The following is a 57,671-nucleotide window of genomic DNA, read 5'->3' on the forward strand; positions in this document are numbered from 1 at the left end:
CCTCGAACGAGTTCGAGGCGGGCTGAATGATTACTTCCATTATGTCGTCAAGTCTTCAAATTTTTGTCGACCGATCGAACAATGCAAGCTGTGATTCTTTGCATGTCACTGACATGATTCCCGAGGGCGTTGCTAGGCCTCCAGTACCGATTTTGGCAAGCGGTGAACGGTGACTGCGCCGATTGCGTTGAAGGGGTGTAGTGGGTCCGGGTTCTCAGAGCCGGTGGGCCCACCGAGCTCCGAGTGTGCCAGGGCGCTCATCGCTACGTAAGCATCCCCCTCATCCCAACCGTTATCGACGGTGAGGAAGTCAAACATATCCTCGTATCCATTAGTGATCGACTGCTGCACCGGGTTGCCAATACCGATGAAACACCACTCATCGGCCGTCTCAATGCGGGGTGCGCGAATCTTCTTACCCTTAACCAAGTCAACCTCAACCACAGCTACGCCCTCGGCCTCGATAGCCACAAAAGAGGACTCACCGCGCGCCATAATCGCGTGAATATCGCCAATGGAAAGGTAGGCGCCCTCCACCTCAACAGGCAGGTACACGGTCGATCCTGGCTTCGCGTCGGTCAGGTCCATGTTGCCACCGGAAGGGAAGCTCGGCATGATCGTCGAACCCGGCTCTCCCGCAGGAGCCGTACCAATACAACCAATCATCGGGCGAACCCCAGCTGAAAGGTTTTCCGTTAGCTTAACCACGCCATCCTCGATTGGAATCTGACGCGAAAACACATCCTCACCCATGCGGCTCGCAAGAGCGCCAGACCCGGGAAGCGACACGGACCAGCCGTACTCCTTCAACTGAATGTCACGAATCGTCACCTTCAGCGTGTCGCCAGGCTGCGCGCCCTCAACATAAACCGGGCCCGTAACCGGGTTAATCGTGGATTCACACTGGCTTAGATCCTTCTTATCGTGCAGCTCCGCGTAAAGAGCGTCATCAGTTTCAAAACCAATCGTCTGGGCCGTGCCCGGCTGGATGCGCAGAGCCGGAGCAATACTGGCATCAAAACTTGTGCGGCCATACTCCTTGCCAAGAAAATGATCGATGTGCGTCATTTGGACTCCTACCATTCAGGTGGCGTTCACGGTTTCCCGCCACGGGGTTTTGGCCATGCTATCCAAATGGCATGCGAGGGGGCGAAGCCACCTCTAAACGATCCACAAGGTGGACAGCGCGCTCATCAAAAGCCTTGCTCATTGACGCGCCGCCGAGCCTTCTACCGCTCGCTACTGCGCGCAACGCGGCTCCTCTGAAATCGGATGGATGAGGTATCAAGCGATCCGGATTGAACGGTAGCGGTTAAGCGCCGCCGCTAAATCAACCATGCGGGGCCGCACCATGAACGCCGACTTTTCTGGACCGCCAAGACCATCCAGGCCGTGTTGCTCGATAATGGCATCGAGTGCCCCCAGAGCCTGCGTCAGCGTGGTTTCGCCATCGAACGCGGTTGCGCGCTCCCCATCAGTAAGCGCACGAATCGCCCATGCGATGGCCTCCGTCTGGCCTCCGTCCACAATCTGCTCCACGTTGGACACGTCAATATCTTGACGATCCAGCGAAATGCTATCCAGCCCCTTAGACTTCGTTTTCGCCTTACCGCCATGCGCTTTAAGCGGGAGCATCACGCGCTGTTTCACAGCCGGGAAATCCTCCACGTCCATGCGTTCACGCGGCTGAGCCGCCACAACCTCGCGCGCCTTCTGCGTCACGTCATGCGCCACATAGCTATCCAGCATGAGCACCAAGTCCGCCACATCCAGATAGTCACCGGAGCCGCCCATCACTAAAATCGTTGAAACGCCAGCCCTCGCCAGCCCTCCAATGCGATCCACAAACGGGGTGATCGGCTCCTTCTCATCCGCCACCAGAGCGCGCATACGCTCATCGCGGATCATGAGGTTAGTAGCCGAGGTGTCCTCATCCACTAACAGCACGGGGCAGCCCACCTCCACGGCCTCCACAATCGAGGCCGCCTGCGAAGTTGAACCCGACGCATTCTCCGTAGAAAAAGCCGCGGTATCCGCCCCGCCCGGCAGGTCATTAATAAACGCGGACACGTCAACCGAAGTGACTGCCCGGCCATCCTCGGCACGCACCTTCACAGCACTGGGCACAACCGCAACAAGTTCGCGGCCATCATCTGGCACGTGAGCGTAAACGCCGCGCTGCAAAGCATTCAGCAACGTGGACTTACCGTGATAACCACCGCCCACAATCACCGTAATTCCCGGCTTCAACGCCATTCCCTTAACCTCGCCCGCATGGGGCAGGGTCACCGTTTGCTCCAGTGATTCTGGCGAAGTGAAACGCACGGCCTCATCCATTGGATAATCCGAAATGCCAGAGCGGCGCGCCAGCACCGACTCATTCGCCACAAAACCAATCCAATCGTTATCTGCCAGAGCGGCCTGCAACGCCTGGTAATCCACGTACGTTTCCACGTGGCGGCGCAGATTAGCTAGGTGCTGCGCGGCGTCCTCGGAAACAAAATCGAACGTGTCCATCACCGTGTACGGAATATCAACATCTGCAAGGCGCGCCATGGAACGCCCCATGATTGTGCGTCCGCGAGCGGGGAACTGGCACTGGAATCGCACCTCAACCGCGGTTTTGTCAACGGATGCGTAAGAGCGCTCCAAAATCTCTTGGCCGCAACGCGCAATGCGGATCTCTGGGGTTTTTGAACTGTTCTTCGCGAACTCGCGCGCCAAGAAATCAGCTACAGCTACGCGCTTTTCGCGAGTATCAAGCAGATCTTCAGGGATGCCCATCTTTACCGGCGAGGCCGTAGCGCGCAACTGCGATGGTGGCGCGTACGGGTCAGACTGCACGCGGTCGATATGCAAAGTGAAATCGCCATAGTCGTAATCGCCAACCACGGACTTGTACTGGCCGTAGTTGCGGCCGTCAATTTCGTGGAACCGATCAATCAGATCCTGATCCGAACCCGACTTGCGTTCAAACTCGCGCTTACCGCGGTATACGCCCCGATCACCGCGGAAACCGCCGTGGACGCGATTGTCACGAAAATCGCCGTCGCGCCCGCCTCGATACTGATTGCCGCGATCATAAAAGTCTGCCATGTTACTTCCTAAAACCTGTAAACCCGCTCTAATTTAACAAATCGAGATATTGTGCCCGAGCCTTCATCGCATGGATAACGAGCTCATTCCCGCTGTCAAAGATCAGCACTACAAGCTCTAATAGTCTTCCTGCGTTGTCGAAACCGAGCCTCAGTTCTCTTTGGGGATTCTCATCATCCAAAGCAGCGACCCGCAGAGGGAACGTTGCTGCCTTGAGAATGTCGTCATCGTTAATATGATCGCGTTCTTGATGTTTTCGTGCTGAGTTGTGCAGTGAAATCTTCACGTCAGAACCGCTTCGCGAATCAGTGCGGATCGGGTGATGTTTTCTTGCGCCGCGCGTTGGTCAATGCGTTTCAACTCGTCGGCAGTGAAACGGATGGCAACAACCTGACTTGGTTCGGCCCCGCGGCCTGGCCGGCCACGTTTTTTCAGTTGCGTGGCGTTGTATCCCGCTTCAGCTTCTTGAACCCACTTCTCAATCTGTTCTTCGGTGACTTCTTTACCTGCAATAGTTTCACGCATATGAATATCGTAATACGAAATAGGTGAGGAAGGGAAGAGAGATTGCCTGGCAGTCATTGCTTTAAGAAGATGTCTGGCTTCGTCGTTAGAATGAGCGTATGACTTTGATTGCTGCCACCGACGGATCCTCCTTGGGAAATCCCGGCCCTGCCGGCTGGGCTTGGTACATGGACGAGCAAAACTGGAGTGCAGGAGCGCTAGAAGAGAGCACGAATAATGTGGGCGAGCTGCTCGCCGTACTCGACCTCCTCCGCCAAACCAGGGGCACGCAAGAAGACCTGCATATTTTTGCCGATTCGCAGTACGTCATTAACGCCCTCACCAAATGGCGTTTCGCTTGGAAGCGTAAGGGTTGGAAGAAGGGCGATGGCAAGCCGGTAGCTAATCGTGAAATCATGGAAGCCCTTGATGAAGAGCTTGAATACGCCCGTAAGAAGGGCCGCAAAGTCGAGTTCGAGTGGGTGCGCGGACACAACGATCACAACATGAACGAGCGCGCTGACGACCTTGCCCGCGGCGCAGCAACCGCAATTCAAAGCGGGAAAACGGTTAAAGAGGGGCCGGGGTTTTCTCACATCGGCCGAGGTGAAGCTGACGCGGGTCCGTCCGAAGAGGTGAACTCGGCCGGTGAAGAATCCGAGCCGTCCTCGAAAAGTGGCAACGTAATGCACGCAACCGGCGGTCAAGGAAGTAGACCCGAAGAGCCTGTGAATGAGATGGACATGCTGTTCTCATTCGACGAGCCCGCACAAGATAGTTCGAACGAGCGTTCACAGACTGCTGTGCCAAACGCAGAACCCGCGAGGAAAAGCGCGCCCGTCAGGGAAATCGCATTGAAAGAGGCCGGCAACACGGGCGAGAAGCACATAGAGGACAGGCAACGGATAGGAAAGAGGGTGGATCCGGTCAGCAGCGTGGTTTCAAAATCAGCTAGTGAGGGACCGGGCCGCCGCGCTTACATTCAGCATGGCGTACACGTAACTGAACACCGTTTGCAGGTGCCGCTGGATTACTCCGATCCAAATGGCCGCCAGATCGAACTGTTTGCCCGCGAAGTGACGCTGGATAAGAACGGTCCAAACACTGACCAGCCCGCAATCATTTTCATGCAGGGAGGCCCGGGCGGACGCGCGCCGCGCCCCGGCGACTTCAACAGTGGCTGGATCGGTGAAGCGCTGAAGACCCACCGAATGATCCTGATGGACGAGCGTGGCACGGGCCTTTCAACCCGCCTGGACGCCCTGACGCTTTCTGAGTTCGCTACGGTCAAAGACCAGGTCAACTACGTTAAGCACTTCCGCGCGGACAACATGGTGCGCGACGCAGAACTGCTGCGCGGTGAAATCAACGCCGGCAAGAAGTGGGCCAGCCTGGGCCAATCCTACGGCGGCTTCATCAACACGTCGTACCTTTCCCTTGCCCCCGAGGGCCTCTCGGCGGTCTACTACACGGGCGGCCTGCCCGGCCTGGTAAGCATTGACGAAATATACCGTCGCACCTACCGCGCAACAGCGGCTCGCAACGAGGTTTACTTCAAGCGATACGAGGCAGACCAGCAAACACTGAAAGACGTGCTCACCCACCTCGATACACATGAAGAGATTTTGCCAACGGGGGAGCGCCTGACCTCCCGGCGCCTGCGCATGCTTGGCCTCATGCTTGGAACCACCACCGGATTTGACCAGTTGCACTACTTCTTTGAGGGTCCGTTTGTGAGCGTGCGCGGGCAGAAGCGTCTGAACACGCAGTTCCTCGACATGGTGGGGCGCCAGCTCTCGCAGGGGGATTCGCCAATGTACGGGGTATTGCACGAGACGATTTACGCCGGCGCTACGCCAGCCCTTCGCGGTGAGGCTACAAATTGGGCCGCTGAGCGCTTGCTAGCCGAGGTGGGATCAGGCATCCCCGAAGGGTTCGCGCCCGCGCCGGACTACCGGGCCGAAAGCCCGGTTTACCTGACCGGCGAGCACATGTACCCCCTCATCTACGAGGAGGATCCTGCGCTTGCTCCCATGCGAGAATTGGCGCACGAACTCGCGGCATTCACGGACTGGGAGCCGGTTTACAACCCCGAGCAGCTGGCAAACAACGAAGTGCCTGGAGCCGCAGCCGTCTACTTCGAAGACATGTTTGTGCCCACCGACCTGTCGCTTAAAACCGCGGAGCTTGCCGGCATTCGCACCTGGGTGACCAACGAATACCAGCACGACGGACTTCGAGCTGACGGAGCTGCGGTGTTCCAACACCTGCAAAATCTGCTCGAAGACTAGTTGCATAGATTTCTCGCCGAAGTCTGCCGCAAACTGTGATGGTTCCAGCCGCGTAAGCCGCATCATTTCGGAATGAAATGAATAGTCACGATTTGATCACCTATTGGCGTGTCTAGTTGAAACGGCTACAATTAGTACATTCGAGTGCGAATGTGGGGTTTTATGAGGCGAAAGAGGCTCACAAATAGCCGCCTCCTAGCGATGGGGGCGGCAATCGTTTTGCCGTTTTCCCTTGCTACGCCAGCCCTTGCCGCGCCTGATCTCTCGATGGACGCGCGCACAACCCTCATCTCCACCACTTTTGCCGGCGACATTCAGATGGTGCGTTACGAAGAAGCCCCAAGCGAAACCGCTATTGCAACTTCCATACGCCAATTCAATCAGTCCGCAAAAACCGTTTACCTTATCAACCCGTTTGTGGATGCCAGCGCCGCCACCATCGCGGGAGCTCCCAAATCGCAGCGTCCCGGCCCCGTCCTCTTCACTGAAAAGAATGGGGAACTTAGCGAGCGCACACTACTTGAAATCGCGCGACTTTGCCCCGAAACCGTAGTTGTTGTTGGCGAGGGAGTGACTGAACAAGCCGGCGCGTCCACACGCGAATTCGCGCAAACCGCTCGTGATAACAACGGTGCCCTTACCGGACAGGTTGAACTATTGACCTGGCAGGGTGAATCCGCCGAGGCTACTTCAAACCTGATTGCGGAGGCCACCTACTCAAAGGGCGCCAAACGCGTTTACCTGGTGGGGGCTGACGACGAGAACAAGGATGCGCTCGTGGCGATTGCTGGCACCATGGGGGATGGCCCCGTGCTCCTGGTCAGCAAAGAGCACGTACAGCAGGCCAAGCAAATCGCTGCAAGCCTAGAACCGGATTACGTTGTAGGAATCGGTGCGCTAGACCCGAAGCTGGTGGACGAAGTAGCAGGATCGTTCCGCAAGAGCTCCATCAGCGGGTCCGTTAAGTCAGTAGCCTTAAACGCTGCAACCGCGCGGAAAGTTGAAAAGAACTCCGTGACAGCGGTTGCCGCGCAAGACGACCCAGCCAGCCTCATTTTGGCGGCTGAGTCCGCAAGCGGTCCCCTTATTCCACTACCTGCCGATACAAGCGAAACCGAAGCGGTAGCTACTGTGCTGCTGACGAATAAGCTGACTGAGGCCTCGTCAAAACGATTTGTAGTCTTTGGCGCAAAGGATCCTGACGGCAAGCTTTTCAAAGCGGCGCAGAAGTAGCCTGTTGCTTGTCTCGCCCTAGTCTGCCAGCCGAACTACACTAGACCGTAACTGTTGTTAAGAATGCTAGGAGCAGCCATGAGCACGCAAGCCGCACTCGAACAAGACTTTAAAAGCGAGGTTGTGAAGACTTTGACCGAGCTGCACGACTGGAGCGTTGACAACCCCGTTGAGACCGAATCTATTGTGCTTGGGCTAACTACATTCGCATGGTACGCAATGCCTGACATTCTGCGCGGATCCGGCACTCGCTTTGTGGCAAAGAGCGCCCTGCTCGGAGGGGTTGGCGCCTACTACAAGCACGTGGGTTATACCGCTGAGGACGTGAAAGAGGCGGGAGCGCAACTGCAGTACTCCTGGAAGAAGAACTTCGGTGATCTGCCCGTGGCTACGCAGGTGGGTATTGGCGTTGGGGCGGTAGCGGCCGCACTTAAAGTGAACTCGCTTGTGGAGCGCTACATCCTCCACCGCGGCGAGCGTCGCAAGCGTGCGGGCAAGAAGATGCCACACATTCGTCAGGGGCTAGCTCTTGGCGCAGTGGCCTGCGGGGTAACCTACTTCGCCCTCAAAAATCAGTAATAGTAAGGAAGTCACGCGGCACGCGTGCATGATCGGTTGCAAGTGAAAGGCGCAGTTGAAGTTGGCTGAAGGAAACGTTTTCGAAGCGATTAACTGGAACAAGCTTGAGGACGAAAAAGACCTCGAAGTTTGGGACAGGCTTACGGGTAACTTCTGGTTGCCAGAAAAGATTCCGTTGTCGAATGACATCCCGTCTTGGCGCACGCTAAACGACGCTGAGAAGGATATGACCAATAAGGTTTTCACAAACCTCACGCTTCTTGACACCCTGCAGGGCACGGTCGGCGCGATTTCGCTGATTCCCGACGCGCGCACGCAGCACGAAGAGGCCGTGCTCACGAACATCGCCTTCATGGAGTCCGTGCACGCCAGGTCTTACTCCTCGATCTTCTCCACGCTGCTTTCTACCAGCGAGATTAACGAGGTGTTCCGCTGGTCTGAAGAGAACGCGGAGTTGCAGAACAAGGCGCGGATCATTAACAGCTTCTACGTGGGTGATGACCCGGAGAAGAAGAAGGTTGCCTCAACGATGCTTGAGTCGTTCCTCTTCTACTCCGGCTTCTACGCACCCATGTACTGGTCGGCGCACGCCAAGCTTACGAACACGGCGGATCTGATCCGTCTTATTATTCGTGACGAGGCCGTGCACGGTTACTACATTGGTTACAAGTACCAGCTGGCGGTTGCAGAGGCCTCGCCGCAGCGCCAGGCCGAGCTGAAGGATTACACGTTCGAGCTTTTGGACGAACTGTACGAGAACGAAGAGAAGTTCACGGAAGACCTGTACGATCCGCTAGGTCTAACGGAAGACGTGAAGAAGTTCCTGCGCTATAACGCGAACAAGGCCCTCATGAACCTGGGATACGAGTCGCTATTTCCGCCGGAGAGCACGGACGTCAACCCCGCAATCTTGGCTGCGCTTTCGCCAAACGCGGACGAGAACCATGACTTCTTCTCCGGTTCAGGTTCCTCTTACGTTATCGGCGACATCGAAGACACTGAGGACGACGACTGGGATTTCTAGTTTGAAAACTGAGGTTTACCACCGATTTTGAGGTGGTTTGCCAAGGTAAAGCAGAAGAGCCCGGACTTGCACATACGAGTCCGGGCTCTTTCATAAACATGGCGTGCGTCACAAAAGTAATCAGATTGTTACAAGATTTGTTTGCTACGTGGCAAATATCTTTGCTACGTAGCATATAGTCGGTATATGAGAGTCAACGATGACAATTTCTTCAAATGGTTAGAAGCCGGCTATCCACGGCCGCAGCTGTGCAGAGAAGATTGGCACAGCCTTAATGGCGAATGGGGATTTCAAGAAGATCCCGATGACGTTGGGCTAGATCAGAAGTGGTATAAAACCGATAGGTCGGATTCCTTTGGTCATGCCATTATCGTGCCGTTCCCGCCCGACTCAAAGAGGTCTGGCTATGTATGGCAAGACCCTCAGAACGACTCGGAAGTTGTTTGGTACAAACGAACGATTACAGCTGAGAATCTGACAAGCTCGTTGGAGCATCCGCAGTGGTTCATAAACTTCGAGGCGGTGGATTACGAGTGCGATGTTTGGGTTAACGGCCAGCATGCCGCTCGTCATCGCGGAGGTTACACGCCTTTCTCGGTACGGCTTGAGGGCGATGCTCCTTTCGAAGTAGTGGTTCGGGCCAAGGATTGCCCTATTGCTAGCCAGCCGAGGGGTAAGCAGTCTTGGCGTAAAGAAATTAATGGAATTTGGTACGAACGCAGTACAGGAATTTGGCGCGATGTTTGGCTAGAAGCTCGCCCGGGGCTGGCTATCGAAGATCTGTATTGGCGCTCTGATGTTGAAGGTGCGCAGCTGATCGGCCAGATCACTTTGTCGAAGGAGCCTGAAGCGAACACCAAGTTCACGGTTAGGGCCAGGAGCAAGAACAACGATATTGCCGACATTTCGGTTTGCCCTAACACGCGAGTTTTTGATGTGGTGATTCCTCTTCCGCAAATCAAGAACAACATGGATTCACAAGAATGGTTGTGGGCGCCAGCGCATCCGAACTTGATTGACCTCTTCCTAACCTTGGAATCTGGCCGCGGTGTGGATCGCGTAGTGTCTTATGCGGGTATCCGAAGCGTTAGTGTGTCAGAGGACTACCTTCACATCAATGGCCAGCCTGTATACATCAGGGGAATTCTAGACCAGGGATACTGGCCAGAGAGTTACTTTACTGCCCCCTCGCCTGAAGCCATTCGAGATGAGATTCGACTTATCTTGGACCTTGGGTTCAACCTTTCAAGAATTCATGAGAGAACCCCGGATCGCCGCTACCTGGCGTGGGCAGATTCCCTTGGGCTCCTGCTTTGGGCAGAGTTCCCCTCCTCATACGTTTTTGACGACAGCGCTTTGACTGATCTTTCTGCAGAATGGCTCAGTGCGGTTCGTAGAGATAGGTCGTCTCCGTCAATCATCACCTGGGTTCCAATAAACGAATCCTGGGGTGTTCCGCAGATAGCCGCCGATGTAAGGCAGCGAGCCTTTGTGGAGGGGCTGGCGAATCTAACCCGCGCGGTAGATGACACGCGCCCAATAAGTTCAAACGACGGTTGGGAACAGCCCGCTACGGATATAGTTACCACCCACGATTACGCGGATAAGCCGGAGCAGCTCCAGTGCGCGTACGCGAGTGAAAGCGCCATGAGGCAATCCGTAAACGGCATCGGTCCCCAAGGGCGTCGGACCCTCCTCGATTCGGATTGGGATTTCGATAAACCCGTCATTGTCTCCGAATTCGGAGGAATCGCCTTGGATGAGGGGAATTCGAAGCACTGGGGTTACAGGACGGTTGGTTCTAAGGAAGAGTACGAGAAGGTCTTTAAAGGACTTGTTTTTGCTCTACTTGAATCACCTTTCTTGGCCGGTTTCTGCTACACGCAGCTAACGGATACCGCGCAGGAGGTAAACGGGATTTGCACTCCTGATAGGAAACCGAAACTGCCGAAGCAAACCGTTCGAGAGATTATTACCTGCTCAAAGCCACACGATTCTCAAGTGCGTCCCCGAGTGGTAACCGAACACGCAGTGGGGGTAGCTGAAAAATGACCTCAACACGTAGTGCTCGTGATATCAGGCGCCGGTTCACCAATTTTGGTTTCACAGTTCCATTTCTGCTGTTCTACATAGCGTTCATCCTTTACCCCGTTATCCAGGCGGTACTGATGAGCTTCTTCGATTGGGATTTACTTGGTAGAACACCGCAGTGGGTGGGATTCGATAACTACAAGCAGATGCTTGGAGGGGCCGGAATTGAGTGGAGCGTTGGATCCTCTTGGTGGGTGCAACTAACGCTTCTGGTTCTTGCTGCGGTAACTGCAGTTTGGGCAGTACGCAATAATCGCCTTCGTTCAGGTGAAATCTTGCTAGTTGCTTCCCTGATCGTGGCTGCCTTTCTGCTCGGCTTTAATGCGGGAGACACCGGGGCTTGGAACGACCCGCGCTTTTGGAACGCGTTCAAGAACACGGTGGTTTTCACGATCGTGTCAACACCGATCATTGCTGGGTTGGGCCTAGCTTTTGCACTATTGCTTGATCTGGGCAAAAAAGGAAATGGATTTTATCGAGCAGCCCTTTTTGTCCCGTACATCCTTCCAGTATCGGTAGCCACTCTTATCTGGGGATACATGCTCAACCCCTCGCGAGGAATAGTTGCCAAACTGACTGACACATTAGGCGTTGGCGTAGTGGCTTGGCTGTCGGATCCACGCACTGCAATGGCCGCAATCGTTGTGACTACCGTGTGGTGGACGGTGGGCTTCAACATGATCCTATTCGGAGCTGGCCTGCAAGACATTGATCCCACTCTGTATGAAGCTGCAGCAATAGATGGTGCGGGGCCATGGCGAAAGTTTGTATCGATCACCTTGCCCGGACTGAAGCATGCGACGCTACTTGTTGTAGTTACCCAGGTGATCGCATCGTTCCAGATTTTTGGTCAGGTAAACATCATGACAAATGGTGGGCCTGGAGGCGTTACAGATGTTTTGGTTCGATACATCTACCAAACCGGCTTCAGGGATTCGAACCTGGGGTATGCCTCCGCGATGTCACTGTTCCTATTCGTAGTCATGGTCTTTGTTTCACTTATCCAGTTCCTCATGTCGCGCGAAAGGAGCAACTGAAATGACTGCTCAGACACTCTCTCTCGCTCCAGAGGTAACCGAGCCGAAACCAAACCCTAAGCGAAACACGGCGAACGTGCTGTACCACGCTTTGATGATCCTAATCGTTCTGATTTGGCTCATCCCTCTAATCTGGATGTTGTCGTTGGCGCTGACGCCAAATGACGTTCTAAAGATCAATTCGCAAAGCTTGCTTCCACAGGGATTCACGCTCTCTAACTTTGCTGATGCTTTCCTCACAGGAGCAACTCTGCGATGGTTCCTAAACTCCACCATTGTCACGGTTATAACCACTATCGTCACGGTAGTGGTATGCGCGATGGCCGGGTACGCCTTTGCTAAGCTGCCTTTTGCGGGCAGATTAGCGGTTTACTCGCTCACTCTGGCCGGAATGATGGTTCCTAAAGAGGCAATGTTCATTCCTCTGTTCATGATGTTTAGCGACATTAACCTGCATAACACCTACTTGGCGCTGATTCTGCCACGAATCGCTTTTCCTTTAGGCGTGTTCATAATGACGCAATTCTTTGCGCAAGTGCCGGATGAGATTCAAGAGGCAGCCAGCATTGATGGGGCTTCTTCCTGGAGAATTTTCTACTCGGTAATGCTGCCCCTTGCCCGCCCATCACTGATCGCTCTAGCAACATTCACATTTGTGCAGACGTGGAATGACTATCTGTGGCCACTCGTATCTGCCACGAAACCTGCAATGTTTACGATCACGACAGGTCTTGCATCGTTGCAGGGGACCTTCTCGCAATCAACGGAGCTAGGTTCATTGATGGCTCGAGGAATCGTGGGCACGTTGCCTTTGCTACTTGTATTCGTTTTCTTCCAGAAGTACCTCATTCGAGGCGTGTCCATGTCTTCTGGAGAAAAGTAACAAACCCAAGAAAGATTGGAGAGAAAAATGAGGTTAAGGAAATTAGGTGTTCCAGCAATGGTGCTGGGCGCTGTTTCACTAGCTCTTACGGGTTGCGGTGTTAGTGGCTCGGGAGGATCCGGAGGCGAATCTGGATCTAACGAGGACATGCTCCAGAAAATCGCAGAGGTTTCAGATGATGACCTTCAGGGCGCCACGATAACCTTGGCGCGGTTTTTTGGCGATTGTAACGAAACCACCAATGGTGTTACTGACATGGATAAGGCGACCACAGAATGTGAAGCTATCCAGATCCTGACAAACAAGTTCGAAGCTGAAAATGCTTGGGGGATCAAGGTCGAGCGGTTGGGTGGATCCGCCTGGCACTCGTACTACGATGGCCTGAATACAGCTCTGGCTAGTTCGGAAAAGCCTGATATCGCCGTAATGCACGGATCGAACCTGCCTGAATATGCAGATAGGGGCCTACTCATGGAGGTTCCTGAATCTATTGGTGTTGACACCTCTGATTACACTGACCCGGCATCTGCAGCGGTTGAGTATGACGGTAAGCAATACGCGCTTCCCTTCGATTCGCACGCAACGGTTTCCCACCTGAACATGGATATTCTTCGCGAGGCAGGTTTGGCCGCAGAGGGCGAAGTGTACAAAGTTCCAACAGACCCGAAGGTATTCCTCGAGCACGCTCAGATTGTGAAAGACAAGACCGGGAAGAACTTCCTGGACGTTGCAATGACTGCTGATCCGATGGCTTCGCGCCTGTGGGAGACTTTCATCTACCAGCAGGGTGGAACGCTTTTGGATCCGCAGAGCGGTGAAGTAAACATGAACAGTGAGGAAGCTGTAACCTCTCTCGAGCTCGTCAACAAGCTAGTTGATGGAGGATTTACCGCAAAGACTCACGACTATGATGCTTCCATGCAGGCCTTCCTGCGCGGGGAGTCGGCCATCATGTACAACGGCTCATGGGCAGTCAACCAGTTTGAAGCTGAGACGCCTTTTGATTACGAGGTAGCTGACGCGCCGATGCTATTTGACAAGCCTGCAACTTGGGCGAACTCGCACGTCTGGACGGTTCCCGTTCAGGAACAAGGCGATCCTGTACAGTACCGTGCAGCATTTGAGCTTGCTAAGTTCTACTACGAAAACACTGGAGTCTGGGGCGTTAAGACGGGACACATGCCGGCAAGTAACACGGCTTTGAACTCCGAAGAGTACCTCGCAGCTCCGCACCGCGAGCAGTACCTGGAAACTGCAAAGGCATACGGTACGTTGCCTCCACGTGTTGTTGAGTGGTCTGCCATTGATTCATCTATCCAAGAGACCATCGAAGCTACCTGGCTGAATGATGCTGACATTAAATCGACGCTAGATAAGCTTCAGACAGCTGTTGAGGGAATCCTCAAGTAAATCGACAGCTATCTGTCCACCAACGTAGGGTGCCCATCGGTTTGAATCGGTGGGCACCCAACGTTTAAGTCGCAATATGGGGATCGTGGGCACTGTCTGTAAACTTGTGTTTGATTCTTGTTTTGTAGTTTCACTATTTCCAAAATGGCGATGGAGTTAGGGCTTGCGACCACCAAACATGCAAGACGTTGCGGCGCTTGCCGGCGTTTCGCAAAGAACTGTTTCAAACGTTGTTAATAACTACGTGCATGTTTCTGACCAGACCCGCAAGAAAGTGCAGGACGCCATTCAGGAACTCGGTTACAGGCCAAATATCGCTGCTCAAAGACTTCGGTCAGGGCGTACCGGCATGATCGCGCTGGCCGTACCAAACATTTCTTGGCCATATTTTGGCGAACTAGCGCACCTCATTCAAAAAGAAGCGCAAAAGTACGACCAAACCCTACTCATCACCGAGACCGAAGGAATGCGGGAGCGGGAACTGAAATCCCTTGAAGGTTTCCGACCAGACGTAGTTGATGGAGTGATCTATTCCCCGATCGTTCTCACAGGGCAAGAGCTACCCAAGATTGACGTGCCCCTCGTTCTGTTGGGAGAGAAGATCTCTGATATTGGCGTCCCTCACTTTGCAGTTGATGGGGAAGCAGCCGGAAAGGCGATCACAGAGCATCTATTGGAGCGCGGGGCGAGAAGATTCGTTGTTGTAGGTTCCTCTGAAACAGTGATGACAATTGGGCCAGGGCCTCAACGCCGGCGTGGTATTGAACAAGCGCTTGAAGAAAAGGGGCTGAGCCTGACCCCTGATTGTGTGGTGGAATCTCCGTGGACATACGAGGGCGCGCATGGCGCCTTAACGTCCTGGCTCACTACTCATGATTTGCCAGATGCGATCATTGCCCTCAATGACATTGCTGCGGCGGGCTCAGTGCGCGCATTGGCCGATATCGGCGCGCATGTGCCTGACGATGTGATGGTAACGGGCTGGGATGACACGGACGTGGCATCCTATACTCTTCCATCGCTAACCGCAATCAGTCCGGACAAGGTTGCTATTGCCAGACAGTCCGTAAAGGCGCTTATGGAACTGATTGAAATCGGGAACACCGATTGCGGTGAGGAACGAGTTGATTTTGAACTTGTAGTCAGGGAATCTTCGACGCGGCGCTAATGCCTACAGATCGTGCAAAAGTGCGCGTCCAGTGCACGCTACTCCTGCTCGTGCCGGCACCCATTCACGACCTAACGTGTTCAACTGCGGTTTTCGCTTTCTCGCTACGTTGATAGGCTGAGCCCCATGACGTTTCGAGTACTTTTTGTTTGCACCGGAAACATTTGCCGATCCGCCATGGCCGAGGTGGTGCTAAATCAGCACTTTGAAGCCGCTGGCCTTGACGCCGTAGCTACCTCTGTTGGTATTTCTGACGAGGAACACGGCAACCCCATTGACTACCGCGCTCAGCGCACTCTAAAAGCCGGCGGCTATGACATCCCCAATCACTTCGCCAGGCAGATCACCGCGCAAGATCTCAAAGATTGTGACCTCGTGCTCGCAATGACGTCAAACCACTATGCGGCAGTCGAACGGTTGTCCGCACACACCCACATTGACGTGATCGAAAACCCGCAGGTGGGGGACGAGCGTTCCACTGATCTGCGCATGTTCCGCGCAATGGATCCGGCGCTTGCGGGTGCGCGCAGGCGAGAACTCGACGTGCCTGACCCCTGGTACGGCACCCAACAAGACTTTGAGGACACCCTCGACGTCATCGAATCAGTTGCCGACTACATAGTGGAGTATGCAACCGAAGCCCTTGAAACGTGACGCGAGCTGGGTGGAGAGCTTTCAACAGGAGGCTAGCGACGGCGAGGAGGGCGGTCTCTACGACCTGGTGACAGGAGACCTAGGTGAACAGACTCTCCGAACAAAACATTTCGGTGTGCATCGCAGGGAAAAGTGCTTTTGTAAGACCTAAAACACACTTACAAAAACGTTACATTTCAGATATTGCGAATATTTCGAATAATTGCGACACTGGGTGTTATGAACGCTTCAATAAAAACACGGTCAGTAACCCTTCCTTCTGAGAAAATAGAAGAGCTCTTGAACGTTTCCCGTTTCTTGGAGCAATCTCCTGCTCCAGCCTTGTTGTTGGGACCTGACGGAGAACAACTGGAACTGCCGGAACAGGTATACAAATCCCTTATTGATGTTGTTAATGCCATGAAAAACCGGCAGGCGATTGCCATAGTTCCCATAGATAAGAAACTTACGACTCAAGCCGCCGCTGACTTTCTTGGTATCAGTAGGCCAACTTTGATCAAGCAACTTGAGTCGGGAGAGATACCCTACGAAAAACTCCCAGGAAGTCGCCATCGTCGGATTCTTCTAACTGACCTGCTCAAGTATGAAAACGATCAACGCAAGATGCGTGAAGAGATATTTCGACAGATGGTTAGCGACGCCGAGGAGGACGGCCTCTACGACCTGGAGTTTCAGGAAATGCGAGACTGAAGCTCATGGTTGGATTTCGTGTGGTGCTTGATGCGAATGTGCTATTCCCAATCGTGCAGGTAGACCTTCTAATGCATCTTGCCCATCAGAGAACATATGTTCCATTATGGAGCTCGCAAATTCTGGATGAAGTTGTGAAAGCATTAGTAGAAACCGGAAGGACCACGGAAGAACGTGCGCTTCGTAGAACATCACGCATGAACGAGTCATTCCCAGATGCTCAAGTACACAATTGGGAAGAACTGGTAAAAGGAATCCGGGGCATTCCAGATGCAAATGATAAACATGTTGTGGCTGCGGCTATTGAAGGTAACGCATCTGTAATAATTACTAACAACTTGAAGGACTTCCCTGACGAAGCATTGTCGCTACATGGTTTACATGCTAAGTCTTGTGATGAATTCCTTCTGGATTTGTACGACCTATATCCGGTAGCTTTCGAAATTGCATTTGAACAAATGAGAAATACAAGAAAAAAGCCACCGGTTTCGGTTGATGACCTGGTTTCGGCTCTAGCGGGTAGCTGCCCGGGTTTTGTTGCTGCGTATCGCGAGAAACAGTGAGGTGCAGGACAATCAAATGTGATCTATTTAGGGGCGGACGTAAACACATCGCGGATAACTAAGCCCAACAGGCTAGCCATTCAAGATGGCGTACAGGCGCTTCAGTGACACCTTTCTTGAGGTGCCAAGTTCCTGGGCGAACAGGGACACGCGAAGCTCCTCCACCAGCCACAGGGACTCATCCAGCTGCGCGGCTCGGGCCACCTCGTGAGCTGGAAGCGCCGCCCGGGCAGATGCCAATGCAGCCTCCACATCCTTAACGGAGCGCCACAGCCCCTCATCGCGTGCAAGTACGCTCGCGGACTGCGAGGTCTTCTCTACCCGCAACCGATCAGCCTTCACAAACCGCGCCACGTGCTGCAACCACTCAAATGGAACGCGCGTTAAGAACCCTTCAAACACCAAGCTATTCGAATGCTCGCGCACATCCGCCAGCACCCTGACCATCGCCGGCGAGGACACCGAACGAACCAACCGGTCAAGCTCGCCAAACTCGGCGAACGCCTCCACGGCCCAACTCAAAATCAGATAGGTGCGATCCTCAATCCGATCCTGCACCCACCCGGCCAATGCCGCAAACTGGGCCTTGGAACGTACCTGCACCGCAGGAGTCTCATACTCATCAATCAGCGACGCCACAGCTGCCAACTGTGCATCCGCCACCAAGCTTTCCGTATTCGGGTATGGTCCGCTAGCTAGAATCAGTGCCTCCCGGCCCGTCCAACGAGTAGACACCCGGGCCGTTGCCAAACGCGTGCGCGCCAGAACCAGATGAGCCAGACCCTCCCTATGGCTCGCATCGGCCTGAGTGCGCTCCGCAATAACTCGCACGCCAGCGGACGGCTCAGACGCTGACCCCTGCGGCACCAACGCCGGGAATGCCCGAACAGAAAGTCCTGCCTGCGTGCTCGCATCCACGCTGAGGGGCAAAGCACCTCCCTCAACAACGGGCCAATCCGACAAACCATCCAATTCCGGGACCGACGCAAAAACACCTGGGGTCGGTTGATCCCCCGAAGTAGCCGTACCTTCCGACGCGCGCCCTTTCGGGGAGGCCTGCACTCCTGCAAACGCCTTTTTAGTGCGCTTAGACGGCTCTGACTTTGCACCCGACTCCTTCATCGCCTGATCCAAAGCCTCGCGCATTGCCGAACGAACCGCCTTTTGCGACTGCCCGCTCAACTGCTTTTGCAACCACGTCAGATCTTCACCGGAGCGCAACTCGCGCCCCTGCGCATTAACCACTACGAACATGGGCGTGACATGCGAAGGCAGCGTTAAGTCGTCCCATGTTTCACGTGGAACATCGACGCCCTTAACTGCGTCGGTAGCGCGTACAAACGCATCAAAATAGTGGGGGAGGAACTCGCCAGCTTGAGTACCCGGAATCCGCTTCACTCGCGGTTTATCTTGATTTTCGAGGCCGGCCTGCGGCTGTTTGGGCAAATCCGACTGCTGGTTCTGCGTTTGCTGATCCGTGGGGGATACCGGTTTGGGCTTAGATTCTGGAGCCGTTTGTGACTGCGAGGAGGAGCGCGCGGACGCCTGCTTCATCTTCGTAATCGACTTCTGATTCGCTGTGCCCGACTTTGAAGCCCAGGCGGCAAGCCTTCCAAGCGAAGCTTCAAGCGAACGAGGGTCCACCTCGTCCTCGCCCGCAGACTCTGGCGAGCTCGCCGCAGCCGAAGTTGAACCTGACGAGTTCCCACTCGAAGCGATAACCCGCTCGTCCGGGTTTACCTGCCCAGATGAGGGGCTCGACGCATCGTCGGACATCCAAATGTTGTGCTTGATCCAGGTGGCAAGCTCGCGCGCAACATCGGGCGCGGGCACAAGCTGGGCGCGCAACTGCTTAGGCAAAGCGCGGATAGTGGCCGTGAGCAACTCTTCCAACATGCCCGGAACCAACCACTCAAAGCCCGCATCGTGCAGACGCGGCAACACCGCCACAGGCACGCGAACCGTCAGCCCATCGCGGGGCGAACCCGGATCGAACTCATAATGCAGCGGCAAAGTGATGTCCCCTTGATGCCACTTAGCCGGATAGCCGCGCTGATCCACCTCGCGCGCACCCGGAAGCACATCCGCGCGCTCCATCTCCAGCAACCGCTTATCGCGCTGACGGCGCCACCACGCATCAAAATGTGCAGCTGACACGATCTCACGCGGCACTCGCTCGTCATAAAACGCGAAAATCGCATCATCCGAAACCGTGCCGCCCTGGCGCAACTTCTTTTCTGCCTCGTGAATCTTTGCCAGCAGCTCACTGTTCTTGCGCACAAACTTATGGTGCGCATTCCACTCACCATCCACGAGGGCGTGCTGGATAAACATTTCGCGAGCCACCTGCTGGGGGGACCCACCCAACTCGCCGCCGGTAACTCCGGCCCGGGCCGCAATCGAGGTGGCGTTCGTTGGCGCCTCCACCTTCGCTCCATGCGGCACGTTTGCGAGTAGCAGGGGCCGATCAGCTACCAGAGTGAGGCCGTACAGCATCACCTTCTCGCGCACCATCGCCGCCCCCATCTTGGAGGACCAGTACGGTTGCGAATACGAATGCTTCAGCAAACGCTTGGCTGACTTCTCCACCCACTCGGGTTGGATCCTCGCGACCGTGCGAGCGAACAGACGTGACGTCTCTACCAGCTCCGCAGCCATCACCCAGTTATAGTGCTTGCGCGCCAAACCAGATCCCGGCCAGACCACAAATCGCGTTCCACGCGCCCCCTGATAATCCTGACTGGTCTGATCCCACGAACCCAAGTTAGATAGCAAACCAACCAGTAGCGCCCTGTGGATCTGCTCGCTGTTACGGCCGGATGTGCGCGCGGTCAACGCCGTGGTTGCGCGCGCCGCAGCATCAACCGTTCCGCCCTCGCGCTCTTGATCGCGAACCTCTTTGCGTGACGGAATCTGGAGCGCGTCCACCTTCAAACCGAGGGGACGCGCCAGATCGCGCAACTGGCCAGCGACGTCCTGCCACTCACGCCACCGCAAGAAGTGCAGGAACTCGCGCTTGCACATCTTTCTAAACTGCGTGCCCGAAAGTTCACGCGACTGCAAACGCAAATACCGCCAGAGCGACAGGTAGGTGATGAAATCAGACGCCGGATCTAAGAAGCGCTCATGCGCCCTATCCGCATCCTCCTTGAACTGCTCGGGTCGCTCGCGGACATCCTGCATGGATAGCGCGGCCACAATAATCAAAACTTCCGAGGCCACGCCCTCTCGATCCGCTTCGATCAGCATGCGCCCCAGGCGCGGGTCGATAGGCAGGCGAGCCAACTGGCGTCCAACACGAGTGAGTCGCAGGGGATCACGAGGGGAACGCCTGGTTACCGCTCCAATTTCTTCTAGCAGACCGACACCATCACGCACGGCCTTAGAGGCGGGTGCATCCAGGAACGGGAAGTCCTCTACCGCGCCGAGCCCCAGCGAAATCATCTGCAAAATAACGGAGGCCAGCGACGTGCGCAGAATCTCCGGTTCCGTGTAGCGCGACCGCGCCTCAAAATCTGCCTGCGAGTAAAGGCGAATCGCCACACCATCGCTGACGCGCCCGCATCGGCCCGAACGTTGGTTTGCAGAAGCTTGCGACACCGGTTCGATGGGCAATCGCTGCACTTTAGTGCGGTTCGAATACCGCGAAATACGGGCCAAACCTGGGTCCACCACGTAGCGGATTCCCGGCACGGTCAGCGATGTTTCCGCAACGTTGGTGGCCAGCACAACTCGCCTGCGCGGGTGCGGCTTGAAAATACGCTGCTGCTCCGGGGCTGAAAGGCGCGAATACAAGGGGAGAACTTCCACCCCGTTAGCCGGGCTTTTGTCCGTCGCGTCACCTGCGTGAATATAGCGCGGGCCCAGCGAATCAGAGAGCGCGTGCGTGGCGTCGCGAATATCGCGCTCGCCGGCCAAGAAGACGAGGATGTCACCCGGCCCCTCATCGATAAGCTCCTCAACGGCTTCACATATGCCAGTTAGGTAATCGATGTCCTCACCCATGCCGTATCCGAGGAGGGCGAGCGGCGCATCCGCGTCCTCTAAAACTAAGCCCTTAACTGACACCGGGGCGTCGTCCGTAGCCTCAGTATTCGAGGGAGGATCGGACTGCTCCAAGGGGCGATACCGGATTTCCACAGGGTAGGTACGGCCCGAAACTTCCACAACCGGAACCGGCTTCCCCAGCGCTTTTGCAAAATGATCTGCAAACCTGTCCGAATCGATCGTTGCGGACGTGATGATTACCTTCAGGTCTGGGCGCTTTGACAACAGTCGCGTCAGGTAGCCAATCAGGAAGTCGATGTTTAGAGAACGCTCGTGCGCCTCGTCAATGATTATGGTGTCGTACTTATCCAGGTTCGGGTCATCTTGCACCTCGGCTAGCAAAATGCCGTCCGTCATTAGCTTTACGAGGGTGGTGGGGCCAACTTCGTCCGTGAAACGCACCTGGTAACCAACCACGTCGCCGGGCCGCTTGCCCACTTTGGTGCCCAGCTCATCAGCGATCCGGTCCGCAACTGTTCGAGCTGCCAACCTGCGCGGCTGGGTGTGTCCAATCATTCCTCTAATGCCACGGCCGAGTTGCAGGCAAATTTTTGGAAGCTGAGTGGTCTTGCCCGAGCCGGTCTCACCCGAAACAATCACTACCTGGTGATTCTCAATGGCCTGTGCAATATCTTCGCGCCGGGCGGACACGGGAAGTTCTTCTGGGAACGCTATTACCGGCAGCGCCGCTACGCGACCTGCCAGTTCTTCGCTGGAGAACCCAGATTTTCTTCCCTTCATGCTTCTATCCTAAAGAAAATAGCCAGAACACAAGCATTTCGAGTGTCTCGCTATCTGGAACGAGAGTTTCGAAATAGTAAGCGTACGTCACAAAAATCTACGGCCGGCAAAAATTGCAATCCCCTACATACAGCGCAAAAGTGTCCTTTTGGTTTCGAAATGCTAACAATAAAGCGTCTCAGACTTAGAACGCTCAGATTTCAAAAATCTGCATCCTGCTAAAGTTCAACGCAAATGAAGCGCGACATTTCGCCCTTCATCGTTATCCGACTTTACGGAGGAAAAATGAAACGTTCATACCTGCGCCTAGTCGCCCCCTTTGCGGTGGCGGCACTTGCGCTGACCGCCTGCTCCGGCGGTTCCGGTGACGGCGACGCGAACGCGCCCGAGGGTGAGTCCGGTGGCGGTGTTGTTGTAGCAAACGGCTCCGAACCGCAGAACCCGCTCATCCCGACCAACACCAACGAAACCGGTGGCGGCAAGATTGTTGACCTGATCTACGCAGGCCTCGTCTACTACGATGCAGACGGCGCTGCGCAGAACGACCTCGCCTAATCGATCGAGACTGAAGATTCTCAGAACTACACGATCAAGATTAAGGAAGGCGAGACCTTCTCTGATGGTTCTCCCGTTACCGCTAAGTCGTTCGTTGACGCTTGGAATCAGGGTGTAGCGCAGTCGCACCTTTCCTCCTACTTCTTCGAGCCCATCAAGGGCTACCCGGAGGGCGGCGAGGCTCCTGCTGACTTTGCCGGCCTCGAGGGTCTAAAGGTTGTTGACGACCAGACGTTCACCGTTGAGCTTTCCCAGCCTGAAGCTGACTTCCCGCTCCGCCTGGGCTACTCCGCGTTCTACCCGCTTCCTGAAGCAGGTATTGGCGACGCCGACGCGGTTGCAGCATTCGGCGCGGCTCCGGTTGGTAACGGCCCCTATCTGCTAGAGTCCGGTGACGACTGGAAGCACAACGAGTCGATCATGCTGAAGCCGAACCCGAAGTACGACGGTCCGCGCAAGGCCCAGAACGGTGGCGTTGAGATCAAGTTCTACGCCCAGCAGGACGCGGCTTACAACGACCTCCTTGGTGGAAACCTGGACGTCCTTGACGCAGTGCCCGACTCGGCATTCTCCAGCTTCGAAAGCGAACTTGGTGACCGCGCTGTAAACCAGCCGTCCGCTATCTTCCAGTCCTTCACCATCCCGGAACGCCTCCCGCACTTCGGCGGTGAAGAAGGCGTCCTGCGTCGTCAGGCAATCTCCATGGCAATCAACCGCGAGGAGATCACCGACACCATCTTCCAGGGCACCCGTAGCCCGGCACACGACTACACCTCGCCAGTAATCGACGGTTACAACGAGAACGTTGAAGGCAACGAGGTTCTGAACTTCGATCCGGAGAAGGCTAAGGAACTGTGGGCCAAGGCTGACGAAATCTCCCCGTGGGAAGGCTCCTTCGAACTCGCTTACAACGCTGACGGTGGCCACCAAGCATGGGTAGACGCAACCATGAACTCCATCAAGAACGTGCTCGGCATCGACGCGAAGGGCGCCCCGTACCCCGACTTCAAGTCGCTACGTGACGAGGTAACCAACCGCAAGATCGAGACCGCGTTCCGTACCGGCTGGCAGGCCGACTACCCGGGTCTTGGTAACTTCCTCGCCCCGCTGTACGCCACGGGCGCTGGTTCGAATGACGGCGACTACTCCTCGGCAGAATTCGACGGCTTCCTCAAGCAGGCAGCTGGCGCCAAGTCGGTTGAAGAGTCCAACGAGCTTTACCTAAAGGCTCAGACGGTCCTCTTCAAGGATCTACCGGCAATCTCGCTCTGGTACTCCAACGTGACCGGCGGTTCGACCGAAGCTGTAAGCAACGTACAGTTTGGATGGAACTCCGTCCCGCTTTACTACCAGATCACCAAGTGATTACCCGAATATAAGGTAGCGTAGGCTCGGAGGGGTTTCCCTCCGAGCCTCGCTCCTGTGAGTGCGGGGCTCGCAACTGTGAGACCATAAACTCACAACTAATAAATAAAAACTGCGTAAGCAGTTACCCAAGGAGACCACAATGATCCGATATATCGGACGTAGACTCCTGCAGCTAATACCCGTCTTCATAGGCGCAACGCTGCTTATCTACGCATTAGTGTTCCTCATGCCCGGTGACCCAATCCAGGCTCTCGGTGGCGACCGCGGCCTACCACCGGCAGTGGCGGAACAAATGAGGGCGCGCTACAACCTCGACAAGCCATTCCTCGTCCAATACCTGCTTTATCTAAAAGGTATTTTCACACTCGACTTCGGCACCACATTCTCTGGTCGTGAAGTCACCGACGTGATGGCAGGCGCATTCCCCGTAACCATCAAGCTCGCCCTAATGGCACTCGCATTTGAAGCAATTTTTGGCATTGGCTTTGGCCTCATCGCTGGCATGCGTCGCGGCGGCATCTTCGATGGCACCGTTCTCGTGGTCTCCCTATTTGTCATCGCAGTGCCCACGTTCGTTATCGGCTTCGTCCTCCAGTTCCTCATAGGTGTGAAACTCGGGTGGGCGCCAACGACGGTTGGTGGAAACACCACGTTTGAAGCCCTCCTAATGCCAGCAATCGTGCTCGGTGCTGTGTCCTTCGCTTACGTACTTCGCCTAACCAGGCAGTCCGTATCCGAAACCATGTCATCCGACCACGTGCGCACCGCATACGCCAAGGGCCTCTCCCGCGGCAAGGTGATTCAAAACCACGTGCTGCGCAACTCGCTTATCCCAGTTGCAACATTCCTAGGCGCCGACCTCGGAGCCCTCATGGGCGGCGCAATCGTCACCGAAGGTATCTTCGCCATCAACGGCGTAGGCGGCAACATGTACCAGGCCATCATCAAGGGCGAGCCCGCAACCGTCGTGTCATTCACGACCGTCCTTGTGATCGTCTACATAATCGCCAACCTGCTAGTAGACCTGCTATACGCAGCTCTGGATCCGAGGATTCGCTATGAGTAATCAAACTACCTACCGAAAAGGCCAAGAACACTTCGTCTCTCCCGTAGACGAATCCGGCCTGGGGGCCGTTGACGCCGTAGCAGATGACTCCGCGCCCTCGTCCATGTGGGGTGAAGCCTGGAAGAACCTGCGCAAACGCCCTCTATTCTGGATTTCAGCCGCAATCATTGCTGTGGCTCTGCTGCTGGCCGCATTCCCCAGCCTGTTCACCTCAATGGACCCGAACTTCTGCGAACTCTCGCGCTCCATGGAGGCCCCATCCGGCGGCCACCCGTTCGGTTTCGACAGGCAAGGCTGTGACATCTACGCGCGCACTATTTACGGCGCTCGCGCATCTGTAACCGTAGGTGTATTCACCACGATTGCCGTGACTATCATGGGCGCAGCATTCGGCTCGCTGGCCGGCTACTTTGGCGGCTGGCTCGACTCGCTACTTTCGCGCATCACCGACGTCGTGTTCGCCATTCCGTTCCTACTTGCTGCAATCGTGGTAATGCAGATGTTCCGCTCCTACCGTGCAACTTGGACCGTGGTGCTCGTACTCGCAATCTTTGGATGGCCACAAATTGCGCGCATCACGCGCGGCGCGGTTATGAGCGTTAAGAACGAAGAATACGTGTCTGCAGCCAAGGCTCTTGGCGAGTCCAAGTGGACCATCCTCATGCGCCACATCCTGCCAAACTCTGCGGCACCCATCATCGTTTACGCAACCGTAGCGCTCGGCACGTTCATCGTGGCCGAAGCAACCCTCTCATTCCTGGGCGTGGGCCTACCACCAGACATCGTCTCGTGGGGCGGCGACATCAACAAGGCGCAGGTTGCGCTCCGTACCCAGCCATCCGTGCTGTTCTACCCCGCAGGTGCTCTGGCACTAACCGTGCTCAGCTTCATCATGATGGGTGACGTGGTACGCGACGCTCTCGACCCGAAGTCACGAGAGAGGTAAACGAAGTGGCAAACGAGATGAACACTGACGTCGAGCCCCTGCTCGAAATCAAAGACCTCGAGGTCGCCTTCCAATCTTCCACGGGCATGGTCCCCGCAGTGCGGAAAGCCAACCTCACCATCTACCCCGGCCAGTCCGTTGCCATCGTAGGAGAATCAGGCTCCGGTAAATCCACTACCGCGCATGCCATCATCAACCTCCTGCCCGGCAGCGGCAAGATCGTGGGCGGCTCCATCAAATTCCGCGGTGAAGAACTCACCACTAAGAGCCGTAAAGAGATGGAACGCATTCGCGGACGCCACATCGGCCTTGTTCCGCAAGACCCCATGTCGAACCTCAACCCCGTTTGGAAAATCGGCTTCCAAGTTCGCGAAGCCCTCAAAGCCAACAACGTGGTTAAAGGCTCGCAAATGCACCAGCGAGTCAATGACCTCCTCGCTGAAGCCGGGTTGCCCGACACCGAACGCGTTGCGAAACAGTATCCGCACGAGTTCTCTGGCGGCATGCGCCAACGCGCCCTCATCGCTATCGGCCTGGCCGCTCGTCCCGAGCTACTCATCGCGGATGAGCCGACCTCGGCCCTTGACGTGACCGTGCAGCGGCTCATCCTGGACCACATGGAGTCGCTCACCCACGAACTTGGTACCGCAATGCTGTTCATTACGCACGACCTCGGCCTGGCCGTTGAACGCGCTGAACACCTCGTTGTTATGCACCGCGGCCGTATTGTGGAGTCCGGGCCCGCCATGCAGATCTTGCAACGTCCGCAGCACCCCTACACCAAGAGGCTGGTTGCCGCTGCTCCCTCGCTAACCACCGCGCGTATCATGACCGCGCACCAGGCTGGCATTCAGGTGACCGAAGAGGAACTGCTGGGCGCAGGTAAAGGCGCAACCTCAACTGAAGCTGCGGTTGAAGTTAAGAACCTGGTGAAGACCTTCCCGATTCGCGGCAAGCGCGGACAGACCTTCAAGGCGCTTGACGACGTGTCATTCACGCTGCGCAAGGGCACAACGCTAGGTGTTGTAGGCGAATCCGGTTCTGGTAAGTCCACTGCGGCAAACATCATCCTGGGCTTGCTAGAGCAAGACTCAGGCGACGTCATTTTTGAGGGCGTAAACGTTTCTGAACTTTCCAAGAAGGAACGCTTCGCCATGCGCCGCAACCTTCAGGTGGTGTTCCAAAACCCGTACGGCTCCCTGGACCCCATGTACTCCATTTACCGCGCGGTTGAAGAACCCATGCGCGTACACAACTGGGGGACCAAGAAGGAGCGCGAGGAGCGCGTTGCCCAACTACTCGACATGGTTGCCCTCCCTCGCTCCGCGATGAGGCGCTACCCCAACGAGCTGTCCGGCGGTCAACGCCAGCGTGTAGCCATTGCTCGTGCACTTGCGCTACGCCCGCACGTCCTTGTGCTTGACGAGGCCGTGTCTGCGCTGGACGTGCTAGTGCAAGACCAAATCCTGCACCTGCTAAACGACATCCAAGCCGAAATGGAGCTGTCTTACCTGTTCATCACCCACGACCTCGCGGTTGTCCGTCAGATTGCTGACGACGTGGTGGTAATGCAACACGGCAAGGTAGTTGAAACCGGTGACACGGACTCGATCTTCGACAACCCGCGCACCGACTACACGCGCAACCTAATCGACTCGATTCCCGGCAAGAGCATCGAACTGGGAATCACCGACGCCTAACGCGTTCCAACTCGACAATGATCGCCGCTGGTAGCCTAAGCTACTAGCGGCGATCCTAATTCGCTTTCAAGAACGAGAACCCGCAACCAGCCTGAGGCGTTAGTTGAAGCCAAGGTTAAGTGCCTAATGGAAGCTCGTTAAGTGATTGATTATCCCGCTTAGTAGATGACTTAAGTGTCGAGTAGTGACTCTATTTGGTGACGCCGGCTTGAAAGCTCTCTTTGAGCCCCATGCAACGGGGATCCATCAAAAGGTAATTCGCTCAAATCGATACCCTTCGCCACTCTTAGTACCAAACGTTGAGCGCTGCGCGCCGCTCTAATTGGCAGACCGATGTTATCCGCAAAAGCATCCCAATGACGGCCCCGGAGATTCTTCGTTTGCCCATCAATCGGGAGTGCCATCGTGAAATCGCGATAAAGAGCCGTGCAGGGTAGGTCGTACATCGGAGCAACCTCCCACACGCCCTCCGGATTTCGTAAAATTGACAGGTTCTTTGCGTGAACATCACCGTTTCCGGTAAGCCAAGCGAACAGGAACTGTACATATAGAGCTCGGATAGCAACCATGGGGGCACTGGTGTGTTGCGCGAGCGCCGCAACCACGGCTTCGGATTCGACGTTGTACTTTTCAGATGGTGGAATCTGCAGAACTTGCGAAGCGTCCTCTTGAGCGAGACGCACAATCCGTCCGCTCGCATCAACACGGCGGTCAAAACGCTCAACGAGTAAGCCTTCTACGCCTTCTTTATCTACAACCAACTGAGACTTAGCTACAGGGATTTTAAGGCCGCGAGCATGACGTAGATGCAAAGCTTCATCTCGTACGAGGTGGGGATAATCAACCGGGTCGATCTTGAGGATCGCATGGGTGCGTCTCGTTCGAATCGGCATATTAATCATCGATGCTGATGCTTTTGGCTGAACACCGGGAACTGCGTAGGGGTCAACCATCTCGGTTAGATCTTGAAAACTCCATCTAGATGGGTCCTCGTATAGTGGTGGAACTTCGTTAGGCGCAACCTCGGATGCAAAAATCCTTACATCGCCGGGAGTGTCAGCGCCCACCGCCAGAAGCATTGTGAACTCATCATTCATAGATGTTTTGGTTGCTCTGTTCAATACATTGAGGCGGTGTCCTTCTGGCAATAGTCCCGCGAAGAATGCGGGGAGCGCGCCACTTTGTTGTGTGGAAGTTTCACCCAATGGCAACGAAAATGCTACGGGATCCCCCACATAGTCATCCCTGTATTTGAACTCGACCACTCCCTCCGAGTCGCGTGACAACGTTCCAGCCAAGTGGTTGCCTTTGTAGACATTTGCGCGTTTTATAAATCGGAGCTGATCAAGGCTTATGGTTGCAATACTCACCTGTTGGATACCTCTACCTTCAAGCCCAAGGTTCCTGTGACCGCCAGTAACGACCTCAATGTTGGGCCGAGTCCGCCCTGCTCCAAAGTGCGCACCGTACGATCTGAAACTCCAGCAAGTTCAGCCAACTGTTGTTGCGTCAATCCGTATTCTTTGCGAGTAGCTTTAATGACGCTGCCAATCTGAGTCACAGGTAGGGGGAATTGCCCATATGTAGAATCATTGGCGCGGTCAGAGGCTAAATTATTCGGAGGCATATTTCCGTTTAAAGCGTTCATGTACATGAATCTACACTCTAAACGCTGGTTTCGGAAGCATGTTTCCTGTTGAGCTGGGGTGAAGAACCAGAAGAATTGTTGTCCGTGCCCCCTACGTACACTATTGGAGAGAGTAATAATCGCGTCCTCCTATTCCAATGAGATACTTAAACCATGTACGGACTTTTCGCTGGGATCACCACACTCGACGTTGCCCAACTAACCGCAGGCACAGTACGTGAGAATCAAAAAGTAACCTCACTTGACCAGATCCTCGCTGCGGGCGGGCCCGCAACCAACGCGGCCGTTGCGTTCTCTCACCTCACGCGCGCAGCCACCCGTGCCGCGAGCGCGAGCGACCTCAACCGCGGTGCGAATCCGGGAGGGGCGATGGCCTCCCTCCTCGTTTCCGCAATCGGTGAAGGCCCTGCCGCGCACCTCGTTCTTGAAGACCTGGAAGCCCAGGAAGTAGCGCTTGTAGACTGCACCGATTACGAGGCCGAGGCGCCCGAAACCACCGGCAAGCTAGATCTGACCCCCAGCGTGTCCGCGATCCTCATTAACGCGCAAAACAATGCGCGCACCGTTGCCTCCACCAACACGCGACTGCCACTAAAGCCCGAAATTGCGTTGGAAACCCTAGAAGCCATGGGCCGGCCGCAGGTTGTGCTTGTTGACGGACACAATCCCGATCTGGCGATGGCTGTCCTCACCAGTGGTGCCCCCGAAGATGGGGAACCATTCGCGGCGCAAGAATACAAGCCCGAATACCTGCGTATCCTTGACGGCGGATCTTGGAAACCGTGGCTACCCACAATGCTGGGATATATAGACGTGGCCGTCATCTCCGCAGACTTCCTGCCACCCGGATGCACGGACTTCGATGACACCGTGGCCTTTCTCAAAGGCTTCGGCATTGAACGCGTAGTGCGCACAGCCGGACCAGACCCCGTGCAATGGGCCTGGCTTGGCGAAACCGGGACCGTTACCCCTCCTGCAGTTGACGCCATCGACACCCTTGCAGCTGGTGACACGTTCCATGGAGCCTTCGCGTGGGGATGCGCTCACGGCCTCGTAAATCGAGAAACAACCGACCCGTCTGTGCTCATCGACTTTTCCAACCGCATCGCATCGCTCAGCACCACCAGCTTTGGAACGAGGGCGTGGCTAGGTGACCTCGAAAATCTGGAAGCGGAAACCGCGCGCGTACTTTCATAAATCGCGCGAGGGGGTGGGCTAAAGCCGGGGTTGCGTTAGCCTACGCGAACGGGAACATGGCGGCTAGCCCACTGCACCGACATGTCGCGAAGCCTATCTACGCCCTCGTGTGCACCAAAACGGGCGTCCCGCAGGACCTCTACGCGAGAGCCGTCCGGCAGGCGTGCAAACTCTTCCTGAGCCATCTCAACCAAGCCCAAATGCTCATCGTCTGCGTCATAAATCGCCAGGATCGGGGCAGACAAGTCAGCTAGCAAGTCGTCTGCCTCATTCATCGACAGATCAATCAACGTCTGCTTTGAAATCACAAAAAACTCGCGTTTGGAATACGTGTCATCTGGGATCTGTGCGCGGCCGGAACGCTCCAAATCATCCAACTGTGTGGACGAAAAAATCTGATCCCACTCAAACGACAGTGGGCCCGTAATCATGCCGGTTAGAAGCATCGCCTTAGCGGCCTTCGGGCGGGCCTTTAAAGCTACCAGCGTGCCAAACGAATGCGCGTGCAAAATCTGGCGGTCAAAACCCTGCGTGCGAAGCCACGCCGAAGCCGAATGTAAATCCTCCACCTGGCTGGCCAGCGTAATCACGTCATCATCAGAATCGCCGCAACCGGAAAAATCGAACTCTAGAGTTGCATAACCCGCGCCCCGGTATGCTGCCGACAAACGATCGAAATGCTCGCCCGAATGCCTATCAGCCAAGAAAGAATGCGCAAACAAAACCGCAGCGTCCGTAGAATCAACAGGGTCCACAAACGTGCCCGCAAGCTGAACTCCGCGGGGCGTCGTAATCTGTACCTCTGTCACAACCTAAGCCTAAGGGAAAACTGGGGATAAAGCGCCCCTAAACTCCGGCTTGTTCAAAACCGCAGGCAACACCACCTCCAAACACTTCCAGCAAATGCACACCCGCCGTCTGGCCCGGTAAACTAGCTGAGAAACATGCAATAAGGAGGAGCCTTGGGCGCAAAATTCGGATTCATTGTAGGAGCCGGCCTTGGGTACGTGCTCGGCACGCGCGCAGGACGTGAACGCTACGAGAAAATCAAGATGCAAGCATCTAAAATCAGGCAGAGTCCGCTGGTAGCTGAGCGCATGGACCAGGCCTCTGAAAAAGTCTCCGAAGCCCTTAAAAAGGGCGGCGCTGCAGCCACTGACAAGCTGGTTGGAGTAGTCAAAGAGCGTGTCTTTGGTGAACCCCAAGACCAGTACGTTGACGTAACGGTCATAGAAGTTGATGACATAGACAAAGAAGAATAATCGGGCGAGGGCGGCAATACCGCCCTCGTAACAATTTCAACAGTCTTTGGAACAGCCCCACACTGCCCTTCGTAGCACTGGGGTACAAAGTTCGGTTCGAGGAACAATCACATGACACCTGGCAATCAGCCAACCGAGGAACAAATCAAACGCTGGCGCAAATACCTTGCCGACGAGCAAATGGAACGCCAAACGTACTTGAACCTAGCGCAACGACGCACCGGGGAAGAAGCCGCCATCCTGCAAGCGCTTGCCGACGCCGAAACGCGACACATTGAGCACTGGACCTCCCTCCTTGGCGAGCACGCACATCCCGCCCCCAAACCTACTCTCTACTCGCGCGTCCTCGCCCGGTTTGCCGCAACGTTCGGCTCCATCTTTATCCTCGCCCTCGCCCAACGCGCAGAACAGCGCCAGTCTTACGACGTTGACCAAGACGCCACCGACGCGATGGCTGCCGACGAGCACATCCACGGTGAGGTTGTGCGCGGCCTGGCCGCCCGCTCACGTGCCCGCATTGCCGGCACGTTCCGCGCCGCAGTGTTTGGAGCCAACGACGGCCTCGTGTCGAACCTTGCCCTCATCCTCGGCATTGCCGCCACCGGTGTTCCAAACAGCATGGTCATCACAACCGGTATTGCCGGTCTGCTAGCCGGCGCACTATCAATGGCAGCAGGCGAATACATTTCCGTCACCTCCCAACGCGAACTACTAGAGGCCTCGGACCCCTCCACCGACGCGCCCGTGCAAGTATCCAAACTCAACGTGCAACAAAACGAACTGGAGCTCGTCTTCCGCGCTCGCGGTGACACCGCTGAAGAGTCCGAAGAACACGCACGCATCATCTTCGACGCGATCAACCGACCGGCCTCGGAAATGACCACAAGCTCGATCATCACGCCCCGCTCCCTGCTATCTACCAAGGAACGCCACCGCGACCCGTCCGAATCCCACGCGGAAATCGGACACCCGTGGGGCGCAGCGGCTTCCTCGTTCCTGTTCTTCGCAATCGGAGCGCTGGTGCCACTGCTACCGTTCCTGTTTGGCGCTAGTGGAAACCTGGGCATCCTGCTGTCTGCGATCGTGGTTGGCGTGGTCCTCATGTTCACGGGTGGTGTAGTGGGCGTTCTCTCAGGCAAACCGCCGGTGAAGCGCGCGATTCGCCAGCTCCTCATCGGCTATGGGGCTGCGGCCGTCACCTACACGCTGGGCCTCCTGTTTGGCGCTAACGGAATTTAACGCGCAGGTTAAGGAGGATCTATGTGCGGCCGCTACGTACTTTGGACGCCGGAAGAAGAACTTACGGCCATCTTCGGCACTGACTTTCGCATAGGCGAAGTTACTCCCACATACAACGCTGCCCCCTCCCAGCAACTACCCATCGTGTTTGAAAGATACGAGGAGGAGCCCGGGCGGGTGCTCCGCCGCATGCAAACCCACCAGTGGGGGCTGGTGCCTTCCTGGGCACGGGACGCCAGCCGTCCCATGATTAACGCGCGAGCGGAAAGCCTGGTGGACAAACCCTCATTCAAAGCCGCTGCGCGCCGGCGCCGTTGTCTCGTGCCCGCCAACGGCTACTACGAGTGGCAGGCCGGCGCTGGCGGCAAGCAAGCCTGGTTCCTTTCCGCGGGGGAGGGGGACCCGGTCATGGGCTTTGCCGGCATCTACGAGGCGTGGCAAGGACCTCGCGACCAGTGGCTGCTCACCTTCGCGATCGTCACGCGTAGCGCGCCCGACGCCGTCGGTCACATTCACGACCGCTCCCCGGTGGTGGTCCCGCCCGCCATGTGGAACGAGTGGCTGGATCCCGAAACAGAAACAGACACCGAGGTCAGGCACTTGCTGGATGCGATTGCCAGCCCCGTCCTCGTCCCTAGAAAAGTTGGAAACGCCGTGGGGAACGTGCGGAACAACGACCCCAGTTTGATCGACGAAATTGCGTAACCGGCATGTTGAACGACCTAGGTTTTGTGTCGAATAAATTCTGTTTGACCAGAAAAACAGAAATATAAGTCTCAATGTGGAGAAAAATCTCTAAAAAAGGCGCTTACGCATTAATATTTAAGTATGAAGATACTATCTTTCAGCGTAAGCAACCATCGTAGTTTTCGAGATGGATTCTTTTTGGACCTAACAAATGGAACTCTCAAAACAAACACTCTACGTCCAGGAGAAGAATGGACTGACTATACGCTGCCTGTTGCTGGAATTTTCGGAGCAAACGCTGCTGGAAAAACGGCAGTAATCGATGCTTTTAACTATGTAGGATCGGCCATCGCAAATTCTGGAACTGCTTGGCAGGGTTTTCCAAATATGCTGCGAGCGCCCTTCGTTTTAGATGCAGAATCTGAGCGTGAGCCAAGCACATACGGGCTAGACTTTGTGCTTGATCTGGAAGACGAATTTCCAGGAATTCCAAAAGGACAATATCGTTTCTGGTACGAATTCGCAGTTGACGAAAAGGGAGTTGTCGGCGAACACCTGGACATCTATAAAAGCCGCAGACCTACCTTGCTTTTTGATCGGCATCGTGAGGGTGGAAACACTCCACTAAAACTTGGTCACGGAATGGGAAGCATTGAAGTAGCTCCTAAGGAACTCGTTCTTTCGCGCGCCCTGCAACTGGAGAAGGGGCTACTGTCCGAAATTGCGAAGAAAATCCTGGGGTACTTGACGATTTATCGAGTGGGCGATCAAGCCATGCAGCAAAGGCTGGATTCAATCGCTACCGAGCTTAAAAGCGGTGATCTGCGGCTTGACGATCTTGTTAGTCTGGCTCGAGTTGCTGACGTCGGAATCGAGAAAATTTTTGTCGAAGAGACGGAAGCCCCCGAAGAATTTTCGAAATTCGTTAGAGAATTGCACCGGAGAATGCAGCGAGATTCTTCTGCAGACAACCAGGAAGAATCTCTCAAGCCGGAAGACATTGACGAGAATTTGATCATTAGATCACTACGATTCAAACATCGATCAAGCGGAAACCCCGCACACAAATTTGAACTTGCCGATGAGTCTTCCGGCACTCTAGCTTGGCTTGCGCTTGCAGTTGATGTCGTAACAAGACTACGAGAAGGGGGCGTATTGTGCGTTGACGAGCTGGACACGAGCTTGCATCCGTATCTTGCTGCTCTAGTAGTCTCGGTTTTCCAATCGCCTGAATACAATCCTCACGGAGCGCAATTAGTGTTTACCTCACACGATACGACGCTACTTGGACAGCAATCGGAAACAAATCTCAGCAAGAGACAAGTTTGGTACGTCGAAAAGGACTCTAACGGGGTATCAGATCTGTACTCTCTGGCGGACTTTGCAGACGTTGGCAAAAAAACCAATTTTGCGAAGCAGTATTTGGAAGGCCGATTCGGTGGCGTGCCCAGGGTGGCTCCAGCACTCTTGTGGCAGCTGGTCCATAAAGACGATGTTTGGGACGCAAACAAAGTGGAAGCGATGTCTTAGTGTCTAGGGGAGTAAGGGGGCGCAAGGTTCGGAAGCAACGCAAAATGCGCCCACGAGTGTTGGTAGTGGTTGAAGGTTCCAAAGGAAAATCGGAAGAAGTCTACTTTCAACGCCTCGATCAGGAGTTGAGATACGATGTGGCACTTACCGTTGTAGCTGGAGCAGGGGAGCCAACAAAGGTGCTCGATGCGTGCAACCAACGTATCGAACGAGAAGCCAGCAAGGTAGGTGACGGAAGTATACCTTTCGATTATTGTTTTCTGGTCATGGATGAAGACAATCACCCACATCTCAATGACGTTCTCGAACAGTGTCGCCAACTCAATTTTGATGCTCTCGTTACGAATCCAAAATTTGAGTTATGGCTCTTGTGGCATGTTGAAGATTGCAAATTTGTGAGTTCGTCAGTACTTGATAAGCGTGTCAAAAGTAGATCGTTGGTTAGTGGCAAGAACGGCAAAGAACTTGCCGGAAGTTTTCCCGTCAAGGATTACGCTGCGGCAGTTGAGCGAGCAAAGAAAGCCTGGCGAGAAATGGCTTCCAATGAGGTAGGTCCGAACCCGTCTAGTGGAATCCCTGTATACCTAGAAAAACTAGATGCGATCTCTTCCCAAAATAAGAAATAATAGCTACTCAGTTTCTTCCGTAAATCAAAAGTGGTGGGACAGTTCAACTGAACTGTCCCACCACTCGACTGAGTTTTGCTGAACTCGTTTACTTCTTCAGCTGGCGTTCCTTCTCCAGCTCATTTTCATAAGCGGGAAGATCCAGCAGACCATTACCGGACAGGCCAATCACGATGACCTCGCCGTCGCGGGCCTCGCCAGACTTGATGTAGTTCAACGCGCCCGCAACAGCGTGCGTGGACTCCGGAGCCGGAATGATGCCCTCCGCGCGAGCAAACTCCAGGCCCGCAGCGAACGTCTCATGCTCACCAATCGCAACCGAATCAAGTAGGCCCAGCGACTTAGCGTGAGACACCATCGGGCTCATACCGTGATAGCGCAAACCACCAGCATGAATCGACGGCGGCACAAAATCATGACCGAGCGTGTACATCTTCATGAGCGGCGTCATACCAGCCACATCACCAAAGTCGTAGCGGAACTCGCCCTGAGTCATCGACGGGCAAGCCTGCGGCTCACACGCAACCACCCTCGTGGTCTTCCCATCGCGCAAGTTCTCACCCAAGAACGGGAACGATAGGCCAGCCAAGTTTGAACCACCACCGGCGCAACCGAACACCACGTCAGCCTGCTCTTCGCCGGCCTCACGCAACTGCTCAATCGCCTCCAGACCAATCACCGTCTGGTGCAACATCACATGGTTCAAAGCCGAACCGAGCGCATAGTGAGCTCTATCCGACTTCAGAGCAACCTCTACGGCCTCTGAAATCGCCATGCCAAGCGAACCCGTAGTGTCCGGATCCTGCTCCAACAGCTTGCGACCGGCCTCCGTTAGCGTAGACGGCGACGGATGACACGTGCCGCCATACGCCTCCATCTGCATGCGACGGTACGGCTTCGCGTCGAACGAGGAGCGAACCTGGAACACCTCGCATTCAAGCCCAAACATCGCGCAAGCCATCGACAAAGAAGCACCCCACTGGCCAGCACCAGTCTCGGTAGTTAGCTTCTTCATGCCCTCAAGCGCGTTGAAATACGCCTGCGCAACCGCCGAGTTCGGCTTGTGCGAACCAGCGGGAGACACTCCCTCGTACTTGTAATAAATCTTCACCTTCGTATCGAGCGCCTGCTCCAACCTACGCGCACGAACCAAAGGCGACGGACGCCAGCTCGCATACACCTCGCGAACAGCCTGCGGAATCTCGATCCATCGTTCGGTGGAAAACTCTTGTTCCACCAACGCTTTGGAAAACAGAGGATGCATTTCCTCTGGCTTAAGTTCCTCACGAGTCTGGGGATTCAAATGCGGAGCCATCGGCTCTGGGAAATCAGCAGTGAGGTTGTACCAATGCGTGGGGACTTTCGACGGAATTGCAAACTCGAGCGCGTCAGTAAGCGCATGTTTCTGTACCAATTTCATCCCCTTTACTCAAGATAAAGCTGTTCTCGCAAGGCCTTTCCTAGCGAGTGGCAATAATGCCGCCTTCAACATTACGCACCAGGCAATGAACAAGACGACACGTTCCAAAGGATGATATTACGAGTGGCGAAAATTAGCGAAGAATGCCAAGGGCCCTTGCCCGGTGCAGGAGCTCGAAGCCGTCCTCGCCAACCACCACCGGGATTTTTGGGTCAAGAGATTTGATCAGTGGGCCCAGCTCCTCGCGTGGATCGGGCGCGCCGTGATTCAAAACCTGCTCTGTCGTAGTCAAACTGCGAACAAAAATTGCCGCCACATTCTGCGGATACTCCCGCGCGAACTCCGTATAAATTGAGGGGTCGTGCTGGCCATCATCACCAACCAGAACCCACTTCACCCACGGGAACATTTCGGCCAGCTCACGCAACTGTGAACGCTTATGCTCCCGCCCAGAACGAAACCAACCCGTCTGAGAAGGCCCCCAATCCGTCATCAGTGGCGTGCCCGTAGGGAAGTTTGACCGGAACAAGAACCGGCGCAAACTCGGTGCCACATTCCATGCTCCCGTAGACAAATAAACCGCGGGAGCCGGTAGCGTTCCAACGCGCCCCCTCGACGTTTGCATATGCGAAATCTGCTGCAACAAGTTCGCCATTCCCGGCACCGCCTGGCGTGACGACACGTACGTGAAAAATGCATTCTTTGCTGCCACCAGTGGACGAGGCAACCACGACACCATCACCGTGTCATCCACATCCGACACGAGGCCAATGCGTTCCTGCTCCGAAACGACTCGAACCGGCACCGCAATCGGGCGTGAGGCGCGCACGCGCTTTTCGCCTCGCGCGATCTCATCGGGCTTCAGAGCCTGCAACGTCGCCGCATGCCAGCCCGGCTCCAACCCGTGATCCTCGACCATAAGATCCACATAGCCGCCACGATCCGTATAAACCAGCAGCTTTCGGCTACCTACCGTCACCAGCACCGGCGCTCTCGGCACTTGCGCGTCCACAAACTGACGCCACCCGCGTTCACCGCGCATATGGGATGTTGTGTTCGTATCGTCGCCCTCGTCGGCGCCAATAGCGTCTTTAACCACCTCGCCAAACGCGTGCGGAAGCCTGTCTGCCGCGCGGGAATGAAGCTGATACCAGCTAGGTAAACCGTGCCGGTTAGCCCAAACCTCGTACTTTTCTTCAAAATACGTAGGGGCCATCAACGCCCTGGCGATGATGCGCACGCGCTGCGCGTTTCCGAAGCCGCCGTACGCGATAAGCTCTGGGCGCCAACCCAAATCCGAAAGCGTGCGCGCTACCTGCGTGTTAAACGCGTCTTCCAGCCGAGTGACAGCAGTTAAAAGCACGACCTCAGTCTATCGACTTTCGCGGCCGGCGCTTCCACAAACCCCCAAGACCCATACGGCGCGAACGCACCTGCACCGGGATCCGCGCCCGCTTCTTATGCGAGGTGGCCCGCAATGCCGGAATCGCAATCAGAGAAATCGTAACCATGACCCACGCGAAACCAATTGCCGTGTGGAAACCGCCCACGTGTCCGCTGTGGTCAACCACGCGGCCAGCCAGTGCCGAACCCAGCGAACTACCCACATTCATAGCCGTGGACATCCACGTGAGGCCCTCCGTTAAACGCCGCGGCGGAACCGCCTTTTGTACCATTGCGGTCACGTTAATCATCGTGGGCGAAATGGAGAATCCCGTGAAGAACAAAATGACGCCCAGGCCGATTATCGTCTGCGCAAAATACGTGAGACTTACGCCCACTGCCAGCAGGAAAACCCCACCGACAAACAATTTCCACAATGGGATCGACGTTGCCCTCGCCCCATAAAGGAGGCCCGCCAGCATAGAACCGAACGCGAACACGCCAAGCAGGACGCCAGCCGTCGCTTTTTGGCCCATGGATTCGGTAAACGCAACCACCGAAATATCGATTGAGCCAAACATTGCGCCCGCACCCACATACACCAGAGCCAACGCAATCATTACCGGTTGCGCCATCACGGAGCCTTTAGGGCCGTGAATACTTGAGGTGGAAATAGGCGGTTCCGTTGCCCGCTGCGACAATAGCCAGAACCCGCCAGAAATAGCGAAGATAAAAGCTAAAACCATACCCGCAACCGGGTTGACGTTAGCCGAAAGAATCGTTGCCAAGATCGGGCCGATCATAAACACGACCTCGTCTAGCGTTGCCTCCATCGAAAATGCCGTGTGCAACTGCGCCGGATTTTTTACCGCTACCGTCCACCTCGAACGCACCATCGAACCAAGCGAACCCGAAGTTGCACCCGAAACTGCTGTCAAAACGTACAGGTACACCACCGGAGCATGCATGGCTGCCGCAACGATCAATCCCAACAAGCTGGTAGCAGACACCGTAACCAGCGGAATCATCACGCGCGCCTGCCCAAAACGGTCAACCAAACGCGCCACAAACGGGGCACAAATAGCAAACGCAATAATATTCGTTGCCCCCACCTGGCCCGCCAACGTATATGAGCCATACAGTGTTGAAATCATCAAAATCTGCGAAATTCCGACGATTGACATGGGGAAACGGGCAATCAAACCCGCCAACGAAAATTTCAGTGCCCCCGGAATCGACAAAATTTCGCGGTAAGAATTCAACACAAATGCAGTCTACGGCAAAGCAGTCCGCACAGACCTCACAGGACTAAAAAACAACAAAAACGTTCCGGGTACGCATCAAAGACACGTACCCGGAACTACAACTAACCGAACGCGCTAGCAAACCCGCTAGGCTGCTCGGCTCTCAAGCCGTAAAGGTTTAGGCCAGAGCCTCCTTCACGACCTCCTTTGCTTCCTCCAACACCTCTTGCAGGTGGTCCTCGCCCTTAAAAGATTCCGCGTAAATCTTGTACACGTCCTCCGTGCCAGAGGGGCGAGCCGCGAACCACGCGTTCTTTGTGGTCACCTTTAAACCGCCAATAGCGTTGCCATCGCCCGGAGCGTTCACCAAACGAGCCGTGATTTCCTCACCCGCAAGCTCCTGCGCCGCCACGTCCTCCGGCGCCAACTTCGCAAGCTTCGCCTTCTCTTCACGCGTAGCCGCATTGTCAATACGCGAGTACGAGGACGCGCCGAAACGCTCCACCTGCTCCCGATGCAACTGCGACGGAGTCTTACCCGTCACCGCGATAATCTCCGCAGCTAGCAGGCACAGCAAGATGCCGTCCTTATCCGTGGTCCAAACCGTGCCGTCCTTGCGGAGGAACGAAGCGCCCGCGGACTCCTCGCCGCCAAAACCGATCGTGCCGTTCATCAGGCCCGATACGAAGTACTTAAACCCGACCGGAACTTCAATCAGCTTGCGACCAATGCTCTCAACCACGCGGTCAATCAGAGCAGAGGACACCAGCGTCTTACCCACCGCCGTGTCCTTGCCCCAACCCGGACGATGCGTGAACAGGTACTCGATCGCAACAGCCAAATAATGGTTGGGGTTCATCAGGCCATCCGGTGTAACAATGCCATGCCTATCCGAATCCGCATCATTGCCCGTAGCAACATCAAACGGAGTCTTACCGGACGCATCCGGCTTCATGCGTTCACGAACCGATGCCATCGCGTAAGGGGAGGAGCAATCCATGCGGATCTTCCCATCCCAATCCAACGTCATGAACCTCCACGTCGGATCGACCTTCGGGTTAATCACCGTGAGATCCAGACCGTAACGCTCCGCGATCGCGCCCCAGTAATCCACGGACGCGCCGCCGAGGGGATCTGCGCCGATACGAACACCGGCCTCGCGAATCGCATCAATGTCGATCACGTTCTCGAGGTCATCGACATATTTCTTCAAATAGTCGTAACGATGTACGTGCGGGTCCTCTAGCAAATCCTGCGAACGAGCGCGCTTTACCTTAGACCAGCCGCCCGCCAAAATCTCATTAGCGCGGTTCGCAATCCAGCCCGTCGCATCCGAATCTGCCGGACCGCCGCTTGGAGGGTTGTACTTAAAACCACCATCACTAGGCGGGTTGTGCGACGGCGTAACCACGATGCCATCAGCCAACCCTGGGCCGGACGTGCGCAGACCCTGTGCAGACCCCGCGCCGTTAGCCACGAGAATCGCGTGCGAAACCGCCGGAGTGGGCGTGAACGATCCTCGCGAATCGATCTGAACATCCACACCATTTGCCACCAGCACCTCAAGTGCCGACCTCCAAGCCGGCTCTGACAGCGCGTGCGTATCGCGGCCAATAAACAACGGACCGTCAAAACCCTGACTTGCACGGTACTCCACGATCGCCTGCGTTGTTGCAACAATGTGCGCCTCATTAAACGCGCCATCAAGCGACGAACCGCGGTGCCCAGACGTGCCAAACACGACCTTTTGCGCAGGGTTATTTACATCGGGCTCAATCTCGTAATAAGCGGATAGAACCTCATCAACATTAATCAAATCTTCTGGTTTAGCCAGTTGGCCAGCTCTTTCATGCATACCTACAAGTGTGGCAGGTGTCACTGAAATTTTCATCCTTGTTTCAGCAGATAAACATCGCCGGCCCCGCATGCTTTGTTTATTGGCTTCACGCCGGTAACTTTGGGCTAGATCGAAACCATTCACCAACTTAGGAGACCCACATGGGAAAGAAATCACGACGCAAAAAAGTAGCGTCCGGCAAACCGATTCGCCCCATCATCGCGCACGTCGCACGCCCCTTTGAAGGTATGAGCGCCGAAGCTGACCTCGTTGCCATGCGTGAAATTATTCCTGCCGCCACCCTTGCAGCGCAGACCACGGCAGAATACGGATCCGAACCCTTCCTTTTCGCCTCCATCCTTCCCAACGCCGTTCCTGCCCTCGTACGCGAAGACGGACAGATCCTCATCGGCCTGCAAACCCGCTCCTCCAGCCGCGACATCGGCCACGACCTCGGCGTCGCACTCAAAGCAGCCCTGGAGCGCAAAACCAAAATTGAGCAAGGCGAAGCCGAATATGGCCCCGTGCCAGTGGACGTGCGCGACGCCGGACCGCGCATCCCCGACATGATCGAAAGCACCCAACCGATGGAGCTACAAAACGACCTCGGATACTGGATCGCCGACGGCCAGCGCGACGAAGAAGTTGAAGCCGCCATCGCGCAAACCTCTGCCGAACTCATCCCCACGCGTGTCATTCCCGGCGTGGCCAACACCTACTGGCACGACATGGGCAAACACTTTGTGCGCTGGATCCGCCTCGAAGACGAAGATAAACTCTTCACCGCCCTTGCCCGACTCCAAGCCGCAGGTGAACTCACTCTTGCTGGTGCACACTTCATCGGCGCATTCCGCGCCCTCGGCCTGTCCATCCCCGTATTCGAATTCGAAAACGAGGTAGACCCAGGCACCCTCACCGAACCCGTAACGGAACTCGAACGCAAACTCGAAGCCGCGCTCGCGGAAACCCAGCCGCTAACGGACGACGAAAAACGCGCCCGCGCAGGCCTCGTATCCCGTCAAGTATCCCTATAAAACGGGTTAAACCACGGGGCGGGAACGGACTAAACTAGACGCATGAGTAACTCCGGTCCCGCCCCCTCAACCAGTCGCGTCAGCGAATCACTCAAACAACAACCCGAAAAACATAAAGTTGCGGTCATTATTCCCGCCCGCAACGAAGCGCGCCGCATCTCCCACACCGTGCGTGCATGCCGGGCGCTACCGGGCGTTGACCTCCTCATCGTTGTAGACGACGGATCTGAAGACAACACCGGCGACCACGCGCGTCAAGCCGGAGCCGTCGTCGTGCGACACTCCGTCACCCGCGGCAAAGCCTCCGCCCTTGAAACCGGAGTCAAAGTTGCCGCCATGCGAGACCTCGCCAAAGGCCTACCCCGGCACCTGCTATTCCTCGACGCCGACCTTGGGGAAAGTGCGCTGGAGGCAACCTCCCTCATTGACGCCGTGCAACGCGGGATCTGCGACTGCGCCATCGCCACACTTCCCAAACAAAAAGGAGCAGGCGGACACGGATTTGTAGTTGGGCGCGCCCGCAAATCAATTCGCCGCGCCACCGGCTGGCACGCCAACGCGCCACTGTCCGGGCAGCGCTGCATCACCCGCAAAGCGGTTAACGACATCATGCCTTTTGCCCCCGGGTGGGGCGTTGAAGTAGCCATGACTATCGACCTTCTAGTCAAGGGCTACACCGTGCAAGAAATCCCCTGCGACTTCACGCACCGTGCTACCGCCAACGACCTCATGGGGTACATGCATCGCGCCGACCAATTCAAAGACGTCTGGAAAGCCACGGCGCTACGCCGCGTACACCGCCATCGAATTCCCGTTCGCGAGCGAGTACAGGCGGCTATACGGCAAACCGCGGGCTCTCCGTACAACGCGTACGAGAAATTTGTAGACGACGAGCAAGAATAGACACCAGCGCGGGCGCTGCAATCGCAACGGTGTCCACCACAATCAGCAAACCTGAATCGTTAATCGGTACGGCCACCAGCGCACCCACAGCTATGCCGGCCGCCACTGCGGCTAAACCCGGGGGAGTGGCTTCACGCAGGGTTTCCAGGTGCGGATTCGGTGAGGGGGCAGGGTCCATTTCGCCGGTTTGGGGCGGCTCTTGGTGAGTATCAGCGGGTAGCTTTTTGGTGCCCTCGCGCGGTTCGAACAGCTTTCGGGCAAAACGCGCCCCAACCACCACGAGGATCGCCGCTGCTGCGACTGCCGCCAAAATCAGCGGATTTCCGGCGAACGTAGTTGCCATATCGCGGGCCTTATCCGCTACCAAAGTGAGCGTTTCTGGCGAACCAAAATTCTTCCAGAACAGGCCGATGTGCGAGGGCGAAGCCGACCTCGCATCCAGGGCTCCCGTAAAAATCATTGCCACGGTTGTCAGCAAAACCCACCAGGCGGCGTGCTTCCACCTCGGGCGAATACCGCGCACCATCAAATACGCAATCCCAAACCCGGCGATAATCCCCGCAGGTCCTCCAAAATCAGCGCCCCAAAACGGCAACGCATCAATCGCCAGCACGCCCACGCCCATAGCGGCGACGCCGCGCGCCGCCTCCTGCCTCTTATCCGGGAAACGATCCGCTATCCAAGGGAGCGTTGCTATCAGCGCCGCAGCCAACAAGATCACGTACGACCGGTTAGAAATGCCGTAAAACCGCCTGGAAGCGAGCGTCATCGAACCGAAGAAACCATCGCGCTGCAAATGCGCCCCCGACGCGATATCCACCGCCACCAACAGCACAGTCAGTGCCGCGAGGACCGCCACCGGCTGATTCGACGAACGCGCCAGTGCCAAAAGCGCTGCAGCAATGGCGAAAACCAGCAAAATCGGCAGAAGCGGATTAGTAGAAAGTCGCCACCACGGAACCAGATTTGCGATCATCGCCGCCGGAACCACCGCGAAAGCAAGCGCATTCCACACCGCGATATTTCTCCAAATCCACGCCGGCGCCTGATCTTTTGCCGGCTTGCGCACAAAATGCGTCAAACCAGCTAACACTCCAATCAAAAGGAACGCACCCCACCCGGCAAAAAATGGCGTCAATGAACCTCGCGCCGCCATAGCGTGGGTGGCCTCATCCATTAATTGGGTGTGTGCGGCGCTTACCGACTTGGGCTCCACCTGTACCGGCCCGCCCGCAACCAAATCACGCACATCTCCCAACGTTGCCAAACCCGCCGAACGAGTCGCCGATGAGTAGAAGAGACCGGGGGTAGCTGTTTCCGGGGCAGGCGCGAGGCTGGTTGTTGAGGTTTCGGCGCCGGTGCTGGTTGCGCTTGATGTCGCTTCGGTGGTGGTTGCATCAATCACAGCGCCAAATTGCAGCGCCGGGCCTGGCTCACTGCGACCAACGGAAGCGAGCACCACGCGCACCGTGCCAGGATTCTGCCGCTCAAACTGCGCGTACGCCGCCAAAACCGCCTCGATCCGCGCATTCACCTCATCAACCGACAAACCCGTAGGGCCAGCCGTCGCAGAAGCGCCGCTAGCGTCAGCAACGTCAGAGGGGCCGCCGTAAGGATCAGCAGCGTTCATACCCGCTTTATCCCACCCCGCATCAACAAACACATTCCCGTGCGATTCGCGAAGAGCCTGCAACACAACCGCGCCCAACTCATCCGCCCTGCCCGGCGCGGGCAACCAACTAGCAACCTCGCCGCTCTGGCTCGCAAGAACCAGGGCGGCTCCCGGACCAACCCCAACGCCGGCAGCCGGCTCGGCCGGCCACTTCACGCCCCGAGTTATCTGCTCAAAATCCCGCACCTTCGCCCTACCGGGCGTGCGCGCCTCGTCCTCAACAATCACGTCTAAGAACGGTCGGCAAACACCACCGCGAGCCTGTCTTCCCTCATAATCAACCGCATTTCCAGGCGTGCGAACCGACATCCAACCATCAACCGGACACGTATCCGGACTCGACGTGCGCGTATGCAGATTCATCAGCGCGGCGCCATGCCCCTCCAGCGCGTTCAACACGCCCGGCGACACATTACCGGCCTCAATGCCCGCGACGCCCACAAACAACGTGCGAACCGGCTCCTGCGCCACCGCAAACGGCGACGCCACCAAAAACGCGAGAGTGAAAGCCGTAACAAACCTCAAAAAACGCACCAAAACCACCTGAAAATAAACAAGAACAAAACTAACTGTATAAGGTGAAAGCCGAGAAAAGGAGGCGCCGTGCACACTCACACCAACACGACAAGCGCGCAAACGAAGCCACTCAAAATTGCTTTCCTTGGCCCATTCGGCACATTCACCGAACAAGCCCTTTGGCAAATCGCGCCCGAGAACGCTGAAGCGGTGCCGTGCACATCCGTGCCCCAAGCGCTCGACCTCGTGCGAAGCGGGCAAGCAGACCGGGCCGTCGTGCCCATCGAGAACTCCATCGAAGGTGGCGTCAACGCAACCATCGACTCGCTCTCACACGGATCTCCCCTCGTAATCGAAGCCGAAATGGTAGTCGAAGTATCCTTCGAACTCGCCATCAAACCTGCCGCTGATGGAAGCATCCCCAACATCCAACGCATCGGCACGCACCCCCACGCGTGGGCGCAATGCCGCAAATGGGTAGCCGCCAACTACCCCGATGCCGTGCACGTGCCCGCCACCTCCACGGCAGCAGCCGCGCGCCTCATCGCCGAAGATGAAAACCCGGGCTTTGACGCCGCACTCTGCGCCAAAACCTCTGTTGAACGATACGGCCTGCGCGCTCTTCACTCCAACGTTGCAGACAACCGGGGTGCAGTTACGCGCTTCGTCCTGGTTGCGCCCCTTGGAAACGTTCCTCCAGCCACCGGCGCCGACAAAACCACCGTGCAAGTGCGCCTCCCCGACAACGAGGCCGGCGCCCTGCTCTCAATGCTCGAACAGTTCGCAGCGCGTGGCGTCAACCTCTCGCGTATCGAATCACGACCAGCCGGAGGGCCCCTCGGCTCCTACGAATTCTCCATCGACATCGAAGGCCACATCAGTGAAGAACGCGTAGCCGCCGCCCTCATCGGCCTGCACCGCACCTGCCCGCAAGTACGCTTCATCGGATCCTACCCGCGCGTTGATGGACAGCGCCCAACCATTAAAACCGGAACCAAAGACGAAGACTTTGTAAATGCGCGGGCGTGGATAGCCGGCCTGATGAACGGTACCAACAACTAGACGCGCAAAAAAGAGCTTGCCAGCCTGCGATTACGCTCCAGGCGGGCGGCCTCACGGCGAGTACGCTCCGCCAGTACCGCGGCAATAAACTCCTCGTCACCAACCCCCGGTGGCGGGCCCGGAAAAACATACTCGCGAAGCTCTCCCGCTATACCCGCCAACAGCCTTGCGCGGGCCTGCTCATCAAACTGCGCGCCGCGCATCAACAACGAGCGAGCATTACGCGCCAGCTCCGGGGGCAACCTGCGCAAATCCGCACTTTGAATCCACGAGGGGGTAGCGGGAGCCTCATGCGCTTGAACAATCGCGTCAGCACGCTTACTCGCAGCCTCAACCGCACGCGCGCCAACCCGCTCCTTAATCACCACAGTGCCCGCAGCTAAATCACCCAAACGACGATTCTTTGGGTCAATCAGCGCGGTGGCCGCGGCAAGACCACCCATCGTTGCCCAAATCTCAACCAGGCCGACCATCGCCCGAATTGCCGCCTGCTGCATACCAACGCGACGCAAATCCGAGCGCACAACCCTGGTGCCAACCACAAAACGGCCCACAGACTTTCCGCCCGTAGCCGTCTCAATCAAAACCGGAGCCACGAACACCGCGAAAACAACTAAAAAAATGAACAGTGCTTCCTGTGCGGCGCTGGCATTAGAAAACAAATAATTAAACTGGGCGACCGCCACCCAAATCAAAATGGCAACCGACAACCCCACATCTATGAGGGCTGACAACATGCGCAAGCCAATGCCCGCAGGCACCACGTCCAGCGCCACTCCCTCACCAGTTATAACCGTCGTCGCCTGACTATCCATGACACAAACGATACCTTCTAGTAATCTTGGCGCATGGATTTGGACGCATTCGTCAGTGCAAACAAAAGTACTTGGGCAAGGCTCACAGTGCTTGCAAACAAGACCGTATTAACCCCAGACGAAGCTTGCGAACTCATTGACCTTTACCGCAGCACGTCCACACACCTGTCCATGATTCGGACAGGAGCGCCCGACCCTCAACTCGCCAAAGAGCTCTCCGCCCTCCTCATTCGCGCTCGCGGCAAAATGGCCGGCAAAAACCGGCGCGTCCTCACCTCTATCGCCGAATTCTTCACAACCACTTACCCAGCCGCTCTCTACCGGTTTCGCGCCTGGTGGATCAGCGCCGGCGTCCTCGCCATCCTCTTTGCCCTTGCCGTCGGCTGGTGGATCTACGCGCACCCCGAACTACATGAGCAACTTGGATCATCCTCTTCAATCCTGCAATACGTTCAAGAAGACTTCGAAAAGTACTACACGAAGGATCCTGACGCGGACTTCACGATGCTGGTGTGGTCAAACAATTGGTACGTTGCTGCGTTGACACTTGCGTACGGAATCACCGTGATTGGAGCTGTGCAAATACTGATTAGCAATATGGCGAGCCTTGCCATCGCGGGAGCGCTAATGACGTTCCACGGGTACGGCACCACTTTCTGGACGTTGATCCTGCCTCACGGTCTGCTAGAACTGACCGCTATATTCGTATCTGCCGGTACCGGCTTAGGCCTTTTCTGGGCCATAATCCAACCCGGCTCGCGCACCCGCCTCGAATCCTTCGTCCGCACCGGACATCAGGCTATTCACGTGCTTTTTGGCCTCCTGCTCACTCTCTTTATCTCCGGCTTCACCGAAGGCTTCGTCACCGCCTCGAAAGCACCTTGGCAGGTGCAGGTAGGATTCGGAGTGCTCATCTGGGTCGCGTTCCTCATCTACGCCCTCGTTCTTGGGAAAAAGAAACAAGACTTGGCCGAATCAAGTTTGAAACTGCCCGAACAAGTAGCGGTCGAGTAATCCGAAGCGTGTGGCTACAGCAGGCCGCGCGACTTCAAATTCAAGTAGTGATCCACAACCGCCATGGACAGTTTTGAGGGCGGGGCTTCAACCACAGTGATGCCTGCAGAGGCGAGGGCTTGGGCAGCCTTTTCCCGCTCGGCGCGCGAAAATTCTGTGGCGGCCACAAAGTACGGGTCCTCGATGTTAACTTCCTCTTCTGCTTTGTGAAGTTGCGGGTCGGAGGCGTTCGCAATCACTACGCGCGTGTGCTTCGCAAGGTTCAACAACGCGGGCAGTAAAGATTCTTCCAGCACGGTCACGTCAAGGGCGGTGAATAGAACCACAAGCGACATCTTGTTGCCGAAAGCCGTTAGTTTCCCAGCAATCTGAGCCCAGTTCGCTTCAACTAAAGCAGGGTCAAGAGGTGCCATTGCGGATGAAAGCTCGCCCAGCACGGTTGTGCGAGACGGGCGAATCACTTGCGCCCTAATGGCCGCATCGGCTGCTATCATACTGATCGAATCTCCAGCTTTTGCAGTCACAGCGCTTAGCAGAAGAGCGGCATCTAGATTCACGTCGAGGCGAGTTTGGTTGCCCAGCCGCTGCGCGCTCATACGTGAAGTGTCAATAACCATCACAATGTGGCGGTCACGCTCCGGCCTCCACGTGCGAACAATAACGTCCTTTGAACGTGCGGTTGCACGCCAATCAATGGAGCGCTGGTCATCGCCATCCACCCATTCGCGCAGGGAATCAAACTCGGTGCCCTGACCGCGCGCACGCGCAAGAATTTGTCCGGTCATCTGCTGCAGTTTTGCTAGGGCTCCAGGCAGAAGCTGTTTTGATGGAAACTCCGGTAGTACGCGGATTGTGCCCGGCAGGTCGAACGTGGTTTGAATAGCGGCGAGGCCGAGAGGGCCCCACGAACGTACGGTAACCGCGTCAGCTTTCAGGATGCCTCGCCGGGTAGGAAGCAAAGCGGTAGAGAAATCCTCGGACTGGCCGGGGGAGAGCTTGAACTTATGGCGGTTCCCCGTGGCTCCGGCGCTGGGTTGCCACGCATCACGCAAAACCCCGCGCATCGTCCGATTCGCTCCTCCCACGTGGATAACCGAGACGGAGCGTTCATTAGCACGAACTGTTTCAGGTGCTTGTCTGGTTATCTGAAGTTTGCGCGGTGAGGGAGCTAAAATCGCGTCAACCAGTGTGAGGACGATGACGAACAGTAACCACGTTGCGAGGGTTCCAGGGGTGGGCGAAAGCACGATCGGGATGATCCCGATCGCAACTAGTGCCGCAACCCTGCTGGAAACTGTCATCGTGGTACCGCGATTGAGTCCATGACGGTTTGTAGGACGGAGGCGGCCTCAACGCCTTCCAGTTCGGCTTCAGGGCGAAGCATGAGCCTATGTGTAATGGTTGCGGGGGCCATCTGCTTGACATCATCCGGGGTGACGAAGTCTCGTCCGGACAACCACGCCCAGGCCCTCGAGGTGGCTAGGAGCGCAATGGCGCCGCGCGGGGATAGGCCGAGCGAGAGGGAGGGGGCCACGCGCGTTGCCCGCGCAATGTCCACGATGTACTTCTCTACCTGGGGGTGCACTTCGACGGCGGCTACGGCTCGGGTTGCAGCCTCGATATCGGAGGCGGATGCAACGGGTGTTATGCCGGCGGCGTCTAGGTCCGAGGCGTCAAATCCGTTCACGTGACGGTTAAGGATCTCGGTTTCTTCCTCATAACTGGGTAGGTTCACCTGGACCTTCAACATGAAGCGGTCCAGCTGAGCTTCGGGAAGTGGATAGGTGCCCTCGTACTCGATGGGGTTCTGCGTGGCTGCAACCATGAACGGGGAAGGCAACGGTTTCGATTCGCCGTCAACCGACACTTGGCGTTCCGCCATGGCTTCAAGCAGTGCTGCCTGTGTTTTTGGAGGCGTGCGGTTGATTTCGTCAGCGAGAAGCAGGTTGGTGAAGACGGGGCCTTCGCGGAACTTGAACTGTGACGTCTCGCGGTCGTATAGCAGCGATCCAGTGAGGTCGCCGGGCATGAGGTCGGGGGTGAACTGCACGCGTTTGGTGTCGATGGATAGCGACTTAGCTAGTGCGCGCACGAGGAGGGTTTTAGCGGTTCCTGGCACGCCTTCGAGGAGCACGTGTCCGCGCGTGAGGAGGCCAATGACGAGGCCGGCTACAGCGCCGTCGGATCCGACAACGGCTTTGGCAACTTCTGCGCGCACGCGCAGTAGGGCTTCCCTTGCATCTTGCTCGGTCATGAAACCTCCTGAATGAGCTGGTCAATTTTATGTGATCGCTGGGTAAGTTCTTTTTCGTTTAAAACGTTCGCGTCGTACAACAGTGTGTGTAGTTCGCTGGTTGGCGTGTTGAGTTTGGCGGCCAGAGTGTTGGTGAGTTCCTCTTCGCTGGCCCGATTAGGCAGGTAGAGGGCTCGGCGTAGTTTACGGCGGGCACGCGATTGGATGAGAGACATGGCCCAGCTGGCGTGTTTGCCTTCACGGGCGAGGCTGGCGCGCGCCTCTTCAATTTCACTGGCGCTGATGATGACCGGTAGCGGTTCGCGGGCGAGCGGGCCGAGCCGCCTACCTTTGGCAATCATGAGGGCGAGGGCAGCGAATAGCAGTGTCATGCCCGCCCAGAACACCCACGGAGGCAGGAGTTGCCACAATGGTGCGTTTGCCGGTGACTGCTGCTGGATGTTTGGCCGCTCGTAGTGGAATACGGCTTTGGGGTTGGCCCCGTAAAGAGTGAGGGCAAGCGCGGCATTGTCGAGGTTTTGCACGTTGGCGTTGGTAAACGCTGCGGGGTCCGAGACGAGGATGTATTCCGGGCCGTCTTCGGCAGGCCAAATGCTGAGGAAGCTACCGTTATCGGTGCGGAAACACTGAATAGCACCGGGGGTTTGGTGCTCGCGCACGATGGTGATCGAGGCGTTCTTAGCTTTGCCGATGTAGGGCAGGCACGTGCTACTGTTTTCGTTGACGCCGGGCATCGTGACGCCGTTGGTGTAGCTGTCAATGTCGAGGCCGAATTCTTTGAGGCGGTAGTCTTGCACGCCAAATAGGATCACGCGCCCGGCCTGCTGTGCTTTGGTTTTGAGGCTGTCGGTAATGTCAAACCAGTCCAGGCCATCATCTAGTAACACGAGCGTGGTGTCGCGATCGACGGCGCCGATGTCGCTGTCTTTGTAGGCGATTTTGGTTTGTATTCCCTGTTTTTTAAGCACCTCGATGACGGCTTTGGTGCCGCTTCGCCCAGGGGATTCGGGTTCGTAGTCCCTGTATTCTCCCTGCGTGTTAATCCCCTTGGCGGTGATGACGAGCACCAGCAGGATGAATATCAGGATCAGCGGCAGCCAAGTTTTGTTGAAAGTTTTGAGCGTCATTCCGCGCGCGGTTGCGTTCATGCGCTCACCTGCGTACTTAGGCGTTTTTGGATTTCGTTGTCGAGGGCGAGCATGGCATCCACGTCTTGTGTGGTGACGGTGCCAACGGTTTCGAGCCGGTAGGTGGCAACGTCGAATTTGGATGCGCAACGAGAAATATCGTTCTTAAGGTCGGGATATTCGTGGGCGATGAGGCGGGTGATGTCGCCTGTGGTGCGTCCGGGTGCGGCGGTGGCCGCGGTTTTGTCGAGTCGAACGATGATGGCGCGGAACCCGGCTTTAAGGGCTTCGGTGGGGTCCGTGTTTTTGAGGTCGAGGGCGCGGCGGCGGTGCTCGTCGGCGCTGAGGGAGGTGAGCTCCTGGGCCGCGCTGATCGTCTTTTGTTCGCGTCCAACTCTGGCGTAAACGCCGATGATGAGGGCAATGATGACCACTGCGATGATTGCAAGAAGCATCCAGTTGAAGGTGCCTTCTGCGGTGCGGAATACGGTTGTTCCGATTTTTTGAAGGAGCCAGTCGAAAATGCTTTGCAGTCCGCGGCCTTCCAGGTATTCGCTCTTGCTGAGTTCACGGTGCAGAAGCTCGCGCGCCTCGTCCGGTGTGGGTTCGAGGGCGAGAGCTACGTGCGCCACGAGTGTGTTCAAGTTAGAGAGCCTCTGCCTGTCCGCTGCGGGCTAGTTCGATGTCGTAACCTTCTTTGCGAATGCGCGTGTCTACGTACATGAGGGTGAGAGCGTAGACGGTGAGGGGAGCGACCAGAAGGTAGATTAGCGCGGTGGAAATAGAGGTTACTAGGGCCAGTAGTTTTGTAGATTCGAAAACTATGACCAGCCCGCTAATCACGCCGAAGAACACGCTGAATGCGATGGTGATTGCCAGCAGGGCCAGACCCATAAGTAGGGAAGTGCCGAGTAGCGGCCAGAAACGCTCGCGTGTGAGCTTCCAAGACCGCGATAGTGCGGACCTCATTTTTTGGCCTTCGACGAGGATGATGGGGAACGCGAACATGAAGCGAATGGCGATCAGGTAGAACGCTATTTGTAGCACCACTGAGATACCGAGGAACAAAACTAGGGAGGAAAGTCCGGGATCGATGAAGAGGAGTGGAATACCGATTGATATGGCTGTGATTAGTGGTGGGATCAGGAATGTTAATAGGGCGAGCAGGACGTAGCTACCGCGGTTTCCGCGCGTGAGTTCAACGGCTTGTTGCGCGCTGATTCTGCGGCCGAGTACGCCTTCCATCGCCACGAAGATGAGGGGCGCTGCCCCGAGCAGCAAAATGATGCCTGCAAGGCCTTGGGCAGAGAAGCTGGTGTAGTTGGTGATGATTTCCCAAGTGCTCTGCGTGGTTAGCAGATCCAAATCGGTGATGGTGGATTGCACGAGGTATTCGAGGACGAATACGAGCAGCGCAATGATGGAACTGATCGCGAAGGTTGTGCGCGCGTTGAAGCGGAACGTGCCAAATGAGGTGGAGACGATTTCCGAGGCCGTTTGGGGACGCAGAATCATGGTGCCGGGCTTGATTAGGGGTTGCCGGTATGGGGCCTGCGCGTAGCCGGCCCCATAACCCTGGTTTGGCTGGCCGTAGCCTGGGGCGCCATACCCTGGTGCCGCGTACCCGGGCGCCTCGTGTGCGGGTGTTCCGTACCCGGGTGTCCCATTCCTGGGCGTGCCATGCTCCGGTGCCCCCTGCTGCGGAGTTTCGGTTTCGGGTTGGCGGGCGGGGTCTGATCCGGGCTGGTTGTTTCCGGGCAAGTTAGGTGATTGCCAAGGGTTGTTCGGGTTTTCGTTGGCCATGATTCCTCGCAATTTTTGAGATTTTTGGACGTTCGAAAATTTGTTATCCGTGTCGGATTCTAAGAGCTTTGTGGTCTACGCGCACGCGCATTTCTCGCGCGTTGCCAAGCGGGTCGCCGTCTACCTGAATGGGGTGGGCGTCTTTGACGAGGCTGTGAGCGGTGGCAGCTTGAATGAAGTCTAGCCGTCCGGATGTGCCTGGGAGGACGTCGTTTTTTATGCCCACTCCCTGCGCGGCGATTTTGGTGAAGAGGTCGGCCCAGCCTACAAGGCCGTCGCTGGTTTCGAGTGTTGCCACGTCCAGCATGCCGTCGTTGAGTTTCGCGTCGGGCGCGAGGACTACGCCAAGCATTAGGGATGAGCAGTTCGCGAATAGGATGGAGCGGCTGTTGATCACGTACTTGCGGCCCGCGTCGAGCTCTAGGAAGGTCCTCATTCTTGGAGCGGTGAGGGCTTTGGCTCCGGCAACTACGTAGGCGCCCCAGCCCACCCGGCTTTTGAGGTTGGAGTTGGTCTCGGACATCATGCGTCCGTCCCAGCCCTGTCCAGCGATGACGATGAAAGCGTATTCGTCTTCGCTGGGTGGGTTAAATCCGCGCTGTTCGAGGAGTTCCTTGTGCTGCTTGGTGATGTACGTGCCTTCGGGAGGTATCTCGGGTTTGCCTTCGAAGCCGTTTACTTTCATCCACGCAATGTCGATCTCATTTTCAAGGCCGAAGAAAGCGATGTCGATGGCTTCTTGGATGTTGTCGGCGGGCACATGCAGGTTGCGGGAGAGGAGGTTGCCGGTGCCGTAGGGCAGGATCGCCATGGGCGTGCCGGTGCCGGCAAGGCCGGCGGCTACTGCACGAACTGTGCCATCTCCGCCGGCGGCAAGCACGAGGTCGGCTCCGTCTGCCACAGCCTGGGTGGCTTGTAGGGTTCCGGGTTGTTCCTCGGTGGTTTGAATCCACACGGGCTCGTTTAGTCCTGCTTGTGTGGCCGCGATGGTAACCATTTTTCGCAGGGTGTGCACTTTGGCAACTTTTGCGGGGTTGTAGATGACATACGGAGTTTGAGTTTTAGGGGCCATGACTCCTACCTCCGATCGAAAAGTGTCAAGGTAAACATTACCGGATCTGCAAATCGGGTGGCTTTTTTAGTTGGGATGTGGATCCTGGAAAACGGACGGCCATGTGACCGTGTTGAAATGCCGCGGTAGGCTTGGAGCATGATTGATCTTAAAGCTCTTAGGGAAGATCCGCAGCCGGCTCGCGATTCGCAGATTGCGCGCGGTGGTGATCCGAGTCTTGTTGATGAAATTTTGAAGGCCGATGAGGCTCGTCGCGTTGCGCTTCATGATTTTGAGGCTGCGCGTGCGGAGCAGAAGTCTGTGTCTCGTTCGATTGGTAAGGCTTCTGCTGAGGATCGCGAGAAGGTTTTGGCGCATGCGAAGGAGCTTGCCGCTTCGGTGAAGTCGCTGGAGGCGCAGGCCAACGAGGCTCGCGAGAAGGCTGAGCGTCTGGTCTGGTCTATGCCAAACATTGTGATTCCGGGCGTTCCTGCGGGTGGCGAAGAGTCGTTTGAGGTTTTGCGTTTTGAGGGCGGGGAGCCGCGTGATTTCGCTGCTGAGGGCTTTGAGCCGAAGGATCATTTGGAGATTGCTGAGGGCCTGCGCGCGATTGATATGAAGCGCGGCGCGAAGGTTTCGGGCGCTCGTTTTTACTACATGACGGGTGTGGGAGCGCAGTTGGAGCTGGCTCTTTTGCGCATGGCAATGGATCAGGCGGTTGAGGCCGGTTTCACTCCGATGATGACGCCCACGCTGGTCACGCCAGAAATCATGGGCGGCACGGGCTTTTTGAATGAGCATTCGGACGAGATCTACTACCTGCCTGCCGATGACTTGTACTTGACGGGCACTTCCGAGGTGGCGCTCGCGGGCTACCACAAGGATGAGATTATTGATGTGGATTCTCCGAAGCGCTACCTGGGTTGGTCCACGTGTTATCGCCGTGAGGCTGGTTCAGCCGGTAAGGATACGCGCGGCATTATCCGCGTACACCAGTTCAATAAGGCGGAAATGTTCTCGTTTGTCACCGCGGATGAAGCCGAAGCGGAGCACGCCCGTTTCCTCGCGTGGGAAGAGCAGATGCTGGCAAAGGTTGAGCTTCCTTACCGCGTCATCGACACAGCGGCTGGTGATCTGGGCACTTCCGCTGCTCGCAAGTTTGACTGTGAGGCGTGGCTGCCAACGCAAAGCCGGTGGATGGAAGTGACGTCGACATCTAACTGCACGACGTTCCAGGCGCGTCGTTTGAATATTCGTGAGCGTACCGAGTCGGGCACGCAGACCGTGGCGACGATTAACGGTACGTTGGCAACCACGCGCTGGATTGTTGCGATTTTGGAAAATCATCAGAATGAGGATGGTTCAGTCACGGTTCCGCAGGCTTTGCGTCCGTATTTGGGTGGTAGGCAGAAGCTGGAGCCTGTAGTTGGCTAAGTCGCTCCTCACGCCTCCGCCAACAACGTTGGCGCCGATCCCGTTTGAGGATTTAGTTGCTCAGGCCAGCGCCGCCCTCCCAGATTCTTTGCAAGAGACCGGGCCCAGCTTGCTGGTTGCGCTCGATATTGATGGCACGTTGCTCACTGCTGATGGGGCTTCCAAGGCGGTTGTGGACACCATTGAACGCTTGCAGAGCGCGGGCGCGAACGTTGTGATTGCAACGGGTCGCGGCGTTGGCGCCACTTTGCCAGTGCTTCGCGAGGTGGGGATTCACGACGGTTGGGCAGTGGCATCGAATGGCGCGATCGTTTTGCGTATTGTGGACGGCCAGCACGAGGTGGTGTCGAAGCGCTACTTTGATCCGGGTCCGCTGATTGACCAGGTGGCAAAGCATTTGCCGGAGGCGATTTTAGCGGTAGAGGATGACTCGCCCTACTACCGGGTTTCACGCGTGTTTCCGCCGCGGGAGCTCATTGAGGATTTCCGGATTGATGATCTGGAAGGGTTGAAGTCCAAGCCGGTTACGAAGCTGGTTGTGCGCATGCCGGGAATGAGTGTTGAGGATTTCGAGGCGCGCGTAAACGAGCTGGATATATCGAACCTGAGCTACGCAATTGGCTGGACGGCGTGGATGGATGTGAATGCGTCGGATACAACCAAGGCGGGCAGTCTCGAGTGGTTGCGCGCTGAGTTGGGGGTGCCGCTAACTGGCAGTGTTGCGGTTGGTGATGGCACGAACGACATGGCGATGTTGCGGTGGGCGCATCATTCGGTGGCGATGGGCGGGGCTGTCGAGCAGGTAAGGCAGTGCGCTAACGCGGTTACTGGCCCGGTGGATTACGACGGGGCAGCAGCGGTTATGGAAGCGATACTTAGAAGAACCTCTATCAACTGAGGTGGGCCACTAGAAAGGGTCTGCGTTCCACAATTTGCGCAATAATGTGCGGCGATTGGTTACAAAATGGTCACATATGCACGTTCGTGAACCAAAGTGATTGCGCAGGTCATATTTATCGCGTTTGGTTATATGCATGGACGGCCTGGGAAGCAGGTCTTAGACAAGCGTATACGATTTCGTATCGCGTGCGAGGTCGCGGTTTGTCAGTCCCAATTGATTAACACTGGAGGTTTAAATGCGTTCATCGCGCATGATTTCGACGAAGAGAACTCGATGGAGCATTCTTGCAGCCGGCGCAGCGGCCACAGCAATGTTGCTGTCCGCATGTGGTGGGGGCGGCGACATCAGCGGCGGCGGTTCTTCTGG

48 protein-coding genes and 1 pseudogene (1 of these 49 running past the window's edge) are annotated in these 57,671 nt (G+C 56.3%); 29 read left to right on the forward strand and 20 right to left on the reverse strand.

Going from position 1 to position 57,671, the window contains the following annotated elements:
- Positions 1-132: 132 nt before the first annotated feature.
- The 4 genes from HMPREF1628_RS04505 to HMPREF1628_RS04520 all read right to left on the reverse strand — a co-directional run bounded on the left by HMPREF1628_RS04505 (position 133) and on the right by HMPREF1628_RS04520 (position 3,621).
- Positions 133-1,068 (reverse strand): acetamidase/formamidase family protein, encoded by a 936-nt coding sequence (locus tag HMPREF1628_RS04505; RefSeq protein ID WP_034508514.1) that lies wholly within the window; start codon positions 1,066-1,068, stop codon positions 133-135.
- A 216-nt stretch (positions 1,069-1,284) separates the two neighbouring features.
- Positions 1,285-3,096 carry an ABC-ATPase domain-containing protein gene (locus tag HMPREF1628_RS04510; protein WP_034508516.1) on the reverse strand — a complete coding sequence of 604 codons (1,812 nt, stop codon included), beginning with the start codon at positions 3,094-3,096 and terminating at the stop codon, positions 1,285-1,287.
- A gap of 28 nt (positions 3,097-3,124) precedes the next feature.
- Entirely contained in the window at positions 3,125-3,382 is a 258-nt protein-coding gene (locus HMPREF1628_RS04515; RefSeq protein ID WP_084703230.1) for a toxin, read from the reverse strand.
- Positions 3,379-3,621 carry a CopG family transcriptional regulator gene (locus HMPREF1628_RS04520; protein ID WP_186822317.1) on the reverse strand — a complete coding sequence of 81 codons (243 nt, stop codon included), beginning with the start codon at positions 3,619-3,621 and terminating at the stop codon, positions 3,379-3,381. Before HMPREF1628_RS04520 ends, HMPREF1628_RS04515 begins: the two co-directional genes overlap by 4 nt.
- Positions 3,622-3,719: 98 nt before the next feature.
- Here HMPREF1628_RS04520 and HMPREF1628_RS09165 point away from each other — a divergent pair, with 98 nt between their 5' ends.
- The 12 genes from HMPREF1628_RS09165 to HMPREF1628_RS04580 all read left to right on the forward strand — a co-directional run bounded on the left by HMPREF1628_RS09165 (position 3,720) and on the right by HMPREF1628_RS04580 (position 17,223).
- A complete protein-coding gene (locus HMPREF1628_RS09165; RefSeq protein ID WP_084703231.1) occupies positions 3,720-5,891 on the forward strand; it encodes an alpha/beta fold hydrolase in 2,172 nt (723 codons plus the stop codon).
- Between the two features lie 162 nt (positions 5,892-6,053).
- The gene (locus tag HMPREF1628_RS04530; RefSeq protein ID WP_156956877.1) at positions 6,054-7,124 is read left to right on the forward strand and encodes a hypothetical protein; all 1,071 of its coding nucleotides are present in this window, start codon (positions 6,054-6,056) and stop codon (positions 7,122-7,124) included.
- A gap of 78 nt (positions 7,125-7,202) precedes the next feature.
- Entirely contained in the window at positions 7,203-7,703 is a 501-nt protein-coding gene (locus HMPREF1628_RS04535; RefSeq protein ID WP_034508521.1) for a hypothetical protein, read from the forward strand.
- 61 nt (positions 7,704-7,764) lie between these two features.
- Complete coding sequence (nrdF, locus tag HMPREF1628_RS04540) at positions 7,765-8,727, forward strand: class 1b ribonucleoside-diphosphate reductase subunit beta (RefSeq protein WP_034508967.1); 963 nt, start codon at positions 7,765-7,767, stop codon at positions 8,725-8,727.
- Between the two features lie 186 nt (positions 8,728-8,913).
- Positions 8,914-10,779, forward strand: a complete 1,866-nt coding sequence (locus HMPREF1628_RS04545) for a glycoside hydrolase family 2 protein (RefSeq protein ID WP_052038877.1) — start codon at positions 8,914-8,916, stop codon at positions 10,777-10,779.
- Between the two features lie 116 nt (positions 10,780-10,895).
- Positions 10,896-11,855 carry a carbohydrate ABC transporter permease gene (locus HMPREF1628_RS04550; protein WP_232219381.1) on the forward strand — a complete coding sequence of 320 codons (960 nt, stop codon included), beginning with the start codon at positions 10,896-10,898 and terminating at the stop codon, positions 11,853-11,855.
- Between the two features lies 1 nt (position 11,856).
- Complete coding sequence (locus HMPREF1628_RS04555) at positions 11,857-12,738, forward strand: carbohydrate ABC transporter permease (RefSeq protein ID WP_084703233.1); 882 nt, start codon at positions 11,857-11,859, stop codon at positions 12,736-12,738.
- Positions 12,739-12,765: 27 nt separating this feature from the next.
- Positions 12,766-14,148 carry an extracellular solute-binding protein gene (locus HMPREF1628_RS04560; protein ID WP_034508527.1) on the forward strand — a complete coding sequence of 461 codons (1,383 nt, stop codon included), beginning with the start codon at positions 12,766-12,768 and terminating at the stop codon, positions 14,146-14,148.
- 163 nt (positions 14,149-14,311) lie between these two features.
- Entirely contained in the window at positions 14,312-15,316 is a 1,005-nt protein-coding gene (locus tag HMPREF1628_RS04565; RefSeq protein WP_156956879.1) for a LacI family DNA-binding transcriptional regulator, read from the forward strand.
- A gap of 126 nt (positions 15,317-15,442) precedes the next feature.
- Positions 15,443-15,970 carry a low molecular weight protein-tyrosine-phosphatase gene (locus HMPREF1628_RS04570; protein WP_034508535.1) on the forward strand — a complete coding sequence of 176 codons (528 nt, stop codon included), beginning with the start codon at positions 15,443-15,445 and terminating at the stop codon, positions 15,968-15,970.
- A 219-nt stretch (positions 15,971-16,189) separates the two neighbouring features.
- A complete protein-coding gene (locus tag HMPREF1628_RS04575; protein WP_034508539.1) occupies positions 16,190-16,660 on the forward strand; it encodes a helix-turn-helix domain-containing protein in 471 nt (156 codons plus the stop codon).
- Between the two features lie 23 nt (positions 16,661-16,683).
- The gene (locus tag HMPREF1628_RS04580; RefSeq protein ID WP_232219382.1) at positions 16,684-17,223 is read left to right on the forward strand and encodes a PIN domain-containing protein; all 540 of its coding nucleotides are present in this window, start codon (positions 16,684-16,686) and stop codon (positions 17,221-17,223) included.
- 72 nt (positions 17,224-17,295) lie between these two features.
- On the opposite strand, the gene hrpA is transcribed toward HMPREF1628_RS04580, so the two are convergent.
- Entirely contained in the window at positions 17,296-22,011 is a 4,716-nt protein-coding gene (gene hrpA / locus HMPREF1628_RS04585; protein WP_034508544.1) for an ATP-dependent RNA helicase HrpA, read from the reverse strand.
- Positions 22,012-22,296: 285 nt separating this feature from the next.
- On the opposite strand from hrpA, the pseudogene HMPREF1628_RS04590 reads away from it, so the two are divergent.
- From HMPREF1628_RS04590 to HMPREF1628_RS04605, 4 genes and pseudogenes are all read left to right on the forward strand, one after another.
- Positions 22,297-23,931 (forward strand): annotated as a pseudogene (locus HMPREF1628_RS04590) (peptide ABC transporter substrate-binding protein).
- A gap of 142 nt (positions 23,932-24,073) precedes the next feature.
- Entirely contained in the window at positions 24,074-25,000 is a 927-nt protein-coding gene (locus HMPREF1628_RS04595; RefSeq protein ID WP_034508547.1) for an ABC transporter permease, read from the forward strand.
- A complete protein-coding gene (locus tag HMPREF1628_RS04600; protein WP_034508549.1) occupies positions 24,993-25,946 on the forward strand; it encodes an ABC transporter permease in 954 nt (317 codons plus the stop codon). The genes HMPREF1628_RS04595 and HMPREF1628_RS04600 overlap by 8 nt, the downstream gene beginning before the upstream one ends.
- A gap of 17 nt (positions 25,947-25,963) precedes the next feature.
- Positions 25,964-27,646, forward strand: coding sequence for a dipeptide ABC transporter ATP-binding protein (locus tag HMPREF1628_RS04605; protein ID WP_034508553.1), 1,683 nt, complete (start codon positions 25,964-25,966; stop codon positions 27,644-27,646).
- A 170-nt stretch (positions 27,647-27,816) separates the two neighbouring features.
- Here the strand turns inward: HMPREF1628_RS04605 and HMPREF1628_RS04610 are convergent, their stop codons facing one another.
- Complete coding sequence (locus HMPREF1628_RS04610; protein ID WP_034508555.1) at positions 27,817-29,016, reverse strand: type II toxin-antitoxin system HipA family toxin; 1,200 nt, start codon at positions 29,014-29,016, stop codon at positions 27,817-27,819.
- On the reverse strand, positions 29,013-29,300 hold the full coding sequence (locus HMPREF1628_RS04615) for a helix-turn-helix domain-containing protein (protein ID WP_232219384.1): 288 nt from the start codon (positions 29,298-29,300) through the stop codon (positions 29,013-29,015). Before HMPREF1628_RS04615 ends, HMPREF1628_RS04610 begins: the two co-directional genes overlap by 4 nt.
- A 147-nt stretch (positions 29,301-29,447) precedes the next feature.
- Between HMPREF1628_RS04615 and HMPREF1628_RS04620 the strand changes: the two genes are divergently transcribed.
- The gene (locus HMPREF1628_RS04620) at positions 29,448-30,491 is read left to right on the forward strand and encodes a PfkB family carbohydrate kinase (RefSeq protein WP_034508558.1); all 1,044 of its coding nucleotides are present in this window, start codon (positions 29,448-29,450) and stop codon (positions 30,489-30,491) included.
- A 35-nt stretch (positions 30,492-30,526) separates the two neighbouring features.
- Here HMPREF1628_RS04620 and HMPREF1628_RS04625 read toward each other — a convergent pair whose 3' ends face one another.
- Entirely contained in the window at positions 30,527-31,300 is a 774-nt protein-coding gene (locus HMPREF1628_RS04625) for an alpha/beta hydrolase (RefSeq protein ID WP_034508560.1), read from the reverse strand.
- A gap of 153 nt (positions 31,301-31,453) precedes the next feature.
- Between HMPREF1628_RS04625 and HMPREF1628_RS04630 the strand changes: the two genes are divergently transcribed.
- From HMPREF1628_RS04630 to HMPREF1628_RS04650, 5 genes are all read left to right on the forward strand, one after another.
- Positions 31,454-31,753, forward strand: a complete 300-nt coding sequence (locus HMPREF1628_RS04630; RefSeq protein ID WP_034508563.1) for a YtxH domain-containing protein — start codon at positions 31,454-31,456, stop codon at positions 31,751-31,753.
- 111 nt (positions 31,754-31,864) lie between these two features.
- Positions 31,865-32,992, forward strand: a complete 1,128-nt coding sequence (locus tag HMPREF1628_RS04635; RefSeq protein ID WP_034508565.1) for a VIT1/CCC1 transporter family protein — start codon at positions 31,865-31,867, stop codon at positions 32,990-32,992.
- 21 nt (positions 32,993-33,013) lie between these two features.
- Positions 33,014-33,697, forward strand: a complete 684-nt coding sequence (locus HMPREF1628_RS04640) for an SOS response-associated peptidase (RefSeq protein ID WP_034508568.1) — start codon at positions 33,014-33,016, stop codon at positions 33,695-33,697.
- A 123-nt stretch (positions 33,698-33,820) separates the two neighbouring features.
- The gene (locus HMPREF1628_RS04645) at positions 33,821-35,209 is read left to right on the forward strand and encodes an AAA family ATPase (protein WP_034508570.1); all 1,389 of its coding nucleotides are present in this window, start codon (positions 33,821-33,823) and stop codon (positions 35,207-35,209) included.
- On the forward strand, positions 35,209-35,835 hold the full coding sequence (locus HMPREF1628_RS04650; protein WP_034508573.1) for an RloB family protein: 627 nt from the start codon (positions 35,209-35,211) through the stop codon (positions 35,833-35,835). The genes HMPREF1628_RS04645 and HMPREF1628_RS04650 overlap by 1 nt, the downstream gene beginning before the upstream one ends.
- A gap of 88 nt (positions 35,836-35,923) precedes the next feature.
- Here the strand turns inward: HMPREF1628_RS04650 and HMPREF1628_RS04655 are convergent, their stop codons facing one another.
- The 4 genes from HMPREF1628_RS04655 to pgm form a co-directional block, all read right to left on the reverse strand.
- On the reverse strand, positions 35,924-37,255 hold the full coding sequence (locus HMPREF1628_RS04655; RefSeq protein WP_034508575.1) for a TrpB-like pyridoxal phosphate-dependent enzyme: 1,332 nt from the start codon (positions 37,253-37,255) through the stop codon (positions 35,924-35,926).
- A 133-nt stretch (positions 37,256-37,388) separates the two neighbouring features.
- Positions 37,389-38,618 carry an App1 family protein gene (locus tag HMPREF1628_RS04660; RefSeq protein WP_034508578.1) on the reverse strand — a complete coding sequence of 410 codons (1,230 nt, stop codon included), beginning with the start codon at positions 38,616-38,618 and terminating at the stop codon, positions 37,389-37,391.
- Between the two features lie 4 nt (positions 38,619-38,622).
- Positions 38,623-39,903, reverse strand: coding sequence for an MFS transporter (locus HMPREF1628_RS04665; protein WP_034508581.1), 1,281 nt, complete (start codon positions 39,901-39,903; stop codon positions 38,623-38,625).
- A gap of 157 nt (positions 39,904-40,060) precedes the next feature.
- The gene (gene pgm / locus HMPREF1628_RS04670; RefSeq protein WP_034508585.1) at positions 40,061-41,737 is read right to left on the reverse strand and encodes a phosphoglucomutase (alpha-D-glucose-1,6-bisphosphate-dependent); all 1,677 of its coding nucleotides are present in this window, start codon (positions 41,735-41,737) and stop codon (positions 40,061-40,063) included.
- Between the two features lie 143 nt (positions 41,738-41,880).
- Between pgm and HMPREF1628_RS04675 the strand changes: the two genes are divergently transcribed.
- Both HMPREF1628_RS04675 and HMPREF1628_RS04680 read left to right on the forward strand, forming a co-directional pair.
- Positions 41,881-42,753 carry a DUF5926 family protein gene (locus HMPREF1628_RS04675; RefSeq protein ID WP_034508588.1) on the forward strand — a complete coding sequence of 291 codons (873 nt, stop codon included), beginning with the start codon at positions 41,881-41,883 and terminating at the stop codon, positions 42,751-42,753.
- A gap of 42 nt (positions 42,754-42,795) precedes the next feature.
- Positions 42,796-43,656 carry a glycosyltransferase family 2 protein gene (locus tag HMPREF1628_RS04680; protein WP_083311311.1) on the forward strand — a complete coding sequence of 287 codons (861 nt, stop codon included), beginning with the start codon at positions 42,796-42,798 and terminating at the stop codon, positions 43,654-43,656.
- On the opposite strand, the gene HMPREF1628_RS04685 is transcribed toward HMPREF1628_RS04680, so the two are convergent.
- On the reverse strand, positions 43,589-45,862 hold the full coding sequence (locus HMPREF1628_RS04685) for a hypothetical protein (protein ID WP_156956882.1): 2,274 nt from the start codon (positions 45,860-45,862) through the stop codon (positions 43,589-43,591). The genes HMPREF1628_RS04680 and HMPREF1628_RS04685 overlap by 68 nt on opposite strands.
- A 69-nt stretch (positions 45,863-45,931) precedes the next feature.
- On the opposite strand from HMPREF1628_RS04685, the gene pheA reads away from it, so the two are divergent.
- The gene (pheA, locus tag HMPREF1628_RS04690) at positions 45,932-46,906 is read left to right on the forward strand and encodes a prephenate dehydratase (RefSeq protein WP_034508593.1); all 975 of its coding nucleotides are present in this window, start codon (positions 45,932-45,934) and stop codon (positions 46,904-46,906) included.
- Here the strand turns inward: pheA and HMPREF1628_RS04695 are convergent.
- A complete protein-coding gene (locus HMPREF1628_RS04695) occupies positions 46,903-47,721 on the reverse strand; it encodes an RDD family protein (RefSeq protein WP_084703235.1) in 819 nt (272 codons plus the stop codon). The genes pheA and HMPREF1628_RS04695 overlap by 4 nt on opposite strands.
- An 87-nt stretch (positions 47,722-47,808) precedes the next feature.
- Here HMPREF1628_RS04695 and HMPREF1628_RS04700 point away from each other — a divergent pair, with 87 nt between their 5' ends.
- Positions 47,809-48,735 (forward strand): stage II sporulation protein M, encoded by a 927-nt coding sequence (locus tag HMPREF1628_RS04700; protein WP_232219385.1) that lies wholly within the window; start codon positions 47,809-47,811, stop codon positions 48,733-48,735.
- A 14-nt stretch (positions 48,736-48,749) separates the two neighbouring features.
- Here HMPREF1628_RS04700 and HMPREF1628_RS04705 read toward each other — a convergent pair whose 3' ends face one another.
- The 6 genes from HMPREF1628_RS04705 to HMPREF1628_RS04730 are packed head-to-tail and all read right to left on the reverse strand — an operon-like array spanning position 48,750 to position 54,991.
- Complete coding sequence (locus tag HMPREF1628_RS04705; RefSeq protein ID WP_034508600.1) at positions 48,750-50,036, reverse strand: DUF58 domain-containing protein; 1,287 nt, start codon at positions 50,034-50,036, stop codon at positions 48,750-48,752.
- Complete coding sequence (locus HMPREF1628_RS04710) at positions 50,033-50,989, reverse strand: AAA family ATPase (protein WP_034508603.1); 957 nt, start codon at positions 50,987-50,989, stop codon at positions 50,033-50,035. The genes HMPREF1628_RS04705 and HMPREF1628_RS04710 overlap by 4 nt, the downstream gene beginning before the upstream one ends.
- Positions 50,986-52,137: a DUF4350 domain-containing protein gene (locus HMPREF1628_RS04715; RefSeq protein WP_034508607.1), complete on the reverse strand. Its 1,152-nt coding sequence runs from the start codon at positions 52,135-52,137 to the stop codon at positions 50,986-50,988. The genes HMPREF1628_RS04710 and HMPREF1628_RS04715 overlap by 4 nt, the downstream gene beginning before the upstream one ends.
- On the reverse strand, positions 52,134-52,748 hold the full coding sequence (locus HMPREF1628_RS04720; RefSeq protein WP_034508610.1) for a hypothetical protein: 615 nt from the start codon (positions 52,746-52,748) through the stop codon (positions 52,134-52,136). The genes HMPREF1628_RS04715 and HMPREF1628_RS04720 overlap by 4 nt, the downstream gene beginning before the upstream one ends.
- A 13-nt stretch (positions 52,749-52,761) precedes the next feature.
- Entirely contained in the window at positions 52,762-53,919 is a 1,158-nt protein-coding gene (locus tag HMPREF1628_RS04725) for a glycerophosphoryl diester phosphodiesterase membrane domain-containing protein (RefSeq protein ID WP_034508613.1), read from the reverse strand.
- 43 nt (positions 53,920-53,962) lie between these two features.
- The gene (locus HMPREF1628_RS04730; protein ID WP_034508616.1) at positions 53,963-54,991 is read right to left on the reverse strand and encodes a diacylglycerol/lipid kinase family protein; all 1,029 of its coding nucleotides are present in this window, start codon (positions 54,989-54,991) and stop codon (positions 53,963-53,965) included.
- Between the two features lie 138 nt (positions 54,992-55,129).
- Between HMPREF1628_RS04730 and serS the strand changes: the two genes are divergently transcribed.
- The 3 genes from serS to HMPREF1628_RS04745 form a co-directional block, all read left to right on the forward strand.
- Positions 55,130-56,404 carry a serine--tRNA ligase gene (gene serS / locus HMPREF1628_RS04735; RefSeq protein WP_034508618.1) on the forward strand — a complete coding sequence of 425 codons (1,275 nt, stop codon included), beginning with the start codon at positions 55,130-55,132 and terminating at the stop codon, positions 56,402-56,404.
- A complete protein-coding gene (locus tag HMPREF1628_RS04740; protein WP_034508620.1) occupies positions 56,397-57,302 on the forward strand; it encodes an HAD family hydrolase in 906 nt (301 codons plus the stop codon). The genes serS and HMPREF1628_RS04740 overlap by 8 nt, the downstream gene beginning before the upstream one ends.
- Before the next feature lie 238 nt (positions 57,303-57,540).
- A protein-coding gene (locus HMPREF1628_RS04745; protein WP_156956886.1) for an ABC transporter substrate-binding protein crosses the window boundary here: on the forward strand, positions 57,541-57,671 show its 5' end (the start). Its footprint extends 1,261 nt past the window's final position; only the first 131 of its 1,392 coding nucleotides appear in the window; it begins with the start codon at positions 57,541-57,543; the stop codon falls past the right edge of the window.

It is taken from the genome of Actinomyces sp. S4-C9 (genome assembly GCF_000758775.1).
Lineage (GTDB): Bacteria > Actinomycetota > Actinomycetes > Actinomycetales > Actinomycetaceae > Gleimia > Gleimia europaea.

What these genes read in the sequence shown, in the direction of transcription:
- HMPREF1628_RS04505 (WP_034508514.1), bottom strand. Translation starts at nt 1,068, where the DNA reads ATGACGCACATCGATCATTTTCTTGGCAAGGAGTATGGCCGCACAAGT.
- HMPREF1628_RS04510 (WP_034508516.1), bottom strand. Translation starts at nt 3,096, where the DNA reads ATGGCAGACTTTTATGATCGCGGCAATCAGTATCGAGGCGGGCGCGAC.
- HMPREF1628_RS04520 (WP_186822317.1), bottom strand. Translation starts at nt 3,621, where the DNA reads ATGCGTGAAACTATTGCAGGTAAAGAAGTCACCGAAGAACAGATTGAG.
- HMPREF1628_RS09165 (WP_084703231.1), top strand. Translation starts at nt 3,720, where the DNA reads ATGACTTTGATTGCTGCCACCGACGGATCCTCCTTGGGAAATCCCGGC.
- HMPREF1628_RS04530 (WP_156956877.1), top strand. Translation starts at nt 6,054, where the DNA reads ATGAGGCGAAAGAGGCTCACAAATAGCCGCCTCCTAGCGATGGGGGCG.
- HMPREF1628_RS04535 (WP_034508521.1), top strand. Translation starts at nt 7,203, where the DNA reads ATGAGCACGCAAGCCGCACTCGAACAAGACTTTAAAAGCGAGGTTGTG.
- HMPREF1628_RS04545 (WP_052038877.1), top strand. Translation starts at nt 8,914, where the DNA reads ATGAGAGTCAACGATGACAATTTCTTCAAATGGTTAGAAGCCGGCTAT.
- HMPREF1628_RS04550 (WP_232219381.1), top strand. Translation starts at nt 10,896, where the DNA reads ATGAGCTTCTTCGATTGGGATTTACTTGGTAGAACACCGCAGTGGGTG.
- HMPREF1628_RS04555 (WP_084703233.1), top strand. Translation starts at nt 11,857, where the DNA reads ATGACTGCTCAGACACTCTCTCTCGCTCCAGAGGTAACCGAGCCGAAA.
- HMPREF1628_RS04560 (WP_034508527.1), top strand. Translation starts at nt 12,766, where the DNA reads ATGAGGTTAAGGAAATTAGGTGTTCCAGCAATGGTGCTGGGCGCTGTT.
- HMPREF1628_RS04570 (WP_034508535.1), top strand. Translation starts at nt 15,443, where the DNA reads ATGACGTTTCGAGTACTTTTTGTTTGCACCGGAAACATTTGCCGATCC.
- HMPREF1628_RS04575 (WP_034508539.1), top strand. Translation starts at nt 16,190, where the DNA reads ATGAACGCTTCAATAAAAACACGGTCAGTAACCCTTCCTTCTGAGAAA.
- hrpA (WP_034508544.1), bottom strand. Translation starts at nt 22,011, where the DNA reads ATGAAGGGAAGAAAATCTGGGTTCTCCAGCGAAGAACTGGCAGGTCGC.
- HMPREF1628_RS04595 (WP_034508547.1), top strand. Translation starts at nt 24,074, where the DNA reads ATGATCCGATATATCGGACGTAGACTCCTGCAGCTAATACCCGTCTTC.
- HMPREF1628_RS04600 (WP_034508549.1), top strand. Translation starts at nt 24,993, where the DNA reads ATGAGTAATCAAACTACCTACCGAAAAGGCCAAGAACACTTCGTCTCT.
- HMPREF1628_RS04605 (WP_034508553.1), top strand. Translation starts at nt 25,964, where the DNA reads ATGAACACTGACGTCGAGCCCCTGCTCGAAATCAAAGACCTCGAGGTC.
- HMPREF1628_RS04615 (WP_232219384.1), bottom strand. Translation starts at nt 29,300, where the DNA reads ATGTACATGAACGCTTTAAACGGAAATATGCCTCCGAATAATTTAGCC.
- HMPREF1628_RS04620 (WP_034508558.1), top strand. Translation starts at nt 29,448, where the DNA reads ATGTACGGACTTTTCGCTGGGATCACCACACTCGACGTTGCCCAACTA.
- HMPREF1628_RS04635 (WP_034508565.1), top strand. Translation starts at nt 31,865, where the DNA reads ATGACACCTGGCAATCAGCCAACCGAGGAACAAATCAAACGCTGGCGC.
- HMPREF1628_RS04640 (WP_034508568.1), top strand. Translation starts at nt 33,014, where the DNA reads ATGTGCGGCCGCTACGTACTTTGGACGCCGGAAGAAGAACTTACGGCC.
- HMPREF1628_RS04645 (WP_034508570.1), top strand. Translation starts at nt 33,821, where the DNA reads ATGAAGATACTATCTTTCAGCGTAAGCAACCATCGTAGTTTTCGAGAT.
- HMPREF1628_RS04655 (WP_034508575.1), bottom strand. Translation starts at nt 37,255, where the DNA reads ATGAAATTGGTACAGAAACATGCGCTTACTGACGCGCTCGAGTTTGCA.
- pgm (WP_034508585.1), bottom strand. Translation starts at nt 41,737, where the DNA reads ATGCATGAAAGAGCTGGCCAACTGGCTAAACCAGAAGATTTGATTAAT.
- HMPREF1628_RS04675 (WP_034508588.1), top strand. Translation starts at nt 41,881, where the DNA reads ATGGGAAAGAAATCACGACGCAAAAAAGTAGCGTCCGGCAAACCGATT.
- HMPREF1628_RS04680 (WP_083311311.1), top strand. Translation starts at nt 42,796, where the DNA reads ATGAGTAACTCCGGTCCCGCCCCCTCAACCAGTCGCGTCAGCGAATCA.
- HMPREF1628_RS04695 (WP_084703235.1), bottom strand. Translation starts at nt 47,721, where the DNA reads ATGGATAGTCAGGCGACGACGGTTATAACTGGTGAGGGAGTGGCGCTG.
- HMPREF1628_RS04705 (WP_034508600.1), bottom strand. Translation starts at nt 50,036, where the DNA reads ATGACAGTTTCCAGCAGGGTTGCGGCACTAGTTGCGATCGGGATCATC.
- HMPREF1628_RS04710 (WP_034508603.1), bottom strand. Translation starts at nt 50,989, where the DNA reads ATGACCGAGCAAGATGCAAGGGAAGCCCTACTGCGCGTGCGCGCAGAA.
- HMPREF1628_RS04715 (WP_034508607.1), bottom strand. Translation starts at nt 52,137, where the DNA reads ATGAACGCAACCGCGCGCGGAATGACGCTCAAAACTTTCAACAAAACT.
- HMPREF1628_RS04725 (WP_034508613.1), bottom strand. Translation starts at nt 53,919, where the DNA reads ATGGCCAACGAAAACCCGAACAACCCTTGGCAATCACCTAACTTGCCC.
- HMPREF1628_RS04730 (WP_034508616.1), bottom strand. Translation starts at nt 54,991, where the DNA reads ATGGCCCCTAAAACTCAAACTCCGTATGTCATCTACAACCCCGCAAAA.
- serS (WP_034508618.1), top strand. Translation starts at nt 55,130, where the DNA reads ATGATTGATCTTAAAGCTCTTAGGGAAGATCCGCAGCCGGCTCGCGAT.